Below are 57671 nucleotides of genomic sequence, written 5' to 3' on the forward strand. Positions count from 1 at the left end.
AGCAACATGAGGTGTGTCAAATCAAGATCTTCTAAAGATTTAGCTTGCGACGTTTTGTGGTCAGCTTTATTTGCAACTAAGTACAAACTCTCTTTCGCAACTTCAGCGACTTTTAAGCCACGTGTGTCGAATGGGAGCGCTAACATGATCATGTCTAAATTGCCATGTTCTAGCTTTTCAACCAAATGTTCACTCTGTGCTTCATGAAGATGCAGTTGAATTTTAGGCAGCTCTTTATGAACTTCTTCTAACAATTGCGACAAAATAAATGGTGCAATCGTTGGAATAATTCCTAAATGAAGATCACCAGTAAGTGGTTCGCTCATCTCACGGCTCAGTCGCATGAGATCTTGAGCATCAGCAAGAAGGACACGTGCTCGTGCAACCACTTGCTCACCGAGAGGGGTTAAACGTACATTTTGGCGATCACGTTCAACGAGAACGCCACCCAATAAACGCTCGAGCTCCATAATCCCGCCAGAAAGCGTAGACTGAGTAACGAATGAGCGACGTGCTGCTTCTGTAAAATGCAACGTCTCAGACAGAGTCACGAGATATGACAGCTGTCTTAGGGATGGTAATGCAGCCATAGTGTCCTAGTGTTTATCATTTAAAATGTTTTGCAAACAAACCACTCAGTTGTGGGATGAAATGCGCAGGAATATCATGCCCCATTCCTTCGATTAATTCAAACTTTGCGCCTGATATTGCTTTTGATACTGCCTTGCCGTGGCTAAAAGGGAGTAGACGATCCTTTGAGCCATGTACAACCAGTGTTGGCTTTTGAATTTGCTTATCGATAGAAACTAATGAGCCTGTACATAATATTGCTAAAAACTGTTGAAGTACACCCGCAGGATGATAACTACGCTTATATAATTTACGCGCGTTTTGAATAACTTCCAATTGATTGACGTAACCAGGTGAACCAATCGTCTGAATGACTTTAATACTATGATTCACAATGCCATCTTCATCATTCGATGCAGGGCGACCAATAAGACTAAATAATTGTTTTGGAAATGGTGGCGGAAGAAATGGCTGATTATTACTGGTAAATAATAATCCTAGTTTATCCACTTTTTCTGGATATTTTGCTGCCAATATCTGAGCGATCATTCCCCCCATTGATGCACCAATAATATGCGCTTTTTCAAGACCTAATCGCTCAATGAGTAACGCTACATCTTCAGCCATATCATATAAATTGTAAGGAGAGCCTTGATTTCCTAGACCAAAAGCAAATCGACCCATAAGTTTAAATGTATTGAGGCGAGGTCCCTTGTGCTTAATTTTTGTTGAGAGGCCAATATCTCGGTTATCGAAACGAATGACTCTGAAACCTTGGTCTATTAAAGATTTGCAAAAAAAATCTGGCCAAAAAAGCATCTGCGCACCCAGTCCCATGATGAGAATAATCGTAGGATGTTCAGCCTTGCCTCCAACTTCAATATGAAGGTCGATCCCATTGCCTAGACTCACTTTACTTTCTTGCATGAATGGAGCATAAGGTGAAACTTGATATTCTAGTGCGTTATTCATTTTTATTGTGTCCAAACTAAAAGGGTACTTTCATTTGAAAATACCCTAAATCTTTGAATAATTAAACGGCAGCTGGAATTAAATCTGGGACCAGTTTGGTCAATGTTAAACGTTGCTTCGCTGCTGTTGGTCCAAGTAGCACAAATCCACGAAGCGTTGATTCTTGGTCAAGTGCTTTAGCAATCATTCCGTCATCGAGTTCTTCAGTTTCCCAAGTTGCCTCTACACCTTGAGGTACAGGTAATACAGTCAGTGGTGCAGCAGGAGTTTTCACTGCGACTGGCATCGCTGGATAATGAACTTGTGTATTTTCACCAGACAATGTTTTAGCTAAAGCACGTGCTTGTTGCATAATTGGCATGACATACGGAAGCAGTAAACCATTCACTTCTGCACAATCACCTAATGCATAAATCTCGGTTTTATTGGTTTCCATTAAAGTGTTAGTCACAATTCCACGGCTGGTATGGATTCCTGCTTCTTGTGCAACTGATGTATTGGGTTGGAGGCCAACAGCGGAAAGAACAACGTCAGCTGTAAAGCTCTGTCCATTTGTAAGCGTTACGGTATAGCTTTCGTCTGAGTTTTTACTTACACGATCTACGGTGGTGCTTAATGCAAACTGAATACCTGTTTCTTCAAGATTTTGCTGGAAAGCATGTGCGACGTGTTCTGGTAGAAGACGACCTAAAGGTTGTGGAGCAAGATCAATCACAGTCGCTTGATGACCTGTGTTCTGTAAATCGTTGGCAAATTCACACCCAATGAGGCCTGCACCTAAAATGACAACACGCTTGTCTTGTTTAAGGTCGAGCTTAGAGCGAAATTCACGATAATCAATCAGTGAGTTAACTACATGAATATCATCAGCGCCATCACCTGAAATGGCTAAACGAATAGGGTTCGCACCTACAGCTAATATTAACTTGCTGTATATAAGGTTTTCAGCTTGTCCATCTTTTGTGTAGGTCAATTGATGTTGATCTGCAGAAATTGAAGTGACAGTCGCATGATGAATAATTTGCATATTCAATTGCGCAGACATTTTCTCAGCATCACCTAAGGCAATTTGTTCTGGCGCTTTTTTACCAACAAGTGCATTAGATAAAGTTGGTTTTGCATAGTTCACCGCATCATCTGAGCAAATCATAACAAGTGCTTGTTCAGCATTCAGTTTGCGAAACTCTCGCGCTAATGTGTAACCTGCCATGCCAGAGCCAACAATGATGATCGGTTGCATAGTACTCTCCAATACTGATAATTTTTTTAGTAAATAAGAAAAAAGACCATATCAAAATGGTCTTTAAAGGAAATCTGAATTAAATTTCAATCATTTCAAAATCTGCTTTTGATACGCCGCAATCTGGGCAAGTCCAATCATCTGGAATATCTTCCCATTTAGTGCCTGCAGCAATGCCATCTTGTGGCCAGCCTTCTGCTTCGTCATAAATCCATCCACAAACGATGCATTGATATTTTTTCATTTGATTCTCCAAAAATACTGACAATTCCATTTATTGGTGTCAGCCAAAATCTTTCTCACACCTAGACTCAAGTGATATGAATTTTTATCGTTCATATTCAAGCAAATTTTTACGCAGTTCGAGGTGGAAAGTAAAGTAAATAACGGAGTTTAGCTGACTAAAAGAGAAGCTGAATGGCAGATTAGGACAAAACGCATGCTAATTATGCTAATGCATGATAGGGCTGAGCATTAAATCTTTGAAATATCTGACAAAATTATATGTATTATGATTTAAAAAAAATTGTCAGACTTTTGTCGCGTATTGATTTACCAGCTATTCATATAAAATTTATACTGTTTGTGTTTTATACTTGTCATTTAATTAAAAAATGGTTTATTAAAAATCAATAAGTTATATTGGTTGGTATTTTTTCTTAGCTTATGTTTGCTATATTTTTTGTCAATAATTCGTTAAAATTTACGCATTCTTTTGTCTAATTTTTATCTCCTATGTCTAATTCTTTGTCTACATCATTGTGGTCACACATTCGTACGGTCCAAGATTTTCCCAAACCAGGAATTTGTTTCTTTGATTTAACTCCTTTGTTCATGCAGAGCATTGCACCTTTAACTGATGCCTTAATCGAAAGTATTCCTGCGGAACAATTGGCAGAAGTAGAGAGTTTCGTTGCTGTTGAAGCACGTGGGTTTGTTTTGGCGAGTTTGTTGGCGCAACGTACTGGCAAGGGTTTGTTGTTGGTTCGTAAAGCTGGAAAATTACCACCACCAGTGATTGGTGTGGGTTATAGCCTTGAGTATGGCATGGACCGTTTAGAAATGTCTGCGGATGTACAGGCTCAAAAAGTGATTATTGTTGATGATGTATTGGCCACAGGTGGTACATTAAAAGCAGTTAAGCAATTGATGGATAAATGTCAGCACACTGTTTTAGGGGCGAGTATTTTCCTTGATTTACCAGACTTACACGCGGATTTAGGAATGAATATTTGGTCAGTTTTGGACGATAAATCAAAACCTCAAATTTAAGTCGAAAAGCCTTGTGATTCACAAGGCTTTTTTAATGTGATTGATGATTTGAGTGGCTGACTAATCCGATCAGGTAATTCAGGCGATCAGGGTTTTCCAGTTGATGACGGCCACCAATAATACTTTCAACGTACATGTATGGCTCTAATAAGTCAGAGGTACTATGCATATCAATCAGTTCATCACCAAGTTCGATATAAGCGATTTGAGATGAGGTTTTGGATTGAAGCTCCTCAATTGTAATCGCTGGATAATCTGGATCGAAAGATGGCATTAGGCTCGGATTTGCAATCACAGCAGGAAGTTGAAATCGATTTGACATCTTTAATGCCCAGTAACCACCTAGACTATGTCCTACTAAAATGTCTGGTTTAATTTTCTCGATCATATCGATATAAAAACGTTCAACAGCAGCGTATTTTAAATTTCGATAATCAACATTAATGCAATATTTATTTTTAGAAAGAATTGCCTGAAACTTGGTAGATTCTCTTGAAGAATCTAATCCATGCATAAACAATACTTTAGGCTCTTGAGTGTTCATAAGTCATCATTAAATCCATTCTATTTTTTATGATTGTTGAAAGTATACTTTTCCACAATTTATAGGATGATTGTAGAGTGCTGTATTCAAAGTACAACTTAGCTTTTGGTCTAAGAAATGTTCAGACCTAGACTTTAGTGGATGAAATTAAGCGTTTTTCAAATGGCTGATTATTTTTTCTAATGCTCAAGTACTTTGAATTCTGCTATGCTATGAAACTTCTTTTTTAAATAAAATTACGAGGCAGAGATGACGCAACAAAACGCTCAATCGACTTCTGAACAAGCCATTTCCGAAAACGATTTAATCGCACAGCGTCATGCCAAGTTAAAACAGATTCAAGATAAGGCTCAAGAGCAGGGTACGAGCCCTTGGCCAAACACGTTTAAGCGTGAACATTATGCACAAGACCTTCAGGATCAGTTTGCTGATAAATCAAAAGAAGAAATTGAAGGCAGTGAAAAAGTTTATGTCAAAGTTGCGGGTCGGGTGATGTTGAACCGCGGTTCGTTCATGGTGATCCAAGACATGACCGGCCGTATTCAGCTTTATGTTGCACGTAAAGAATTATCTGCAGAGACTTTAGACACCATTAAAGGTCTTGATCTAGGTGATATTATTGCCGTTGAAGGTTACATTGGACGTTCAGGCAAAGGTGATCTTTATGTGCATATTGAACATTTTGAACTCCTCACTAAATCACTCCGTCCTCTTCCAGATAAGTTCCACGGTCTAACAGATACAGAAGTAAAATACCGTAAACGTTATCTTGATCTGATCGTTAACGAAGAAACGCGTAAGACTTTTGAAATTCGAGCAAAAGTAGTTGCTGGTATTCGTAACTTCTTGACTGAAAAACGTTATATGGAAGTTGAAACGCCAATGATGCATGTGATTCCAGGTGGTGCTTCTGCGCGTCCATTTGAAACGCATCACAATGCCTTAGACATGCCATTATTCTTACGTATTGCACCAGAACTTTACTTAAAGCGTTTGGTTGTAGGTGGTTTTGAACGTGTGTTTGAGATTAACCGTAACTTCCGTAATGAAGGTGTGTCTACACGTCACAACCCAGAATTCACCATGATCGAATTCTACCAAGCTTATGCAGACTACAAAGACTTGATGGAACTGACAGAGCAAATGCTAGAAAAACTAGCAATTGATATCTTAGGTTCGACAGATGTACCTTATGGCGAAGAAGTGTATAGCTTCAAAGGTCCATTCAAGAAAATCTCAATGTTTGATGCAATTCTTGAACATAACCCACAATTTACACCTGAAAATGTAAATGATCGCGAGTTCTTAGCTGAGTTTGTTAAGAATGAACTTAAAGAGCAAGTGAAGCCCGGTTTTGGTCTAGGTAAGCTTCAAACGATTGTATTTGAAGAAACTGTTGAAACGAAACTTCGTCAACCGACCTTCATTACTGAATATCCTGCGGAAACCTCTCCATTGGCACGTCGTAACGATGACAACCCGCACATTACTGACCGTTTTGAATTCTTTATTGGTGGTCGTGAGCTTGCAAATGGCTTCTCAGAGTTAAATGACCCAATTGACCAGGCTGAGCGTTTCCAAGCACAGGTAGCTGAAAAAGATGCGGGTGATGATGAAGCAATGCACTATGATGCCGACTTCGTTGAGGCGCTTGAATATGGTTTACCTCCTACAGCAGGTGAAGGGATTGGTATTGATCGTCTGGTAATGCTATTTGCCAATGCGCCAAGTATTCGCGATGTGATCTTATTCCCACATATGCGTCACAAAAATGCGTAATAGTGAAATTAAAAAAGCCCTTCTTTGAAGGGCTTTTTTAATTTTTCTTAACATAAAATTAAAATTAAATGTTTTTTAGTGTGAGTTTATTTTGAGGTTTTAATCACAAAATATTTGATTAAGGTGATAAAAAATATAGAAAATTATCATTAAGGCTAATCTGTTTAACCAGCTGTATGTTTATCAAAATATTTATACAATGTTATTAAATGTATCTAATTAAAGACTTAATGTAAAGTTAATGGATTTATAAATTAAAAATTCAAATAATCAATAAGATATAATCCTAAATTGATTTGTGATGAACCCGAATAGACTTATAAAAATCCTATCATCGAGCTTACTATTTTCTAGTCCACTGGTGTTTGCCAATGGTATTCTCCTCAACGATGAAAACCTGAGAGATGATTTAAATTGGCTGAATCAACAAGGTGTGATTCAAATAAGCACCTCGACATGGCCGCTAAGTGGTGATGAAGTCCAACGTGCCCTCAACAATGCTAAAATTAACTCCATTGAACAACAAAAGGTTATTCAGGAAGTCGAAAGAGCGATTAAGCAGCAAAATGAAACATTAAAAGTTGATGCTTTCGCGGAGAGTGATCAAAAGAAAATCCCACAATCTTTTGCCGATCATCAAAAAGCACAATATGCGCTTGGTGCAGAGTTAAATCTTGGGGGGCAAAATTGGGATGCGAAGCTCAAAGTTAGAGGTGAAAAAGACCCTCAGATAGACAATGGGCAAGACGTTAACCTAGAAGGCTCATATCTTGCGGGTAAACTTTGGAATCAATGGCTCATTGCTGGTCAGATTCCAACCTACTGGGGACCTGGACACGATGGTAGTTTGATACGTGGAGATGCAAGTCGACCAGTATATGGTTTCACTCTACAGCGTGCTGAACAGTCTGCTTTTGATCATAAATGGCTATCATGGATCGGGCCTTGGCAATACCAAGCTTTTGGCGGCCAGTTAGATGATTATAAAGCAGTTCCTGATGCTAAAATTATTGGTTTACGTTTGACCGCACAACCACTACCTTATTTAGAGTTCGGTGCATCACGCATTATTCAATGGGGTGGTGAAGGTCGCCCTGAGGATTTAGGAACTCTCTGGGATGCTTGGATTGGTAAAGATAATGTTTACGGGGATACTGTTAATCCATCTAACCAGATTGCTGGATTTGATGCGCGTTTGAATCTAAGCTATTTATTGAACCAGCCAATCGGCGTCTATGCTCAATACGTGGGGGAAGATGAAGCAGGTGGCTTACCTGCTAAGAAAATGTATCAGGCTGGGGTGGATTATTCTTCATCTTTAAAAAAAATGCCTTATCAGGTTTATGCTGAGTGGGTAGACACCACTACAAATGGGAAGGCCCAAGGAATATCTTATAATCACAGTGTTTATACAGATGGATATTATCAACATGGCTATCCTCTTGCACATGCGATTGGAGGAGATGGTGAGATGATTTCTTTGGGTGGAAATATTCGTTTTGATGCCATGAATAGACTTTCAGGTCGCGTATTATTTGCAAAAGTAAATCAATCAAATCGAGATACCAATGTTGCATTTTCTGAGGAAGATGATATCCAAGCATTAGATTTAACTTGGACGCATTTTGTGAAGCCGAATTTGCCATTAAAGATTAATGGTTGGATTGCAGATTCAGATCGTCATGGTAATGATGCAGGTGCTTCTGTTGGTATTGAAATACCTTTAGATGTCAAAAAACTGGGACGTTAATATTCTTAGATTAGTATTTGAAAAAGCCACCTAAAAAGGTGGCTTTTTTTACATGAGACTTGTTTGTATCCGAACTTTCATTTCTAAGCTAAGTTGCGCGATATAATCCTTCATCCATGGGTAATTCTGTCCCATTGGATTTACTTTAGTGGCTGTGTCTAAAAAACTAAGCTCAGGCTGAATGAATAATTGCTTTTCTAAGCAGTCTTTAAATTGCTCAGCGTTCGCATATAAATCTGTTTCAACTACAAAAAAATGTTTAGGATAATTGTAAAAGGCGTAGCACAAATTAAAAGCTTTTTGATTGCCTTTTAAATGACCAATACTAATTTCACTTCTATGATCTTGATTGCTATGTGTAACGCCAATCAAGAACTTTAGTTTTTGATCAGTATGTTCAACAGCAAACTGTAAGCCAATTTGATCAGCAGTTAACTCGTGCTGAACAAAAATATTTAAAGCAGAACCATTTTCAGTAAACGGTTCTTGTAACACTAGAATTTGATGATGCTGATAAATATGACCAGCAATTTGAGCTCGCTCTAAATGTTGTTTAAGAGATTCAAGGCTAAGCATGGGAGATAAAAATAACTAATTTAGAGATTTTTTATATTGAATGAATCCTGTCTCGGTTGCAACACGATTATACAAAAGTCTAGCGTTATCATTGCTTTTATGGGTTAGCCAATACACTCTATCATAACTATTTTTACATTCGTCATAGCTAAATTCTATTAATTTCCTGGCTAAGCCCTGATTCCTGTAATTTGCATCAATAAACAAATCTTGGAGATAACAATAAGGGAGTTTAGTCCAAGTGCTTGCGTGAGAAATGAGATGTACAATTCCGACGACGTTTTGATTTTTTATAATGGCATAGCCAAACATATCGGTTTGCGACGCATCAGATAATCGTTTGAAAGTCAGAGCCGCTTGTTGAGGATTCAATTCGGTCTTGTAGAATTCTAGGTAAGCTGACCAAAGGGCTAACCATTCTTGGTATTTTATATTTGAAAGGCCTGTAATTGTTATCATAATTAGATTGTCTCTTTGCTTATATTCTATTTGAGTATATTAATATAAAAAAACGAGATAAAGCTCCGTTGTCTAAATCACTATAATGAATATAAATTTTCAAAAGTGTCATAAGTACACATATTCTAGCTGGTGTTGTCCATGTCATTAAATGAGGAAAGACTTACTCATCTTAAACAGCTTGAAGCTGAGAGTATTCATATCATTCGCGAAGTTGCTGCAGAATTCGAAAATCCAGTCATGCTTTATTCGATTGGTAAGGACTCGGCAGTTATGCTGCATTTAGCGCTTAAAGCATTCTATCCTGCAAAACTCCCTTTTCCACTGTTACATGTAGATACAGGTTGGAAATTTAAGGACATGATTGCTTTCCGCGACAATATGGCTAAGCAACACGGTTTCGATCTTATCGTCCACCAAAATAAAGAAGGTAAGGATGCTGGGATTAACCCATTTGATCATGGTAGTTCGAAATATACTGATATCATGAAAACTCAGGGTTTAAAACAGGCATTAGATAAATACAAGTTCGATGCTGCATTTGGTGGTGCTCGCCGTGATGAAGAAAAATCACGTGCCAAAGAACGTGTGTATTCATTCCGTGATGATAAACATCGTTGGGATCCTAAAAACCAACGTCCAGAACTTTGGAATCTTTACAATGGTAAAGTGAATAAAGGCGAAAGTATCCGTGTGTTCCCATTGTCGAACTGGACTGAGCTTGATATTTGGCAATATATTTACTTAGAAAGTATTCCACTTGTTCCATTGTATTTAGCGGCAGAACGACCTGTTGTTGAGCGTAGTGGTACATTAATTATGGTGGATGATGAGCGTATGCCTTTAAAAGAAGGTGAAGTTCCACAAATGAAATCGGTTCGTTTCCGTACTTTGGGGTGTTACCCATTGACAGGTGCGGTGGAGTCGACAGCTAACACCTTGCCAGAAATTATCCAAGAAATGTTGCTTGCAACGAGTTCTGAGCGCCAAGGTCGAATGATTGACCATGATGAAGCGGGCTCGATGGAAAAGAAAAAGCAAGAAGGTTACTTCTAGAATCTCTCTGCCGCAGCAGTGCTGCTCCTCTCTTTGTAAAAGAGAGGAGTCATCCTCCTTTTTCAAAGGGGGAACGAGGGGGATTCAAATACACCGATTTCAACATATTTGTGGAGCTATGAGCCATGTCTCATCAATCAGATTTGATTAGCCAAGATATCTTGGGTTATTTAAAACAACACGAAAATAAAGACTTATTACGCTTTTTGACTTGCGGTAACGTAGATGATGGTAAATCAACTTTAATTGGTCGTTTACTTTACGATTCAAAATTGATTTATGAAGATCAATTGCAAGCCGTTACACGTGACTCTAAAAAAGTCGGTACAACAGGGGATGCACCTGACTTAGCGCTACTTGTAGATGGTTTACAAGCAGAGCGTGAGCAAGGTATTACGATTGATGTAGCTTACCGTTATTTCTCTACAGAAAAACGTAAGTTTATTATTGCCGACACTCCGGGGCATGAACAATACACACGTAACATGGCTACAGGTGCGTCTACGTGTGATCTTGCGATCATTTTAATTGATGCGCGTTACGGTGTTCAGACACAAACACGTCGTCATACGTATATTGCAAGCTTACTTGGTATTAAGAACATTATTGTTGCGATCAACAAAATGGACTTGGTTGAATTCTCTGAAGCACGATTCAATGAGATTCAAACTGAATATGCAGGCTTTGTTGCACAATTGGGTGACCGTAAACCATCTAACATCATCTTTACGCCGATTTCTGCGTTAAATGGTGATAACGTTGTAAACAAATCACCAAATACGCCTTGGTACACAGGCGAAACTTTGATGGGTACGCTTGAATCTGTAGAGATTAATCGTACTTCAGCTAAAGCTGACTTCCGCTTCCCTGTACAGTATGTGAACCGTCCTAACCTCGATTTCCGTGGTTTCTGCGGTACGATCGCCCTAGGTGATATCAACGTTGGAGATACGATTACTGCGTTGCCATCAGGTAAATCATCTACAGTTAAAGAAATCGTTACTTTTGATGGTAACTTAGAACGTGCAGTTGCTGGTCAAGCAGTGACATTAACGTTAAACGACGAGATTGATATTTCTCGTGGTAACGTACTTGTACGTGCAGACCAAGAAGTACCGGCAATTTCTCGTTCTGTTCAAGCGACTGTTGTATGGATGGCTGACCAACCGCTTGCGATTGGTAAGTTATATAACGTGAAGATTGGTACGCAAACTGTTCCTGCTAAGGTAACAGCAATTAACTTCCGTACAAACGTAAATACGCTTGAAAAAGTTCAAGTTGAAAACTTAGAGCTGAATGCGATTGCGAATGTAACGATTGAATTTGATGCACCAGTCGTATTTGACCGTTATCAAGATAGCCGTTACACAGGTTCATTTATCTTTATTGACCGCTTAAGCAACGTTACAGTTGGTGCAGGTATGGTTGAAGAGGCAGTTGAGTGGACTGCACATAATGAGCCTGTAACATCAGAAGCACGTGCGGCGCGTTTGGGTCAAAAGCCTGCTGCGGTAACTGTATCAAATGCTGCAATTGTGAATGCACAAGTATTAGAAAGCTTATTGATCCAACAAGGTGTTGTCGCGATTGCTAAAGCGGGCTTAACTGCTGAAAACGTTGCATTATTACGTGAAACTGGTGTGGTAGTGATTACCGATACTGCAACAGGTACGGATGCAAGTTTTGAAGTAGAAGCTGCTGAAGAATTGGCTGAGAAGATTCTGGAATTGGTTCGTCTTTAAGAGTGACTGATTTAAAAAAACCCGCCTGATGGCGGGTTTTTTTATTTAAAATTCAATAACGACCACACTAGCCCTAATGAGCTAAGATAGAATGAACATTATCAATAAATTCGAGATATGATGAAAATAGTAGCGTATTTGCTTTTGATGCTCTTAACGGCATGTGTTAATGCTCCGATACAACAAAAACACCCTAGTAAAGCTTGTTTAGAATACCAACAAATGATGACAGCGCCTATGCCTAGAGAAGCTATGCAAAAACTGCAAAAAAAATGCTTCGAATCTAAAGAATAGAGATTAACGGTAAAATTGGACTAAAAACTTAAAACATTTTCGTAGAGTAGAAAAGCTAAAAAATAAAATCATCGTTTAAAGTTAAATATTTTTTTATTGCTCATGAGTCTTGATTAAGATGGAAACTAATCCATTCTATTTAATATACATTTACTAAGAAAAATTATTAAATCATGCCTCAAGGTTCAAAATTTTAACGATATTGGATTAGTTTTGTGTGCTTGAAACTTGAAAAATATAGGAATAGTGATTGCATTGGTGCTAAATTAAATGAGATGAAATGATTAGGCGCTACAATGAATAAAGCACTCCCAAAATTTCACCCCAAACATCTCAATTGGCTGATGCCGTTAATTTTGTCATGTTTGATGAGTGGTTCAATTTCTTTAATTAATATTGTAATGAATCGTGGATTTTTTGATGGGATCTGGGTGGTCTGGATAAAGACGTGGGCAATGTCTTGGTTAATCGCATTTCCATTGATCTTAATATTTTTACCTGTGGTAAGAAAAATCTTAATGCATTTTGTAAAAACTATGCCATAGCCCTTGAATGAAAGGTTTGATTAGCATTTAAAACAACAATTATAAAATTCTATGATCTTGCAACTGTTAAAAAATCGGGATAATTTTGCAAGTCGATAAAAATTACAACCTAAGGATTGGCATGACATATAACTCAGTGTTCAAGGAAAACTTATTTCAGAATCAGGTCATCATTGTGACAGGAGGTGGTTCTGGTATTGGACGTTGTACAGCTCATGAGCTTGCATCATTGGATGCACAAGTGATTATTACAGGGCGTACCCAAGAAAAACTCGATAAAGTTGTTGCTGAAATCATGGAAGATGGTGGCAGAGCCTATGGCATCGCTTGTGATAATCGTGATGAAGCACAAGTAAAAGCCATGATTAGCGAAGTAATTGAAAAATTCGGACGAGTTGATGGCTTGGTGAATAATGCAGGCGGACAATTTCCAGCGCATTTAGAAAAAATCTCAGCCAATGGATTTGATGCTGTCATTCGAAACAATCTACACGCTACATTCTATCTTATGCGCGAAGCTTACAATCAGTGGATGAATAAGCATGGTGGAAGTATTGTCAACATGACTGCTGATATGTGGGGAGGTATGCCGAATATGGGACATTCAGGCGCAGCTCGTGCAGGGGTCGATAATCTGACCAAGACAGCTGCTGTCGAATGGGGGAAATCAGGAGTTCGCGTGAACGCCGTAGCACCTGGATGGATTTTGTCATCAGGTATGGATACATATACTGGTGAAATGGCTGAAAAAGTGATTCCAAGTATGGCGGAGAAAGTTCCTTTGCAACGCATGGGAACGGAAGCTGAGGTGTCATCAGCGATCGTCTATTTATTGTCTGAAGCATCTAAATTTATATCGGGTGTCACGATACGGATTGATGGCGCAGCTTCTCAAGGCACACGTATATTTCCATTAAGCCCGGCTGAGAATAATCAAGCCTATGATGGATTTCACCGTTCTTTTTTACCCGAAGTGATCCAAAATTTAAAAAAATAAGAAATGCCCAATTGAAGCTTTAAACTTAACAATTGGGCATGTAAATTTAAAGTTTCTTACTGAATCGTGACTGTGACAGGTTTACCGTACAGGGTGTAGCTATAATTCGGCACAATCGTGTATTGATAGCTCGGCATGACATAGGCTTTGCCTTGTTCACTAAACGTAATCGACTGACCATTTTTACTATATTTGGCAGAACCAGGCAGAACAATCATTGAATTAAAGTTTTGTGCTGAAGCCTTACCTATCTGAGTAACTTTTTCTCCACTAAAAACAACAGGCTGTCCTACTTTCGCAGTAATTTGACCTGGAGTATTGATCTTGACGACTAAATCAGAAGATTCATGAGCATAATCGGTGGTTAAGCCATGTGTTCCTTGTACATACATACGATTAAAATCATCTTTATTGGTACGGAATGTCCAAGGCCAGAAAGTTACGCCACGTAAGCTCGCCATTGACATTAACTCTTTGCTTAATCCTGCAAAAGACGGGTTAAATGTAGAAGAATATTTTTGAGTCGCGTCTAATATTCGACGTGTGTTTACAATATTGCTTTGTGCGTTCGGCGTACTCGTTAAGAAGCCTGTAGAAACACCCGGTAAGGTATTTTTCATCTGTAAGATTTGATCACCATTAAAACTAATAACAATCGATTGATCATAGGCATTATGCTTATCTAAAAGCTCTTTAATCTTCGCTACAATTTCAGGCTTAGCACTTTTAATTTCGATGAAATTGGTCACATGGGGGTATTTTTTGACTGCAGCCAAAACCTCATCCATGGTTGGAACTGGGCGACCATTGGGAATCGTACGTAACTGACGAATTTCAGCTAAGGTCAGATCTTCAGTGTTTCTGCTATCACCTGTGGTACGTTTTAGCGTCCCGTCATGCATCAAGAAAACATGACCATCTTTCGATAGATAAACATCATATTCAACTGCATCAGCACCTACCTCAATAGCTTTGATTGTTCCTTCTAAAGTATTTTCATCCTCTAAAGCTGGAATACCACGATGGCCTGTGATGAGGGGTTTTCTTAACAAGGTATTCGGTGCCATCTGCTTCATAATGTTTTGGAAAACATCTGGCTGTTGAGTATAGATCCCATTAATCCCTGTGCTTAAAATATCAGCCGCTTTGAATGCATCAATGCTTTCTTTTTTATCTGGATGAAGTGTGCTTGCCCAAGGTGTAATCAATAAGCGTTGTAGATGAGATACGACTTCGGATTGCACTAAGTGCGGCGGTAAAATGACAATTTTTGATAAAGAAGAATTGGTATTATGAGCAATTTTTACAATATCTGATTTACTATTGGTTAAACCAGATTGTTTTGAATAGTCGAGTGCTGTACGCAATACAGGGATTTCAACACGAGCTTTACGTAAGAGTTCAGGCTGATCCGACACCAAGGTGATATCAGCGAGATCATAGTTTTCTGTCAACGTTTTCAGATTACGAATTGTTTTTTCTGAATTGATCGTTAATAGCGGAATATGACGTCGTGTTGAATCATTTAAATAATCTTTTAAATGAGTAATTTTCTTTTGATCTTGGTTAAGAAGATTGAGTTGCTCATCCAGTTGATAGGCAACATGAGTTGCTAATGGAGCTGAGTTCAGTGTAGTTGCGCCAGCAGGCTGAGCGAGTGCTGGTGCCATAGAGACTGGCAATTGCTGATCGATTAGATCTGTAACTCGATTAGACTCTGGTAGGGCTTCGAGTTGCTCAGTCACTTTAATTGAATCTACACGCATCAAAGCGCCAGCTGCAGAAATGCCAATGCCACCCTGATTTAAATTGTAAGGTAGCGTGCTATCGAGTACGAGTTCATCATTAATATAATGGCGTACGCGTTGGCCATGTACGATGACTGTTGCTTTGTAGGTTTTATTTAACTCAAAATTCTCTTTATATGCAGATTTCTGTAAAACATTCCATGTGTTGTTAGGTTGACGCATAGAAAGTTCAAGACCACTTGCAGCGGTTGCATCAACACGAAATGCGAATTGGTAATACGGCGTAAAAGCTGGATCAGCATATTGATCAGCGGCACGATAGATGATGCTACCCCAACGCCCGCCATTGTTATTTTCTAAGAAAGCAAAATCCATATCGATACGATAATTACGATGTTGCTGTAGTTCGGTTGGCAACATGATGGTCGTCATTTGTGTATCGTGCGCCGTACCATTGATGAGTAGTGCTCCATCTTTAACTTCAATATTACCTGGATTGCTACTAAGTTGAGTCCAATTGTTTGGAATAGTAGTTAAAGCATTGAAATTTTCTTCAAAAAGTATTTCGGGTACAGGTACTTCAATGTCTGGTGTTTCTGGTTCAGGAGATGGATTAGGATTTTCCGTTTGATCTGGATTTGATACAGAATTTTTTTGATCATCATCGGAGCAAGCCGTTAAGCTTAATGTTAATAATATTGCTGACGTCAGTGTTGTAAATTTCATCATTAAAAAGTACTCGAAAAGTATGTCCCTAAGCGAGACACAATCTAAGTACATAAAATGACAATTCTATGGATTTGTCATAAAGTAAAAAAAATATTACATATTAAATATTTATGAAATTCATCAGTTTTAAATACTGTCGTGTTTAAGCGGTGAACATCATTAAAAGTCCAGTTGAAATCTTATGAAAAGATAAGGGAAAATGCGATTTTCAAAAAAAACCAACTCAGCGAACTGAATTGGTCTTCGAATATCAATGTGGATTTTTTATTGAATGGTCACAGTCACGGGTTTTGCATAGATGGTATAGGTGAAATTGGGTGCTATGGTGTATTGGTAGCTTGGCATGACATAGGCAGTACCACGTTCACTAAAACTCACAGATTGACCATTTAGACTATATTTTGCAGAGCCTGGTAGTACGAGCATCGTATTGAAGCTTTGGTAACTAGATTGACCCAGTTGCGTTAATTTTTGCCCAGTGATTTGTAAAGGTTGACCAACAGTTGCTGATATTTGTCGTGAAGTTTCAATTTTGACCACAAAATTTGATGCATCTTGTGCATAATCTGTGGTCAACCCATGTGTACCTTGAATGTACATACGATAGAAATCATTTTTTATTAAACGGAACGTCCAAGGCCAGAAGGTTACACCACGTAAACTTGCCAGATACATGACGTCCTGATTCAAACCACTATAATTCGGATTAAATGTTGAAGAAAATTGTCGTGTTGTTTCCAAAATTCTTCGAACGTTTAGAAAAGTAGTTTGTTCCTTTGGTGGATATACCAATAAACCCGTTGATACACCTTTTAGAGTGTTCTTCATTTCAAGAATTTGTTGCCCATCAAAACTTATGACAATCACTTGACCATATGCATCATATTTATCAAGTAAATCTTTAATTTTTGAAATTATTTCGGGTTTTGCACTCTTAATCTCGATAAAATTGGTGACATGTGGGTATTTTTCAACTACTGCAGCCAATACTTCATCCATCGTCGGTATGGCAAGTCGCTGCCCGGTCGTTTTAAGTTTACGAACCTCTTCGAGCGTCATGTTCTCAATATTTTTTGCGATACCCGTTGTGCGTAAAACCGATTTATCATGCATTAAAACGACATGGTCATCTTTCGTCAGATAGACATCATATTCCACGGCATCAGCGCCAACTTCTATCGCTTTAAGAATACCTTCAAGGGTATTTTCATCAACTTGAGATGGAATTCCACGATGACCTGTAATGAGCGGTTTACGAAGTAGGGTGTTGGGCGCCATTGAGCGCATGATGGAATGAAATAATTCAGGCTGAAGCGTATAAATGCCATTCACTCCTGTCGTTAATATCTCAGCAGCTTGATAGGCATCAAGTTTAGGACTGGTCTGTCCAGAAGTATTGTGGGTAAAACCTGCCCAAGGTGTGATCAATAAACGTTGCAAGTGTGCAACCAGATGAGATTGAACCAAATGGGCTGGTAAAATCACAATTTTAGAAAGTGATGTATTGGTTGCCTGTGCAATTTTCACAACACTATTTTGATCTGAAATCAAATTGTACTTTTCAGACCAATCCAATGCTGTACGGATTTCTGGAATCTCCACACGCGCTTTTCTTAATAGATATGGATCATCAGAGACTAGCGTGACATCACTAAAATCATAATCTGAAGACAAAGATCTTAATTCAGCCAGTGTGTTTTCAGAGTCGATATGCAGAAGAGGAAGTGTTCTTTTTGTTTGATCAGAAAGAAGACTTCTGAGGTGCATCGAGGCCTTATTGTCGAAATCTTTTAAAAATAATTGTTCATCAAGTTGGTACGCAATATAAGTGGCGGTATGAGCGTTATCATTTGTTGATGAGTCGGCTGGTTGTGCTAAAGCGGGCGCCATTGCAACTGGATATTTGTGATCAATGACATCTGTGATCCGATCTTGAGTAGGGAGAGTATCAAGTTGTTCAATCACCCGTATTGTGTTGACCTTCATCAGCAATCCTGCTGCTGAAAGTCCAATGGCACCTTGGTTTAGGTTGGTGGGTAATTCACCATCAAAAACCAATTGATCATTTAAGTAATGACGAACACGTTGATTATGAACAACAACTGTAGCCTTATAAGGCGTATTTAGAGCGATGTTTGATTCAAATTTGGATGTATTGATGACATTCCATGTGTTATTCGAACGTCTAAGTGCGAGTTCTAGACCATTATAAGCAGATGCATCTGCACGAATAGCAAATTGGTAGTATGGTGTATATTCAGGTTGAGCAAACACATCTGAAGCTCTATAAATAATACTTCCCCAACGAGTACCGTTATTACGCTCAAGGTATTCAAATTCTAACTCAATTTTATAGTTGCGAAGCTTTTGAAAATCCGAACTTAACATGATGGTGGTGGGTTTGGTTAAATCTTTGCGACCATCAATCAGTAAGGCACCCTCTTTAAATTGAATGCTACCTGGATTTGAAGGCAGAATATTCCAATCAGAAGGTATTGAATAAAGTTCAGTAAAATCCAGATTTAAATAAGTGTTTGGTTGTGGAACATTGATCGGTGTTTCAGGTTCGAGATCTGGTGGTAGGGGTGGTTTTGGATCTTCAGGCTGAATTGGTATGGTTGGCTCAGGAGTATTTGGTAAGGTTGATTTAGCTTGATCTTCCCCAGAGCATCCTGCTAAACCGAGCATGAGCGATAGTGTGACAACTAGAGTCTGCTTTTTCATTTTAAAATTCTCGAGTGTACGATCCATGACGACCTTAAAATCTATGAAATTAAGGTTACAATTCCTTTGTAAATCAGAAAAATACGAAGCTTTGTTTATATTATTGAGTTATTTTAATATTCGTGTCTGAGGCAAGGTTCAAAATAAAAGATTTAAAACTTGCCATCCACCAATAATGACACGAATGATCCCCAAAGCGACGAACAATATCATTTCAAAAAAACAGAAAACTAAAAAAGTCCAACCTGCTGCACCATCCACTTTGCTCGCATCGTATTCAATGTATAGCAATAACAACACCAGCCCAATTTGGAAGTAGATCATCGCAATTACTGCTGAATCCCATGGAAAACTTAACAAAAAAGTCCAACAGATGATGACCAAGGCAGCAAAACTGCATGGCAAAATAAATTGCAGCAAGTAACGCATATTATTTTCCCCAAAAAATAATGATTCGTTTTCATCCTTATACATAAGTAATACAGGACTTTATCAATGCGATCAACTATGATGAAATTGATTGAAATGAATGAAAAGTATTGTAAATAAAGGATTTGATTATGGCACAAAGCATGCAACATGTGATCATTACTGAACCAGGCGGCGTTGAGAAGTTGGCTTATGAAACGGTTGATATTCCGCAACCTAAAGACAATGAAGTCTTGGTGAAAGTACATGCTTTCGGCATTAACCGTCCTGATATTTTACAGCGCCAAGGTTTATATCCAATGCCTAAAGGGGTCACACCTGTACCTGGGTTAGAGGTATCAGGGGAAGTCGTTGCAGTAGGGGCTGAGGTAAACGCCTATCAGGTGGGGGATCAAGTGTGTGGACTCACCAATGGTGGTGGTTATGCGGAATACTGTGTGGTGCCTGAATCTCAGCTGATTAATATTCCTGCAGGGGTGAGTCATATTCAAGCTGCTGCAATTCCAGAAACATTTTTTACCGTTTGGGCGAATATTTTTCAAATGGGCAAAGCTAAAGCGGGGGAAACGGCTTTAATCCATGGCGGAACCAGTGGGATTGGAACAACAGCATTAATGTTGTGTAAAGCATTTGGCTTAAAAACTTTTGCGACTGTTGGCTCAGATGAGAAAGTAAAAGCAATTCAAGATTTGACGCATGCAATTAATTATAAAACGGAAGACTTTGAACAGGTCATTCAGCAAGCGACGGAAGAAAATGGCGTAGATATTGTCTTAGATATGGTTGGAGCGCCTTATTTAGCCCAAAACTTGAATGTATTACGTCGTGATGGGCGTTTGGTTTATATCGCATTTCTTGGAGGAGCTAAAGCTGACGGCGTAAAATTAGGTCAAATCATGATGAAGCGTTTAACCATTACTGGCTCAACCATGCGTGCACGTACCACAGCAGAAAAAGCCAAAATCGCTCAAGATTTAAAGACACATGTTGCGCCGTTATGGGCAAAAGGTGAATGTCTACCGATGATTTATAAAACTTTTAATTTTGATGAGATTCAAGCGGCTCATTTGGCAATGGATGCAGGTGATCACATTGGTAAAATTGTGGTGAAAGTCTTGGATTAATCTCAACCACCTATGTTCGATTGAGTCAGCGCTGAGGATGAATAATCTGCTTCGTCCCAACAGACTTTAGATTATTCATCTGCTAACCAATTCTTAGACTGTTCATTGCTTGCGTCCAATCTTGGCAAGAACAGCGCGGACAATCTTGAAGTGGTTGTTGAAGTTCAGTACAGAATCCACAATGTGTACACGCATATATTACGCTAGGTTTTACCTTGTATATTGATTGAGCTTGATCTGGAAAAATTGGTAAGCCATATTTAACTTGCTCATCGGGATAAAACAAAATACTGAAATTCCCATCGGACTCTAATAGACCGACTCGAATTTGACCTAAATGCTCAACGGATTGACGACGCATTTCCGAAAAGAACTCATCATGCGACATATTACCTCGCTTGAATGCTTCAAGGACGAGCATGCCATCTTTTACGATGTAACAGGATTTACCTTCGACTAAGTCTTCGAAAGGCTGATATTTCATCATTAACCACGTTGTGGTGCGGTAAAGCAAGATGATCACACTCATGACGACTACGGCTTGAATTAAGGGTAAATCCTCCGTAAACATTGGATCTCCAGCAATCGATCCAAGACAAAGAATAATGGCAACTTCAAAGATGGAGAGTTGTCTAACCCCTCGCTTGCCAGTCAAACGAAGAAAAAGAATGATGAGTAAATACATCACCACACATCGGATTAAAATTTCGAAAACAAATACCCATGTGGTGTCGTAAAAAAAGATAGAAGCAAAATCCATTTGTTCCTCAATTTTCTAGGTGATTCTACTTAAGCTATCAAGCGCCAAAAAAAAGAAATACAGAATTATTGTCGAATTATTATGACTTTATGTAGATGTGGTGCGTGACTTGAATATTAAATCATGTTGTTTAAAAGATAGGGAGTGGAATTACAGTTGTTAATGTTAATCAGGATTTTGAATATATGGGATAAGGTTGGCATTTTTTATTCATTACGATGATCCGAAATGTTTGTTATGTATTTGTAATATTCTGTTATATTCTTATGGTTGCATGTTTCGGTGTTTAACCAAGAGTTAAGGTGTATTTTGGATTCATTCCGTAATCGCGTTCTGTTCATATTTGCTGGATTAACCATTATCCTTGGGATATGCGTATCGCTGTATATTGGAAATATCGCATCTCAGCACTTGGCTAAAGCCAGTGGACAGACCCTACATGTCGCAGCAAAAAATATCAGTAATGCCTTGGCAGCTTCTCTTGCCGAACGCGAGCGCGAAATGGTGCTGCTCAGCCAATCTCCATTCTTTTCAGAAGCAAGTCTAGATGATCCACGTGTTCGTACACGCTTGGAACAAGTCAAAAATGCGTATGTCTATTATGCTTGGATGGGGGTAACAGATTTAAACGGTGATGTTCAAATTGCTGCGGATGGTATTCTTGAAGGTGAAAACGTTTCTTCACGGCCATGGTTTAAGGCAGGTTTACAGGGTACATACTTAGGTGATGTGCATGAAGCTGTGTTATTGGCAAAAAAAATTCAAGCTTTAAATCCTCATGAGCCGATGCGTTTTATTGATTTCGCAACACCAATCTATGATCCAAATACTCAAAAATTAAAAGGAGTGTTAGCTGCACATGCAGATTGGGAGTGGGCACGTCATATTCTCAATAAAGCATTATCTCAAACAGCATCTCAGCGTGGCATAGAAGTCTTTATCTTAAACAAACAGGGTGAACTGCTGTATCCATTTAAAAGTATTGGACGAGTCAAGCCACCTCAACTTAAAGTCAACGATGCACTTTATTATATTGATGATTGGAATGAAGGGCAGGATTTCTTAACCGCAAATATTGCGGTGGAGTCCGAGACTAAAAGTGATATTGGTTGGCATGTGGTAATTCGTCAACCTTTGGCGATTGCTTTGGCAGATATGCGTGATTTGCAGTTCAAAATCTTCCTGATTGGTTTATTCGTCTCGCTGTTTATCTTTTATGTGATTTATCAACTTGCCAATAAATTGAGCAGACCCATTGAGGCTTTAGCTAAATCGGCTTATGCGGTCGAACAGGGAGACGTGCATACGGCATTTCATAGTCAAAGCAGCATCCGTGAAATCCAAGGATTATCACATTCTCTACAAAGCATGACGCAAACCTTATTGGAACAGAAACAACAATTGCTTGAGGCAAACCAATCTCTAGAGCGTAAGGTTCAAGAGCGCACTCGAGCACTTGAATTGGCTAATCTTGAGTTGATTCGATTGTCACGACATGACGCATTAACAGGTTTACACAATCGCCGTGCTTTAAACGAACAACTTGAATACTTGTTTGGTCAACATAAAAGAAATCAAATTGGCTATGCAGCACTTATATTGGATGTCGATTATTTTAAGCAAGTCAACGATCAATATGGTCATGATCAAGGGGATCAAGTGTTACAACAAGTAGCAAAAATCCTTGATCAAGCAACGCGTGAAACCGATTTTGTGGCACGTTATGGTGGTGAAGAATTTGTAATTTTATTGCCTGCAACACATCTGATGGGTGCGCAAGTTTTGGCAGAGAAAATTCGTACATTGGTGGAACAAGCTGTTATTTTGGCAGAGAAAACTTTGACCGTCAGTATTGGTGTCAGTGTGACTGATCTCAACGATGCTGATGCTTATGCCATTCTTAAACGAGCAGATCGACATCTTTATCAAGCAAAAGCCAATGGTCGAAATCAAACTGTGATCGATGCTTAAAATAAAGCATCCACATTTTGTTAAACTCAGTATTCTCTCATTGGACTAAACACCTGACGTGACTTCATTCGAAATTCAATCCAGTTCTTCTGCACAACTTGTTCAAGATCATAAGCTACGGGTTTTGATTAATCAGATTGAGCAGCAAAAATTACAATTATCCGCATGGCAACACGCCCAAGAAGAAATTCGTACCTACACGCAGAAGAAACTTATTCCTGTCTATCGTGATGTTTATCAAGTGCTGTTTCAGCAATTACAAAGTCTATGGAATAGCCTAAGTCAAATTGATTTAAATAAGTCGTCTCAAAAGGTTGTGGAAGAGAAGTGTTTTAACTTGACCCAAATGTTGAGCAAATCAAATATGCTCAATGAAACTCAACTTGAGACAGTTGAAAAATTCCATATTTATTTCGAACAGGTGTTTGCTCAACCACGAAATAAGCAAGATAAAAAGAACAACTTCGAATCTAGTCAAGCACCAGATGCTCATGGTGAACAAAATGATTCAACGATTGATGACGATTCATTGTGGGACAAAGCGCAGTATCAACAAGCAAGGCAGCAAGCCAAACTTAAACGGCAGCAAGATAAACAAGCCGAAGCAGAAAAGTTAGTGAATCAATCCCTGAAAACAGTATATCTCAAAACAGCATCTATCATTCATCCAGACCGTGAACCGGATGAATCCAAAAAGGCTGCAAAGACGGCATTATTGCAACGTGTTAATGAAGCTTATGAACAAGAGGATTTATTCACGCTATTGAAGTTACAACTTGAAGTCGAGCAACTTCAAGTCGGTATACAGAAAGCTATTCAGCAAGATCAATTGAATTACTATCAACAAGTATTGCAAGCACAGAGTTTAACTTTAGAAAAGCAAATCCAGATATTGATTAATAGCTTAGTGTGGTCAAACAAGGCAAAAATTGAAGTACAAAAAACTCAAGGTGCTTTAAATATTCAAAAGCTCTATCAACATATTGACCAAGATGTTTCATCGTTAAAACAACAACTCAAATTGGAAAAGCAGCGTTTAATGGAAATGTCAAAAGCTTCCGGGTTAGCATTTTTGATTGAACATTCACTTCTTTGAATCCAAAACATACGAGCTATAAATAGCTGTTACTGACATCTACTCATTCCGTATTTCTCAATGGTTGATTGTCCTATTATTAAAAAATTAATATTATAATTTATATAAAATGTGTATTTTGTCGCATTTATTTGATGTATTGACCATAATATAACGATAATGCTCTAAAAACTAAAACTAGGAATAACATGAAAAGTAAAAAAGTCTCAGACATTATGATTGAAGTGTTGGAACAAGTCGGCGTAAAGCACTGTTACGGCATCGTTGGAGATACGCTTAATCACTTTACCGATTCTTTATCGCGTAGTTCTATTCAATGGATCAATGTTCGCCATGAAGAAGTAGGTGCATTTGCAGCAGGTGCAGATTCATTGATGAGTGGCAATTTAACAGTATGTGCTGGCTCATGTGGTCCTGGAAGCTTGCATTTTATTAATGGTCTGTACGAATCACACCGTAATGGTGCGCCTGTGGTTTTGATCGCAAGCCAACTTTCAACCGAACAAGCAGGCTATTTAGATTTTCCCCAATATGTCGACTTTAAAGAAATTTATAAAAGTTGTTCTGTATATTGCGAGGAGATCAAAGCAGCCAGTCAAGTCAGACATGTGATGACATTGGCCTGTCAGGCAGCACTGAATAAACGTGGCGTAGCGGTGGTCATTATGCCAACCAATATCAGCAGTCAATATATTCAGGAATCATTGGATTTCAGGGTACATCATCCGCAGCCTGAAACTACGCCTAATCCTGCTGAACTTCATCAGATTAAAAACTTCATCAATGCTCATCAAAAAGTCACGATTTATGCGGGTATTGGAGCTCAGCATGCTCACGATGAAGTGGTTGAACTTTCGAAAAAATTAAATGCACCCGTTGTGCATACCTCACGTGCGAAACATTTTATTGAATATGATAATCCTCATAATATGGGGATGAATGGTATGTATGGTAATAAAGCAGCCTTACATGCGATTAATCATAGTGAGGTATTGTTACTGCTTGGAACGGACTTTGCGTGGCCACAGTTTTATCCTAAACACGCGAAGATTATTCAAATCGATGTCGATGCTACTCATTTAGGTCGTCGCTATCCTATAGATTTTGGTGCTGTTGGACATATTGCACCAACGCTGCGTGCATTAATCCCTTTAGTTGAAAACAAGCAGAACCAACACTTTATTCAAGAGTGCTTAGATTTAAAGAAAGTTGCAGATGCAGCTCGTTTGAAAGAAGAGCGTATAGGTAAAGATGGTTTGATCCACCCGCAATATGTGGTGGCGCTTCTCAACAAATATGCAGATGATGATGCATTTTTCACTGGAGATGCAGGCTCATCGAAACTATGGATGCTTCGTCACATCGATACCAATGGTAAGCGTAAATTGCTATGTAGTTTACTGCACGGTACGATGGCAAACTCGATGCCTCAAGCACTCGGGATTAAAAAAGCCTTTCCTGAACGTCAGGTGATTGCGCTATGTGGTGATGGTGGTCTGAGTATGCTGTTGGGTGATCTCATGACCATCGTACAGGAAAAGTTGCCGATCAAAATTGTTGTCTTTAATAACCATTCGCTCAATTTTGTAGAGCTTGAACAAAAAGTTGATGGCTTACTGGATAATTTTACCAAATTAGCGAACCCTGATTTTGGCAAAGTCGCTGAAGCGATCGGGATTTATGGCATGACTCAAAAAGATGGTCATGGTTTGGAAGCAGCTATTCAGAAATTTTTAGCTCATGATGGTCCTGCACTAATCGATATTCATACCAACCCTGTAGAGTTGGTGATGCCACCAGAACCAAAATTTGAGCAAGTGAAGGCGACTTCATTGTATGCGATGAAGGCGGTTTTAGCTGGTCGAGGAGATGAGGTAAAAGATCTAATCGTGAATAATTTTATAAAATAAAATCGTTCGTCTCTTTAATCATTTTTTATGACAGTTTCTTCAAGTACTCACGGGATATTTATATCTGCTAGGCTTGAAGAAGCTTTTTTATACCGTTAAGTAAAATTCTAATAAAGAATACAGTAAATTTACAATAAAAAATATCTTAAAAAATAAGTATTAACCCTTCATAAAATCATTTTGATCAATATCGTCATTGTTCCAAATGTTCATATTTTCTATAACTGTATTCCATTTTTGATTCTGTCATGATCAAGATGTGGAGATCATTTGATCTATGAGAAAATATCAAATAGATCAAAATAATAATGGTAAAAATCACATAAATTAATGAACAGTTCGCGTATTAAGGTTTAATGATGAGATGTTTTTTTCAAGTATTTTCACTTTCTATTCTTTCTTCAAGTGTATGGGCAGGTGCAGATTGGGATTATTACCACCCTGAACAATGGAACAAGCTAAGCCCGAACTATGCAGCTTGTTCTGGTCAGAATCAGTCACCAATTAACATTGAGCGTTCTGTAAAAGCGGATTTGAAACCATTGCAGTTTAGCTATCAAACTTTGATTCAACGTATTCATAACAATGGTCATACGGTTCAAGTCGACTTTAAAGAAGGCGGAGAGTTGATGCTGGATGGTGATCGTTTTCAACTCAAGCAGTTTCATTTGCATACCCCAAGTGAAAATAAAATCCATGGCAAACAATATCCGCTAGAAATCCATTTTGTACATGCCAATGCCAAAGGAGAGCTGGCTGTCGTGGGGATGATGTATGCACAAGGTGCAGAGAATCCGCAATTGGCAAGAATATGGAATTCATTACCGAAGCTAAAAGGGCAAACTGTTGTGTTAAAACAGCCCCAGTCTGTTAATCATTTATTGCCAAAGAATTTGAATTATTATCGTTTTAGTGGTTCACTCACTACGCCACCATGTTCTGAGGGTGTTCGCTGGCTAATTTTAAAAGAGATTCAAACAGCCTCAGCCAAGCAGATTGAGGACTTTGCCAAGTTATTGGGACATCCGAATAATCGTCCAGTTCAACCTTTAAATGGTCGAATTATTGCGGAAAATTAAGATGTAAAGCATGTGCTTTTTGGGCAGACGTCGGTCTGCTTTTTTTTTGCACTTTATAGGAGGAGTAGCTAATTAAAGGCTAAAATAGTTTTTTCTGCTTTTGATTTGTTTATGTCTTTTGATCTTAAAACTACGCCCCAAACGGTACTTGAAGTTTCACCGCAGCATTCAAAACTGAACCGTTTAATTGATGAGATTGAGCAGCAAAAGCAGTTATTACTGGCATGGAAAAATGCCAAAGATGAAATCCGTGCCTATAGTCAAAAGGCGTTGATGCCAGCCTATCGGGAGCTTTACAGCATTTTGTATGAACAAATGCAGACCCTATGGAATAGCTTAAGTTTATATGCTCTAAGCAAGTCAGATTGCACAGTGGTGGAAGATAATATTCAAACTCTTACGAAGTTACTAAAAGACTCACATTTATTGACTCAAAAGCAGCTTGATGAAGTTGATCAGATGTATGCCTATTTTGCACAGGCAGAGGCATACTCGCAGAAGAAAACAAAAAAGAAAGCGGAACAGTCTTTAGATGTGTTTGAACATGACGTCATGCAAGATGACGTTGAAGATTGGAATCGCGATCAATACCAACATGCACGTGAACAAGCCAAACTCAAACGTCTGCAAGATAAACAAGCCGAAGCCGAAAAGTTAGTGAATCAATCACTGAAAACCGTATATCTCAAAATTGCATCAATTATCCACCCTGATCGTGAGCCTGATGAATCTAAGAAAGCCGAAAAGACCGAGCTTCTACAACGTGCCAATGCAGCCTATGAACAAGAAGATTTGTTCTTTTTACTGAAACTTCAGCTTGAGGTTGAGCAAAGTAGAAATGGTTCAAATAAGGGTTTAAGTGCGGAGCAAGTGAAGTTTTTTCAGCAGGCTTTAGAAGCACAAAGCGAAGCTTTAAAACATCATATTCAAGAATTGATTGATTCGCTTGTATGGTCAAATAAAGCCAAAATTGCGGTGCAGAAGTCTAAAGGGCAACTGAATATTGAGCAGTTGTATAAGCAGATAGATGTGGATGTGTCGAACGTGAAGCAACAGCTTAAAGCGGAGAAGCAAAGATTGATGTATATGGGGAAAGAGAGTGGGTTGGAGATGTTGTTGGAGCATGGGGTGCTTTGATGCTTTTCTCCCTCTCCCTTAGGGAGAGGGCTGTATGATAATAAATTTATTCTGAAATAGTATTCGACTTTAAATCATCCAAAAACTCAGTGTGCTTAAGGTTCTTTAAAGCTCTGTTAATAAAATCGATCAGTCCATTCGTGCTTCTTGAGGAAATTTTATCTGATAACTTATCCCAGTTATATGAGACATAGTTTTCATAAAATTGCTGATAGAACTGAGTGCTTACTTCGATTTTCCATCCATATTGCTTACCGAAATTATATAAGCACCAAAATTCTCTAATTTTTTCAATACTATACTTTTGTAAGAATTTTTTATTTTCTATTTCTAGATCATTTGGTTTAAGGATAAGTTCCAAAAGTTTTGAGCTTGGAATTATTCCAAACTCATCATCTGATTCATCAAATTTTACTCCACTGATAATAGTGCGAATTTCTTGTATAGTTAGGTATAAAAGATCGACTTTAGGGGAAATATTCAATCTTTCATATTTAAATTCGAAAGGTAGTGCATTAGCTTGAGGGATTGTTCGATAATTCAAGAAATATTTACAAAAATAATTATCAAATTCTTCAAAGCAGGAAAATTCTTTACTATGACGACCATCATACGTGGATTTATGTCTTCCATAGGGGGAGTCATCTTTCACAAATAAGAAACTGCCTTTATGAACAACGGTTATTCTTGATGATGAGTCTGGCAGAGGTTGTTCTTCGAATAAATTATACTCCCAATGCTTGGCATCAGTAATGAATTCATTATTGATCACTGTGTATTCAGTAACTTCAGACTGAGAGTAATACTCAATGTTGGGTATTATTTCAGTTTCTAAATATATGTAGTTATTTCTAATATCTGCTGAGAAATTTCGATAAACTAACCTTTTAGGCTTAATCCATGTTTTAAAACCACTCATATTGATAACAATAAATTTTTTTCTTTTTACTTCAATAAATTCAATACCATGAATATCAAGTCCACCACCATCAGGGAAAAATGCATGATGCAAATCAGGTTCAAAGCTGTAAAATGTATTTAGAAAATGATATATAGCATGTATATCTGTAAGCTCAATTTTAGAAGCTTGATAAGGATTTAATTTGTTGCATACATCTTCCCATTTACCATCTATGTATTTGGAATATTTTTTCAGTGATTCTTCGACTTGACTTAGTATATGAATGATTTCTTCTAAAGTTATTCGTTCTGATGGGTTGGTTTTAGTACATCTTTCTATAATAGTGTGAATGTTAGTCAGAATAATTTTTTCTTTAGATAAAATCTGTTCTAGTTTTTCTCTTTGAGAAATAGAGTATTCACCATCAAATCCATGTTCATCTTGAGTTAAAATCATCCAAATTGTTACGCCAAGAGAATAGATATCGGATTTTTTATAATCTTCTATTTCTAAGTCTTTACCTGTTTTTCGCATTTCAGGGGCAATTGTTTGGTAGTTCCCCATACGTGTTCCATGACGAGTAATCCCTTTAGTTTCCTGTGGGTCTGTCACTAGACCGAAATCTGCCAAATATAATACATTATCTAGAAATAGAAGGTTATTGGGCTTTATATCACGGTGACAGTAACCATTAGCATGTAAGCATCTAATATCATTACATAGTTTAATAAGGAGCTGAATTTTTTGTAAAAATGCTGTTTCAGCAATTCCTTTATCAAATGTTTTTGCTAGAGGTAATCGTACCCAAGAGAAATCATTCTCATTTAATGAATAATCAAAAATAGGCAATACACTATATTTACCTTGAGAGCGATATAGAGTGGTATGGACTTCAAATTCTCTTTTTAATCGTTGAAAATCAATTTGACGATTAGTAGTAGCAGGTAAAAACTTAAATACACATACATTAGATGGATTAGCTTCGTCATAAGCTGTCCAGATCAATCCATTTCCACCAGAGTTAATTTGTTCTATCAATACCCATTGAATGGCATTCGATTCAATTATTTTATTTTTTCTTGGTTTTAAAGTCATAAAAAATCCCCTCACTAGGAGGGGATTTTATATCAAACTAACAACACCTTACAGCGCCGCAATTTGCTCCATATTCGCTTTAATTTTCGCTAACTGATCAGCAAACTCAGCAAGTTTTACTTTCTCGCCTTCAACCACAGCAGCAGGTGCTTTCGCCACAAAACCTTCGTTAGAAAGTTTGTTGGCAATTTGGTCATGCTGTTTCTGAACTTTGTCTAAGTCTTTTTGCAAACGACCCAATTCCGCTTTAGGGTCAATTAAGCCCTTCATTGGAACGAATACAGATACATGACCTACAACAGAAGAAGATGACAATGGCGGTTGTTCAGCATCGCTTAGGAAGGTAATGCTTTCAACTTTAGCCAATGCTTTAAACAACGGTTCAATACGTGCGATTTGCGCTTTCTCGCTATCCGTCGTGTTTTGAAGCAGAACAGGCAACAAGCGAGCATTACCTAAGCCCATCTCACCACGGATATTACGTACCGCCCCAATCAAACCTTGCAGCCATTGCATATCTGCTTCAGCTTGTTCATTGATAAGCGCTTGGTCAGCAACAGGGTACTGTGCAAGCATAATTGTTTCGCCAACGATGTTCAGTTTTGGCGCAAGTGTCTGCCAGATTTCTTCTGTTAAGTACGGCATCAACGGATGAGCCAAACGTAAAGACGCTTCCATTACTGAAAGAAGCACACGACGTACTTCAGCTTTACGCTCAACCGATACGTTTTCATCATTTAGAACAGGTTTCGTCAGCTCGACATACCAGTCACAGTATTCATTCCAAATGAACTCGTAAATTGCTTGTGCAGCCAAGTCTAAACGATACGTTGCAAATGCTGTTTGCACTGCTTGTTCAGCTTTTTGTAGACGGCTTACGATCCATTGTTCAGGCAATTCCCAAAGGTCTTGACGCACCTCTTGACCAATCACTTGCTCTTCACAGTTCATCATCACGAAACGGGTAGCGTTCCAGATTTTATTCGCAAAGTTACGGTAACCTTCAACACGTTTCATGTCGAATTTAATGTCACGACCCGTGTTTGCAAGCGCACAGAATGTGAAACGAACTGCGTCTGTACCGTAAGATTGAATACCTTCTGGGAATTCTTTACGGGTTGATTTTTCAATCTTCGCTGCTTGTTTCGGGTTCATCAAACCTGTTGTACGTTTTTGTACTAAAGTTTCAAGATCAACACCGTCAATCAAATCTAGTGGATCAAGCACGTTGCCCTTAGATTTAGACATTTTCTGACCTTCACCATCACGTACCAAACCGTGTACATACACAGTTTTGAACGGCACTTGTGGCGTACCATCTTCATTTTTCATGAAGTGCATCGTAAGCATAATCATACGAGCAACCCAGAAGAAGATGATGTCAAAACCAGTCACCAATACATCAGTAGGGTGGAAGGTATTTAAGAAATAGTTTTCTTTATCTTTCGCTTCGTCACCTGTCCAACCTAAAGTTGAGAATGTCCAAAGACCCGATGAGAACCATGTATCAAGTACATCTTCATCTTGATCTAATTGAACATCGGCAGGAATGTTGTTTTTCTCACGAACTTCAGCTTCATTGCGACCAACGTAAACATTGCCTTCCGCATCGTACCAAGCAGGGATACGGTGACCCCACCACAATTGACGAGAGATACACCAATCTTGAATGTTGTTCATCCAAGCCATGTACATGTTGCTGTACTGCTCAGGTACGAACTTGATACGGCCATCTTTTACGGCTTTGATTGCAGGTTCAGCAAGCGGTGCAATCTTCACGTACCATTGGTCTGTTAATAACGGCTCAACGATTACACCTGAACGGTCACCGCGAGGTGGCTTCAATGTGTACGGTTGAATTTGGTCTAACCAGCCTTCAGCTTCCGCTTGCTCTACTAACTTTTTACGCGCTTCAAAACGCTCTAAACCAATATAGTCCGCAGGTGCAGGAATGGTTTTAGAAATTTGCTCGCCCGCTTTTGCGATATATTCAAACTCAGCCAACACTTCAGCATTTTTGTTGAAGATGTTGATGATTGGCAATTCGCAACGTTTACCTACTTCATAGTCATTGAAGTCATGTGCAGGGGTGATTTTTACACAGCCTGTACCGAATTCTTTGTCAACATATTCATCTTTAACGATTGGAACAGCACGACCTGTGATTGGTAGGATAATGTTTTGACCAACTAAAGCTGCATAGCGTTCATCATCAAGCGCAACAGCAACCGCTGTATCACCTAATAATGTTTCAGGACGAGTCGTTGCCACAACGATATGATCTTTACCATCGTGCGTGCGAAGTGACTTATCTTCAAAGAAGTATTTGAAGTGCCACAATGAACCTTGTTCTTCTTTATCAGACTCAACTTCAAGGTCAGAAAGCGCAGTTTGGAGTTTTGGATCCCAGTTAACAAGGCGTTTACCACGGTAGATCAAACCATCTTCGTGAAGTTTTACAAACACTTCTTTCACAGCATTTGATAAACCTTCATCCATGGTAAAGCGTTCACGTGACCAATCAACAGACGAACCTAAACGACGAATTTGACGGGTAATATTACCGCCAGATTGTTCTTTCCATTCCCATACTTTTTCGATGAATTTCTCACGACCCAAGTCATGACGGCTTACGCCTTGCGCACCTAACTGACGCTCTACAACCATTTGCGTTGCGATACCCGCATGGTCAGTACCTGGTTGCCAAAGCGTGTTAAAACCTGACATACGCTTATGACGTGTCAAAGCATCCATGATGGCATTGTTAAAACCATGACCCATGTGCAAGCTACCAGTGACGTTTGGTGGCGGAATCATGATACAGAAAGACTCGCCTTTTTCAGACGGCTTAAAGTAACCGCGTTCTTCCCAAGTTTGGTACCATTTTTTCTCGATCTCGGTCGGATCGTAGGTTGTAGCAATATTTTGCGCTGAATCAGTCATAGTTCGAACAGATCAAAAGTAGATAAAAAATTGCATCTATTGTAGCAAAAAAAATGCATGGAGAGGCACGTTAAGCAAATGCATTCTCGTTTCAAATCCCACACAATCGAACAGTAATTGATTTTGAATAACACTAAAGCCAGCGTCAACTCGCGGAATCGGCCTGACAATAAAGGATAACAATCGCATGACCTATACTATTTCTTTGCGCTTACAACCTGAAACTTATCAGCAATATCAAACCATTCACCAAAAACTCAATACAGGAGATCGTGAAGCGCAAGCTAAAATTCTTGGAGATAATCTGTCCAAAATTGCTTGTGAGATTATTGATCAAGCCTTTGGCACACTGGTCAAAGATTCTAATGCAAAGGATCAAGACTCAGCAAAAGTATTGAAACAAGTGCAAGATGCAATCTTGAAATACATGCCTTGGTCAGTATCTTTTTTTGGTAATGATCGCTTAACGCCTATGGTGAATCATGTACAAAGTTTGATGTATGAACAAGATGGAAAATACTATATTTCATACCCAGTTGAAAAAGTTATTGTGAATGAGTTACTGGGCTGTGCAGAACGTATGCGTGAAGGTCAAAATCAATATGTTGCTCCCGGCTTAAAAGCCTTCACTAAAGTGGTTGATCAAGGCGTTACGAGCTTAATTCGTGAACCTAAAAAAATGCTGAAATTTAATATGGTGGTGGATAAAACCTTAAATGGTGTGATCAGTTTGACCACAGGATTAGGGTATAAGCGATTTGAAAATTTAAGCAAAATTCATGATGCACAAAGTATCGTGAAGTACTTTGACCATTTTTTGGTTTTTCTTGATAATGAAGGACAGCAAAAAGCAAAATTAAATGCTTAAACCATAAGGATAAAGGGAATGGCAAAGTTGGAACAGCTTGATCAGAAAGTGGTGTGGATTACAGGTGCATCATCGGGTCTTGGTAAAGCGTTGGCTGCTGAATGTGCCAGCTTAGGGGCACAGGTTATATTGACGGCTCGTCGTTTTGAAGAGCTGGAAACGGTAAGACAGTCTTTGGCACACCCAGAACGACATATTTCCATTAAAGCGGATATCACAGATGAATCACAAGTTCGTCATGCTTATGAACAAGTTCTCCAACAAAAGGGACGTATTGATTGGTTAATCAATAATGCAGGTCTATCACAACGTGCATTAATTAAAGACACGACCATGCAAACTGAACGTGCGATCATGGAAGTTGACTATTTCTCTCAAGTTTTTTTAACCAAAACGGTTTTACCGACTTTTCAGCAACAAAAGTCAGGACGAATTGCCTTTATCTCAAGTGTCGCTGGGTTATTGGGCACACAATATCGTGCGACTTATTCGGCAGCCAAAGGTGCGATTCATATGTGGGCGAATAGCTTACGTGCTGAAGTTGCGCAAGATGGTGTGGGTGTCTCGGTAATTTTCCCGGGATTCGTGAAAACCAATGTATCCTTTAACGCTTTAAACGGTGAAGGAAAGCCCCAAGGTTATCAAGATGAGGCTATTGAAAATGGTTTAGAAGCAGAGGAATTTGCTAAACAAACCGTACAGGCATTATTGAAAGGGGATGAGTATATTATCGTGGGTGGGGCAAAAGAAAAATTAGGCGTCTTTATTTCACGATTATCACCAGCAATACTGTATCGAATGATCCGAAAAATGAAAGTAAAGTAATTTTTAATGATCGTGACCCGCGTATCGATGAGAAAAATTTTATCAACTATGTCTGGTTTTCTATCTCAATGATCATGCGAGCGATAAGGGGTTTGAAGACTCCTCAAATAAAGTATAGGGCTTGAGTGACTACTACATCCCTGTAAAGAAAAAGAGAGACTTTTAGTCTCTCTTTTGTATAGCAGTTCCGTAAGCGAATACTTCAACCATTCCACCTTGAAGTCCTAAATCTGTGGTGCTGAGTCTTAACCCTAAGATTTCAGTTGCGCCCATTTTTTCAGCTTCAAGTTTAAGTCTAACAATAGCTTCACGTCTTGCACGTTCAACAATACTTTCATAACTGCGTAAGCGTCCACCAAAGAAATTTTGGATTTGCGCAAGTACAAACTTAAAATAATCATGCGAAATCACAACATTACTGCTGATCATTTGTCCATGGTTTTCAGAAGTTTTAAAACGCTGACTATCTAACTTGATATAAGCTAAGCGCGCTTCTTGTTCATCAAGTTGCTTAAGATGCTTTTGTTCATTATAGCGACCAAATCCAAATCCAATACAAAATAGGATGAGAAAGATAACCACCTGAAAAATGATACCATCCATAACGAATCCTTAAGAGGTGAATGGATCAGGAATTTTAGGTGCATTCGGTGTGACATACACAGCTGTGCCATAAACAAATAATTCGGAAGCACCTTGGGTAATATTGGAAGTCGAGAAACGAATTCCGACAATCGCATTCGCCCCTAAGCCACGCGCTTTATCAATCATACGGTTCATTGCTTCTTGACGAGACTCTTCAAGTAATTCCGTGTATGCGGTAAGTTCTCCACCGACGATATTCTTAAGTCCTGCGAGTAAATCACGTCCAACGTGTTTACTTCTGACGGTACTACCATATACCACGTCAAATTGTTGTTGAATTTGATGACCAGGTACAGATTCTAAATTACTTAACAGCATGTGATTGAAGTCGTTATAAAAAGGATAATTAATGACAAAATAACAGTATTTGGGACAATAAAAAAGCCCACCGAAGTGAGCTTTATTCAAACAAAAAATTACTTCTTGTCGTATTTTAAATCTGAGCTTGAAGGCTGATAAATCACTTGATCCGTAGTATTAGTTTTTAAGCCACCACCGAGTGATTTATAGAGCTCGATTTGGTTGTTAAGGTTCGCTTGTTCAAGCAGCAATAAACCTTGCTCAGCACTATACGATGTACGTTGCGCATCTAATACAGTTAAGAAACTGTCAATACCAGCGCGGAAGCGGGCATTTGAGAGTTTGTAGGTTGTATTGGTCGCATCAACTAAACGGCGTTGTGCAGTTAAACGTTCACCGATATTTTGACGCACTGCCAAAGCATCATTCACTTCACGGAACGCAGATTGAATTGATTTTTCATAATCAGACAATGCGATCTGTTGCTGTGTTTCAGAGACTTTAATATTGGCACGACGTGTACCCCAGTCAAAGATTGGTATATCTAGACTAGGACCAACAGACCAAACAAAAGCGCCAGACTTGAATAAATCACTTAAGTCTGTTGATGCATAACCTGCTGAACCTGTGAGGCTAATGGTTGGGAATAAACGCGCTTTTGCAGCACCGATATTCGCACCAGCCGCACTTAGCTGATATTCAGCCGCTTTAACATCTGGACGGTTGTTGAGTAGATCACTTGGCAAACCAGCCGCAAAAGCAGTGGTTGATGTCACACGTGTGATTCTCTCTTTAGGCAATAAATTGTCAGGTAGTGGTTGACCTACAAGGAGGTTTAACGCATTAACCGCTTGTGCAATTTGAGTCTTGTATTCAGCAACATCACCACGTGCCGTCTCAACAGAAACTTGAGCCTGACGAAGCGGAACTTCACTGTCGATTCCCACATCAAAACGTTTTTTGTTGAGATTGTAAGATTCAAGTTGAGCTTTTAGCGTCTGTTCAGCGAGCTTAAGATTCGCTTGCGCATATGAGTAAGCCAACCAAGCTTGAGCTGTTTGGCTAATCAAGGCAATTTGAGTGGCATCACGTGCGCTTGCAGTTGAAAGATAAGTGTCTAGGGCATTGTCTTTCAAGCTTCTAACACGACCCCAAAAATCAATTTCATAAGCCGTTAAACCTAAACCTACATTATAGGTTGTTACTGGGCTTGGCGAATTGACCGTGTCTTGTCGTAAAACACCACCACTTGCACCAATCGTAGGCAATTGATTGTTTTGGCTGATTTGAAATTGTTGACGTGCTAATTCGATATTTAGCGTCGCTTTACGAAGATCACGGTTATTTGCCAAGGCTAAATCCAAAACTTGGATTAAGCGTTGATCTACAAAAAAATCCTTATAACCTTGCTCCGCAATAGATGGACCAGAAGCATTGCCAAGATAACTTCCTGGAATATTGGCTTGAGTGACCGGTTCTGGACCACGCATGCTTTGACATGCTGTCAAAGCAAGCGCAATTGCAGATACCGCAATGCTACGACCTGTAATAGACCATACGTTTTGCATCACGAAATTTGCTCCTGTTTATTTTGTTTTGGTTTTGTTTTAAAGATACTTCGGATCCATACGTAGAACACTGGAATAAAGAAGATCCCTAAAAGTGTTGAGCTGATTACACCACCAAGTACACCATAACCCACGGAATGTTGACTTCCTGCACCTGCGCCAGAAGCGAGAGCTAGAGGAAGAACACCAAAACCGAAAGCCAATGTGGTCATAATGATTGGACGCAAACGCATTTTCGCGGCATGCAAGGTTGCTTCGAAGAGTTCTTCACCTTGATCTTGAAGCTCTTTCGCAAATTCTACAATCAAGATCGCATTCTTCGCGGACAAACCAATCACGGCAATAATCGCCACTTGGAAGTAGATGTTATTTGAAAGGTTTGGATCTTTCAAAATAATCATTCCCAAGAATGTTAAAGCAAGTGCACCAACAATACCCAATGGCACAACCATGAGTACAGAGAATGGGATAGACCAACTTTCATATAAGGCTGCCAAGCAGAGGAAGACAATCAATAACGAAAGAGCATAAAGGAATGGTGCTTGTGCGCCAGACTCACGTTCTTCAAGAGATAAACCAGTCCATTCGTAATCGAAGCCTTGTAAGCCCATTGAAGGAAGCTTCGCAATGATTTCTTCAACCGCTGCCATTGCATCACCCGAACTCACACCTGGAGCTGGAGTGCCTGTAATGTTCATGGAAGAAACGCCGTTATAACGCTCTAAACGTGGTGAACCATAAGTCCATTCGCCTGTTGCGAACGCTGAGAATGGAACCATCGTACCTTGGTTATTGCGGACATACCACTTGTCTAAGTCTTCAGGCATCATACGAGAGCTCGCTTCACCTTGGACATACACTTTTTTCACACGACCACGATCGATGAAGTCATTAATGTATGTACCACCCCATGCCATACCCATCGTACTATTGATTTCAGCAATGCTGACTCCCATAGCACCTGCTTGAGCATGATCGACGATGACACGATATTGAGGCGTATCTTCTTGTCCGTTAGGACGAACACCTGTTAAACGCTGATCTTGAGAAGCTAAGCCGAGTACAGCATTACGTGCTGCTAATAATTGCTCATGACTTTGACCTGCAGCTGCTTTTAACTGTAGGTTAAAGCCTGCACTCACGCCCAACTCCGGCATTGCTGGAAGTTGAAGAGGCATGATATAGCTGGCATCTTTCACAATCATATTCAGTGCCATACCACGTTGGATAATGGCACCGACCTGAGATTCAGGAGAGGTACGGTCTTTCCAGTCTTTCAACTTAATGAAGGCAAGACCCGCATTTTGACCAATACCCGTGAACGAGAAACCAGCAACACTAAATACAGATTCAACATGTTCTTTCTCGTTGTTGAGGAAGAAGCCTGTCATTTGATCAATTGTTTTACCTGTTCGTTCAAGCGTTGCATTCGGTGGAAGCTGAACGAGAGTCATCACCACACCCTGGTCTTCATCTGGTAAGAATGAAGAAGGAAGGTTGACAAACAACCAACCCATCACAGCAATCACAACACCATAAACCAATCCTGCAAATAGCTTGGCATGTGTTAAACGGTTTACGCCGTTTTGATATTTCACCGAAATTTTGTCAAAACCATTGTTAAACCAACGGAAGAAACGGGCAAAAATGTTATTGCTTTGAGGTTTGTTGGCATCATGTTTTTTCAACATGGTCGCACACAATGCAGGGGTAAAGGTTAATGCAACAATCAATGAAAGGATCATTGCTGTAACGAGTGTGATAGAGAACTGACGATAAATTACACCTGTCGTACCCCCCATGAATGCCATAGGTACGAATACTGCAGTTAAGACAGAGGTAATACCAATCAATGCACCAGAGATCTGTCCCATCGACTTTTCAGTCGCTTCCACAGGCTCAAGATGCTCTTCTGTCATCACACGTTCAACGTTTTCTACGACGACAATCGCATCATCCACCAGAAGACCAATGGCGAGAACCATAGCGAACATGGTTAATGTGTTGATCGAGAATCCGAACATGTTGATCACGGCAAATGTACCCAATACAACCACTGGAACAGCCATTGTTGGAATAATGGTTGCACGCCAGTTTTGTAGGAACAAGAACATGACCAAGAATACGAGGATAATCGCTTCAATTAAGGTTTTCACAACACTTTTAATTGAGAGCTCAATAAATGGTGTTGTATCAAATGCAAGTTTGTCCACCATACCTGTTGGGTAATTTGGACGTAATTCTTTTAAACGATCTTCAATCGCTTGGGCTGTATCTAATGCGTTTGCACCCGTTGCCAAACGAATCGCTACACCACCTGCAGGTTGACCATTAAATTTAGAGTCAAATGCATAGTTATCTGCACCTAATTCAATTTTAGCGACATCACCTAAACGAACTTGTGCACCATTTGGTGAGTTCTTAAGGAAAATATTTGAAAATTGTTCAGGTGTTTGTAAAAGACTTTGAGCAGTTACAGTCGCATTTAAAACTTGACCTTGTACAGAAGGTGCACCACCTAACTGACCTACCGCCACTTGCGCATTCTGAGTTCTTAATGCATTTGCAATATCACTTGGTGTAACTTGCAAGTTGGCCATTTTGGATGGGTCCATCCAAATTCGCATAGCATATGAACCACCAAATACTTGCACTTCACCCACACCAGTCACACGGCTAAGTGGTTCAGAGATATTTGAGTTTACATAGTCTTTAATGTCATTTGCATCTAATGCATCTGACTCAGAATAAAACGCAATAACTTGTAAGAAGCTTGCGCCAGACTTAGTAACTTTTAAACCTTGACGTTGTACGTCTTCAGGCAAAAGTGCAGTCGCTGATTGAAGTTTATTTTGAACTTGTACCTGTGCAATATCAGGATCGATACCTTGTTCAAAGTTTAGAGTAATGGAAGCTTGTCCATTACCAGCACTGTTAGATGAGATGTAACGTAACCCATCCAAGCCATTCATTTGTTGTTCAATAATTTGCGTTACTGTGTTTTCTACAGTTTCAGCAGATGCACCCGGATATGTTGCAGAAATCGATACCGTTGGGGGTGCAATCGTTGGGTATTGCGCAATTGGCATCTTGGTGAGGGATAAAATACCCGCCAACATGATGACCAATGCAATCACCCAAGCGAAAATTGGGCGATGGATAAAAAAGTGAGCCATTCAGTCTACTCCTTATGCATTTGAAGTAGCTTTTTGTTCAGATTGAGCTGCTGGCTTTGTTTGTTGACCATCTTTGCCGGCTTGAGGTGCTGCAGCTTGAGGTTGATAAGGTTTAGCTACAACTTGTTGTTCAGGTTTAACTTTCGCCACACCATCTACAATGACCTTGTCACCTGTATTTAGACCTTTGGTCACAATCCAATCTTTACCTTGCACACCTGCAGTCTCAATTGGACGTACTTCAACTGCACCTTTCGCATTCACGATCATCGCAGTCGCTTGACCTGTTGGTGTACGGGTCACAGCCGCTTGAGGCACTAAAATCGCATTAGGAATTACACCTTGCACAATTTGAGCATTAGTGAACATTCCTGGCAATAATAATTGATTCGGATTTGAGAACACAGCACGTAGGGTAACTGTCCCTGTTTCTGGATTTACACTTGCATCAGAGAATGCAAGATTACCTTCAATAGGGTAGATGCTGCCATCTTCAAGTTTTAAACGAACTTTAGTATTGTTGCTGCGGTCGATGCTGCCTTGACTCAACTGTTGACGTAAACGAAGAAGCTCAGCACTTGATTGGTTGATATCGACATAGATTGGATCAAGCTGTTGGATTGTTACCAATGCTTCAGGTTGATTAGCCGTTACCAATGCACCTGCAGTCACACTAGAGCGACCTGATTGCCCTGAAATTGGTGAGCGAACAGTAGAATAACCTAAGTTAATCTGCGCATTTTTCACCGCTGCTTCTGAAGCTGCAACATCTGCTTGTGCCAATTTAACTTGTGCTTGTAGATCATCAAATTCTTGCTTAGACACAGCATTGATACCGACAAGTTGGCGATAACGGTCAGCTTTAACTTGAAGCGCATTGAGATTGGCTTTTTGACGAACTAAGGCTGCTTTTGCACTGTCTAAGTTCGCACGGTTGGTATTTGCATCAATTTCGTACAGAGGTTGTCCTTCACGCACAAAACTACCTTCAGCAAACAGACGCTTTAAAATCACACCGCTTGCTTGCGGACGTACTTCAGAAATTTGATAGGCTGAAGTTCGACCCGAAAGCTCGACAGTTTGTTCAACACTTTGTGGTTGAGCAACGATGACACCAACTTCAGTTGGCGGCATTTGCTGTTGTGCAGCGGCTTGCTCTGCATCTTTTGGATCTTTGCTACAACCCACAAGTGCAATACTTGTTGCAAGAGCACAAGCAGTGAGGGCAGGGGCCCAAAGCTTTGCCGACATCATTATTCCACCTCGTTAGATTTTTCTCTAAAAATAATTGTTTGCTTTGCTATCCGTTGTGATAGGACTAACCACAGTATAGTCAGCCATATCAACGCAATACTCCAACCTGCAACAACATCTGTCGGGTAATGAGCACCGAGATAAACCCGTGAAAAACCCATGCCAACAAACCATATACAGGCAGCGACGAAAATGATTCTACTTTGATGATGGTTTCGAAAGATCATGATCATCAAACCAGCAATCACTGCTGCATAGAGACTATGTGCGCTTGGAAATGCGGCTCCATAAGTTTCAACGATTTGATAAATTGCATTTGGACGAGGTCGGTCGAAAGCATATTTGAGTAACCAGCCAAGACAGGCACCACCAACGAGACCAAGTGAGATAAATAGACAGTTAGCATATTGTTTTAATCGCCATTGCTGTAAGGTCCAAATCGCCACGCACATCAGCATGATCGGTAAACCGCCAACATGAGACAATAAAACCGCAATTCCATCTATGAGGGGATTGCGGTGTTGACTCATCCATGAAACAGCAGTGAGATCGAGCTGTTGTATCGTTGGAATATAGATTCCTATACTACTTATCGTTATTCCTAAACAACCTATTAAAATCAGTAAGTAAGGCATATAAAATAACCTGAGTTATATTATAGTCGCATACATTTATTGCATGAATGCGTCAAAGTGTACTCGCCAGTACACTTTTTTTCAAGTCAGTGTAAAAGCATAATTTATAGTAATTTCATTACAATGTGCATCTTATTTTTAGCACAAAAAATAACACTAATATCTAATGAGAAGATTTCTTTGGTGAAATTGGATCTTCGACCTCTAAAGGTTGTTTGGGGGGCCAGAAAAAGTCCATTGGTCGTGTAACAAAGTGAGTAAATACTAATTTTGCCAGAGGTTTCCATTGTTCAAAACGAACACGTCTTGCGCGTAATGCCACAATAATAGTGAGACTAAAGCTGACAAATAAGTTGGTCAAACCAATTAATAATACACCAAGGAATGAAACAATAATGAGCCCTATTTCAGGCGTGCCATTGATACTCAATAGGCCCTGCATAAAGTTTGCTGAAGCAAAGGCAATATGACGAATATCTAAAGGCAGACCAAGAATAAAGCCAATTGTCCCCATGCTGCCTAGCATGATTCCGAACAGGAAATTCCCGGCTAGTGCTCCTAAATTACGTTCAATATAGTTTGCAAACTTTTCCAGTCTGTCAGCACCTAGCCAGTTTTTTAAGCGATGATGTGCTTTTAAGCGAGGTCCGACTTTACGATACACTGCCATGTTGTCGAAGTAACCTGCGATCAAACCAGATAAAAATAGACATACACCTGCAATAGCTGCATGTGGGACTGCTAGGGATGTAAAAGGATTTAAACTATGAAGTAAATATGTTGCTTTACTGTGATTGAGTAATTGTTCACCCAAAATCAACGGCCACATCATGGTGATCAATGCTGCAACCGGGATTGCAATGGAAATATTGCCGAGAATAGCGACAAACTGCGTACGGATAATATTGATAATCAGTGCAGCAAGTTCTGCGATTTGTGCAGTTCGAGACCCTTTCTTTTGTTGAACTGTCGCGGCTAGGGCAGCTGCAGTCATAGCAGGTTGTTTGGTTGCAACCGTAAAATGGAGTACATGGATCAACATGAAACCTAATGCATAGTTCATGCTATACGCGAAGGCTTGCATGATAGGTGCCATGGCGATGCGCGCAGTGAGAATCTTCAAGGTCGCCATGATAGCGATAATGACGCCTGCACCTGCGGCTGATTTGTACATACTGAAGAAACCAGCTTTATTGGTACTTACATAATGTTCGCCAGTTTTACTGGCATTTTCAGTGACTTGTAATGCGATTAATTCACTGTTTGTTTTTAAAAGCTCTCGAACACTTCGCTCCTCATAGTGAGCCGCAACTAAATCTTGACATAACTCAGCGAGTGCTAAGTATTGAACTTTTCCAGTTTCAGTCAATAAGTTCAGTAATAGTTCAATACGATCTAAACATTGCTCAAGCAAAGACAATAAATAAGTGAGACTTAAACTCACCCCAATTCTTTTCGTAGCACGACGAATCTTCAAAACGACATCGCGGCACTGCTCGATCATCACCAAAGCCTGGTTGGCGTCGGGTACGACCATTTCAGTAAGATCATCAGCTTCACTATAATGTTTTTTGTATAGCTCAATAAATTCAATGATTTCACGATTCTGCACCAAAAAAGGTGACTCATATTCAGTCAGTTCTGGTTGTGCATTAATAAACTCAGGATAAAGTCCAATACCGCTGATACGGTAAGATAAAACTGTAATGGCTTTAATCATGTCGCGTTTGATGCCAAATTTTGCATCTAAGCTGCCATTACTTTGATTGACAATCTGAAAAAACTGAATCCATTGCTGATCTTCAATATTTTCTAGCCAATATTTATCGCTACGTAAATGAAAGACACGGAAGACTAAATCTTTTAGATCAGTTTCATCGGTCAAAAGGGGAAGAACATGCGCTCCCATTCGTTGACCCAACTGATTCCAAAAACCATCTAGAGAAAGAATCCCACTGTCCGCATAAATAGTGGTTTGTTTATAGCGATTGATCAGATGAACGATATAGGCTTGAAAAGTGGTGGCAGCAGTCGGCGTAATTAATAACGCTTGTATCAACGCCTGAAATTTTTGATTAATTTCTTCTAGGTTATAACTGTCTGATGGACGGATGCGATTAACGAGTTCAATGAGTATGTTTTCGTCTGGAGCAGCTTGATGATGGTCAAGTTGCTCCTGCATTTGTTTAAAAAGATCATTAAAGTTTATATGCATACGCAAATTTTTTTAGTTGAAGTTTATTGGATTCGATCTAATGCTAATTGCGCCAAATTATCAAGCGCTTGACGATAAATACTTTCAGGCAGTTGTAACAATGCCTCACGAGCTGCTGTAGTTTCTTCAACAGCACGTTCGCGACAGTAATCTAGTGCACCAGAGTTTTGAACAATTTGAATCACTTGATCCAAATGTTCAGTACCACCTGTAGTGATGCTACGACGGATAATATCGTGCTCTGCTCCAGAAGTTTTTTGTAGAGCAGCAATCAGTGGCAGTGTTGGCTTACCTTCCATTAAGTCATCGCCAATATTTTTACCAAGTGTTTCTGCGTCAGAGGTGTAATCGAGTATGTCATCTATGATTTGAAATGCATTCCCGAAATGACCTGCGTATTTTCTGAGTGCTTCACGATATTGATGTTGATTGGCAAGAATCGCAGCGCCTTCAGTCGCCAATTCAAACAAACGAGATGTTTTGCCGTGAATAATATCTAAATAAGTCGCTTCAGTGGTTTCAGGTTGATGTTGAGATTGCAGTTGAAGTACTTCTCCTTCAGCAATTTCACATGTTCCTGTTGAGAAGTCTTTTAATAACACCATATTGTTCAAATCTACGAGCAAATCGAAAGCTCTAGAAATCAGGAAGTCTCCAACGAGGACAGCGGTTTGGTTATTCCATGTTGCATTCGCTGTAGGACGACCACGGCGTAACCCAGACTCATCTACGACATCATCATGTACCAGTGTAGCGGTATGCAGCATTTCAATAATTGCAGCTAACTTTTGGGCATGCTCTAGGTTAGTTTCACCGCAAGCGCGAGCAGCCAATAAACACATAATAGGACGCATGCGTTTACCACCTGCCTCAACCACATGTTTGCTGACTGACATCACCAAAGCAACTTTAGAGCTGATTCCTTCATTAATAAGTTGGTCCATCGCAGCAAAGTCTGTAGCAACAGGTGCGAGAATGTCTTGCTTAAAATCGATGGCCATAACAATGAAGTCCTTATACAAACAGTAGATGTTACTCAGCTAGTGTAACAATTTAAGTGAAAGTTTTGGTCGCTTTGCCACATGAATATGCATGATTTTCTTAATGTTGTTCAGTTTCTATTCATGTTTGTGATTTAATCTTCATAATACCAATAAAACTTGATACGTTATTTGATATTCGAAGTAGTTCATTTTGTGAATAAATATAGTTTAATCAATCAGCAAATTGTTATTTTCATGTAAGAAATAGATATTTCGGGATGAAAGTTAACTTTTAGACAAAAGACCTTGTTGTTTATTTCATTATCACTTAAAATCTTTGCCCTTGAATAACCCCCAGTGGCGTTCGTTTTAAGATCGATATATTCCTTTATCGGCACGACGACACGGGCCTGTTGGAGTACATTATGTACGCAGTAATCCAAAGCGGTGGTAAACAACACCGTGTTGTTGAGGGTGAAACCCTTAAAGTTGAATTATTGAAAGCTGAAACTGGTTCTACTATTACGTTTGATGACGTATTAATGTTAGTGAACGGTGATAGCATTCAAATTGGTGCTCCAGTTGTTGCTGGTGCTAAAGTAACTGCTGAAGTAGTTAGCCATGGTCGTCACGACAAAATCCGCATCATCAAAATGCGTCGTCGTAAACACTATCGTAAACAACAAGGTCACCGTCAATGGTTCACTGAGTTGAAAATTACAGCTATTTCAGGCTAATTACGAGGAGTAAATAGACATGGCAACTAAAAAAGCCGGTGGTTCGACACGTAACGGTCGTGACTCAAATCCTAAAATGTTAGGTGTTAAAATGTTCGGTGGTCAAGCTGTGACTGCTGGTAACATTATCGTTCGTCAACGTGGTACAGAGTTCCACGCTGGTGCTAACGTTGGTATGGGTCGTGACCATACTTTATTTGCTACCGCTGATGGCGTGATCAAATTCGAAGTTAAAGGTCAATTTGGCCGTCGTTATGTATCTGTTGAAACTGTATAAGTTTTATCAGGCATAACCAAAAAACCCACTCTTGAGTGGGTTTTTTTATATCTGAAAGAAAGTTATTGAACTGAAGTGAATCTTCATCATGATGAAGTATTTTCAACAATTTAGCTAAATAACAATACAAAAGTTCTTATTTTCTCAATTATTAGCGATCAAATTTGGTTTAAGATGACTCCATATCAAATGATGATCAATAACAAAAGGTGGGATCATGACAATGCTTCGTAAAACGATTGGTGCAATTACAATGAGTGCTGCAATGATGGCACCAGTCGCAAGCACTCAAGTTTTCGCAGCGCCAGTGGCTGCTTCGGAGCAACAAGCGACCGCAAACTTGGTTCGTCAATTAAACGGAATAAAAAGTTTAACGGCAAATTTTGAACAAACAACGAAAGCAACTAAATCTAGTAAAGCACCACAAAAACAAGGTTTGAGTGCTCAACATATGAATCAGACTTTTACTGGGGTGATGAAAGTTGCTCGTCCAGGTAAGTTCTATTGGGAAACTACAGCACCAGCAAAACAAACAATTGTGACTTCTGGAAAGATGATTTGGATCTATGACCCAGATCTACAGCAGGCAATTCGTCAAAATATGGATGAGCAAGTTGCCAATACACCAGCATTATTATTGTCTGGTAATACCAACCAAATTATGCAGTCATATCGTGTAACACAGCCAAATAAAGCTAAAACTTATTACACGTTATATCCTAAGCAGAAAGATGGTGCCTTTCAGAGTCTGACCATTAGTTTCGGTGCAAATAAAGCGCCAAGCTTAATGATTTTAGAAGATTCATTAGGACAAACTACACACGTTAAATTTAGTAATGTGAAAGTGAATGAAGGTATTCCGGATTCAACATTTAACTTTACACCGCCTAAAGGCACAGACATTATTGACCAATAATATAAAAGCAGCGTTTATCGCTGCTTTTTTTAACTACAAATTTCAACTGAATTCATGTCATCTAGAATTTATAGTCTCTGTGTTAAACACTCATTTTTATTGGAGGCTATATGCTAAAACACATGAATCGGTTTGGAAAATTGAGTGTTATTTGTGCATCAATGATCATGTTAGGCGCTTGTCAGCCTAAATCAGATGCAGAAACTAAAAAAAGCAATGAGACTGCTGTGCAAGCAAAACAATCAGAATCTTGGTATATCGAATCGAAGAACGTCGAATTAAAGCCTAAACAGAAGCAAGTATGCGATGAGGCAGGGTGTACAGAATATTCATTCCAAACGGTTGAAACTAATCATCCGTGGATTAATACGTATTTTAAAAATCGAATTGAAAAAGCAGACCCTATACCATTCCAATCGGCTACTAAGAATACAGAGACAACTACTGTGGATCCGCTGAAGTTGAGTCAGAGTCAGACTGTGGTACGTTATTTAAGTCAACATCAGAATATAGCGAGTTTTGAATATCTGAGCTATGTATATCCTGCTGGTGCAGCACATGGGATGTACCACAAAGAATATGTTCATTTCGATTTAAAAACTAAAAAAAGAATAGCACTACAAGATTTAATTGTGAAAGGTCAAAATAAAAAGCTATTAGAAACACTTTATAGTGCTAATAGTATGTGGCTTACAGATCACAATATTGAACAAGATAAACTCGAATTAAGTGACAATTTCTATTACGGAGTTGATGGTATCGTCTTTGTTTATCCGCTGTATGAACTCGCGTCCTATGCTGAAGGAATGTCTGAACTCACTTTACCTTATGAGAGTGTGAATGGTTTGATACAGTCAGAATATCTTCCAAACCTACCCAAACTCGCTGCTGAGTAATTGACTCTATTTTAATTTGATTCAATAAGCTTCAGCTGTCAGCGCTTCGACTGTATTTTTTTCAACGAAGCGCTTACACTATAGGCAGTTTTTTTCCCTGAAAAGATTAACCATGATCGACCCGAAATTACTTAGAAATAATATAGAGGCTGTAAATTTAGCCTTAGCTAAACGTGGCGTGCAACTCAACGTAGAAGAATGGGCATCTTTAGAGGCTCGTCGTAAAGAAATTCAGTCTAAGACTGAAGCTTTACAAGCAGAACGTAATTCGGGTGCTAAACAAGTTGGTCAAATCAAAAAAGCAGGTGGTGATGCCTCTGAAATCATGGCTCGTATGAGCGCGATCGGAGATGAAATTAAAGCCGCTGAGCTTGCGTTAACAGAACTACAAGCTGAAATTGAAGCAAAATCACTTTCTATTCCAAACCTACCTCATGAGTCGGTGCCAGAGGGCAAAGATGAGAATGACAACGTTGAAATTTTAAAATGGGGTACGCCTCGTGAATTCAACTTTGAAATTAAAGATCACACTGATCTTGGTGAGTGGATGGGTGGACTCGAGTTTGAAACAGCGACTAAGTTAACAGGTACTCGTTTCAGTGTGCTCAAGGGCCCGCTTGCACGTTTACAACGTGCACTAACGCAGTTCATGTTAGATACACATACATTGAAAAATGGCTATACAGAAGCTTATGTACCGTATTTAGTAAATGCTGATTCATTACGTGGAACTGGTCAGTTGCCTAAATTTGAAGAAGATTTGTTCAAGCTTCAAGGTGACAAAGAATATTACTTGATCCCAACTGCTGAAGTACCTGTGACTAACTTTGTGCGTGATGAGATTATTGATCCTGAGCGTCTACCGTTAAAATATGCTGCTCATACACCTTGTTTCCGTAGTGAAGCTGGTTCTTATGGTCGTGATACACGCGGTTTGATTCGTCAGCACCAATTTGACAAAGTAGAAATGGTTCAAATTGTTAAACCTGAAGACTCTATGCAAGCATTGGAAGAGTTGACAGGGCATGCTGAGGGTATTTTACAGGCGCTTGGATTGCCATATCGTAAAATCATCCTATGCGGTGGTGATATGGGCTTTGGTGCAACGAAGACTTATGACTTAGAAGTTTGGGTACCAAGCCAAAATACCTATCGTGAAATTTCATCGTGTTCAAACATGGGGGATTTCCAGGCTCGTCGTATGAAAGCTCGTTACCGTGCTGATCAAAAGAAAACAGAGTTTGTTCATACTTTGAATGGTTCAGGTTTAGCAGTTGGTCGTACTTTGCTCGCGGTGATGGAAAACTATCAACGTGAAGATGGTTCGATTGAGATTCCTGAAGTCTTACGTCCTTATATGGGTGGACAAAATTTTATCGATTAATCGATAAAACACAAAAAAGCTAACTCAATTGAGTTAGCTTTTTTTTTAGTGTTTTAATGAATGAGTTGAGCACTGCCTGTTTGCCTTTCAATAATTTTTTTTAAGGTCTCACTCGGTTTTTCCCCAAATGCATCTTTATACTCAAGTGAAAAACGACCTAAATGTGTAACACCCCATTTATAAGCAATTTCAGTAATATTAATTTTATGCGTAGACTGTGAAATTTCATTATAAATACATTTAAGTCGGTAATGGCGTATATAAGCATTTGGACTGCATTTTAAATATTTTTTGAAAATTGTATTCAGCTTTTTTTTGCTTAATCCAGATGCATATTCTAAATCTGAAATTTCAATTTTTTGATGTATATTTTTTTGTATGAATTCTAATAAGCGAGTAAAGAAGTCAGGATAATCTAAAGTATTTTTATAAATTAAATCACTATAGTTATTGGGTTGAGATAATAATAATGACTTCACGATAATATATTCAAAATCTGAGCGCATTTCTTGAAAAAATGAAGTATTGGTAAAATTGTTTGTGAAATTTTTAATACTGTCAATTAAATCCCACCATGCTTTAATTTTCGGGTTGTTTTGATCCATCACATTTTGAAATACCAAAGGTTCGGTAACTGGCTGAGAGATTAAATCTGAAAGTATTTTTTCAACAAAAGTCTTTGAAAAAGAAATGAATGTTTGCACACAGTCTTTGTCAATAATTAGTTCAAATTTATCTTCAGGTGAAACAATGGATGCTTGATCATAACAGGCGTAAAAAGTTTGACCATCTTTTTTAAATAGTGGTCGCCCATTTTTAGGGCGCGTTATACAAAAGTGGTTCATATTTTCATGCGTATGCGTTTTGAAAATTACATCTTTACCATATGTTAAATCCCCAATAATCATACGACCGATTTGCGATCCATTAAAACTAAAATCCAATGGTTCATATTGATTAAAATCGACTAAATCATGTGGGCCAATGATTAAATCAAGACAATGGTTGGCATCATGAATATTCTGCGTATGTGATTGAATCGTAGAAATAGACCTGTGTTGCTGGCTATACATAAATACCTCTATCCTTAGCTTGCTTATCATTACTTATGCAAAAATCAATCCATGATTTTGCTTTTTTTGTTTTATCTCAAATAAATAAATTAATCTAAAATAGTAGAATATAAAAATACTCTTTTGGTACTAAATTAGATTAATTTGATATGTTATTTAAAAGTGGTAAGCGACACGTAACATAGGGCTACTCGCGGTCGCTCCTGAACCAGCAACACCAGATGCATCATTACCATATTTATTTTTCCAGTATTGATAAGCAATCCCAGCTTTCAATTTTGGTTGATTGGCAGATTTATCTTTAAGTAAAGAATACATTAAAGACATGTCTACAAAGATTTCACTGGCGGTAGGCTCACCAAAAGGATCTTTCCCTTTGGTACTCATCCAAACACCTATGCCTTGATAATTCCAATTCGATTGCATAATAGGAAAATCCCAAAGCACTTGAAGTGCTAAGTAAGGATCATAGGTATATTTTTTACTCAGTACATTAGCATCATTGCTCTCGTAATAGCCTAGCAAACTGAGATTAAGATAGCCTGGTGTATTTAATGTAACACTTGGACCAGCAACATACATTTGTCGATTTGAACCATAATCATCATTCTTTGTATTCCAGTCAAAACCTACTGTAAAACCATATGTCTTGAACCAACTAGAATCATTCGGTTTGTGTTGCGTGATACTTGGGATATCTAAGGTATGACGATAAATTGCATATGCCTCTTGAGCTCCTCGACCAGAAGCTTTGTTTGCATTTGGTTCAGCTGAGGATTGATGCATATTGAGTTGAAAAAAATTGGTGCCATATTTATAGCCGCTTAGGTGTACAAGACTAAAAATATATTTGTCAAAATCACCGTCTTTAAATGGTTCTGAGAAATCTTGACCATAACTGACAGCCAGTGAAGTATCACTCCAATTTGCCGCTTGAACTGCAGTGCCTAATGCAAAGCAGATTGATCCAGTGAATAACCCCTTTAAAATATAATTCACAGCTAAATTCCCTCTTAAAATAAATAAGCCGACAGTGAAACGGTCGGCTTAAGTGGTGGATTAACGAATATTATGCTTTTCCAAAATTGGTAAAACATGATCACGGAAATACGGAAATTCGCGGCTATAATCGAGGAATGAAAGAGTCGTTCCTCTAAAACCAGCTTCATGTAAATCTAAAATACCTTGCGCGACTTGTTCAGGTGTACCGACTAATGGAAAGCCACCATGGCCTACACTCATTGCATCACGAATGGATTGTTGAACCTCTTTTGGGAAACTTTGAGCATGTGCAAACATTAAGCTCATCAGATTGTCAACGGCAACAGTATCAGCATTGTTTAATTGACGATCCCATTCTGCTTTGGCTTCCTCTTGTGTAGGTCTGCAAATGACATGGGAGAAGGTCATCACATTGACTTCTCGGTTTACGTCGCGACCTGCTTGTTTAAGCTCATCAATTTCAATCTTGCTTCTGCCCAAGTCTGAAGCTGGTGTAAAAAGAAAGTCCGCATTATTAACGGCAAATTCACGTCCATTTTTTGAACCAGCAGCATTGAAGATAGGCGGATGTACAAGTGGTTTTGGTTTTCCATAAGTTCCTTTGGTTTTGAAAAACTTACTTTCAAAATCAAATTTTTCTTCACTGGTCCATACTTTTTTAATCAGGTCATACCAGTCTTGTGCATAACCATAACGAGTTTCGTGATCATCAGGTAAATGTAGACCGAGTGCTTCATATTCAGGTTTATTCCAGCCTGCAACAATGTTGAGTCCAATACGACCTTGACTAATCTCAGATAGCGTTGCAATCTGCTTGGCAACTACAACTGGATGATTGGGGACAGTCTGAATTGTCGCAAAAACTGTAATGTCTTTGGTTAAAGCCAATAATGCGGCCGCCCAAGTCATGGTCTCTAAAATTGTTCCCTGAAAGTCTGTTTCACCGCCATAGCCTGTAAAGCGAGCAATCGGTAACATGAAGTCGATACCAGCTTCATCTAGCATTTTTCCAAGTTCGAGATTCTTTTCCCAGCTCGCACTCCATCGATCTTCAAGAGTTGAAATGGTCATTCCACCTGAGCAGTTAGAAGCAAATGAGCCGAGTAGAAAGCGATTATCATTGAAAAAGTGATGTTGATTCATTTTAAAAAATCCTTAAATTTCGTGAATTCGCTATACACCAGCAAATGCTTGATGAAGATTTGCTTGTTTATATTGCCCGTTATGGAACACCAATGGATTTCCAAGCTGATTACGGCAGGCTTCAATTTGTCCCACAATAATGTAGTGATCCCCAGCTTCATGAAGCTCATACTGACGACAAACAAAAGTGGTTAAGGATTTATTTAGAATGGGGATGCCCATATACTCATCAACGTCATCTAAGCCTTCGAATTTGTCATCAGAAGATTTTGAGAAATGCTTAGACTCTTGATACTGATCTTCACTCAAGATATTGATGGCAAAATATTCTGCCTGTTTGAAATCTTCGAAATGTGTCGCAGATTTTGCGATGTTCCATAAAATTAAAGGTGGATCAAGCGATACAGAAGTAAATGAGTTCGCTGTCATTCCAATTTTTTTATGATTTGAATCTAATGCAGTTACTACTGTAATCCCAGTTGCATACTGACCTAAGAGTTGGCGTAACGAGCGTTGCTCCAACTGTATTACAGGTGTCATTTCATTTAACATGATCATAATCCTTCATCTTAATTCTGATTGTCAGAATGAGTTCCTTTATTCGCCAATCGGTTTATTTTCACTGGATGGCCAAGTTGGCATCAGTTCATTTGAGGGTAAAGTTTCATCTAAAAGTTTCTTGGCAGTTTCAACACCTGCAACAGGTAGTCCAGTTGGATCTAATACGCCAATTTGCACCAGTAAACTTGCCTGATCCCAATAGATATGCTCATGACATAGTTTCGGTCCACGGAACTTGATAATGCCGAGCATTGGAATCTCTACATATTTTCCCGTCGGTTTAATTCCAGGAATTAACCAATCAATTTCCTCATCATGAGTGAAACTCATAATGAATTCATCAACGACTTGAGTTGCGCCTACAGTTCGTGAAATAGGCGTCAGTTTCATATCTTTTGGATTGTTATGAACAAAATGGTATTGATAGAAGCGAGCTAATTGTTTGTAGCCGACGCCACCTGTCAATGTTGGAATGTGATTGACATAAGGCTCTGCCACCATTGTTGCCATCGTGTCTGGAACATTTCGAGTGTCAAATTCAAATCGAACATGCTCTTCCCATAGCGCAGCAAGGTCGTAATTTGGTCCTATTGCTTTGCGTAAAGCTGTAATGGTTCTTTCATGTGCCATGAGTGCACTAGGCTTGTGATAATGCATACTCTGTGGGCGAGCAAAGGCATGATCGACATCTGGATAAATATATGTTTCGACTTTTGAGTTGTTTTGCAGAGCAAGTAGGATTTGTTCACGAGTGTTAGAATCACAGAATTGATCTTGTTCAGCAAAATGAAGAACCAGTTTGGATTGAATGTTGACTGCTTCTTCTAGGTTTTGCTCGATTCCTACACCGTAGTAAGAAACAGAACACTTTAAATCTGGAATGCGGCAAGCTGCGAGATATGCCAATTTACCGCCTAGGCAGTATCCGACCAATCCAGTACCTGCATCTTGATCAACTGTTTCAAGGGATTTGAGTGTTTCAATTGTAGATTTGATATCCTCAATACCCAGATCTTGATTAAATTGAGTATATAAGTCATATGCTTTTTGAAAGTCTTCTTCGGTATAACCGAGTTCTACATTAGGTTGAATACGCCAAAATAAATCAGGAACAATAACGGTATAACCTTCTTCAGCCAAAAAGTCTGCCTTTTGACGCATAACTTCATTAACACCGAAAATTTCCTGACATAACACAAGACCAGGACCTTTACCTGCTTCAGGTACTGAAAGATATGCTTTAAACGAACCTGCTGATGAATGTACATCAATATATGAACCAGCCATCTCGATAATCTCCTTTACTGTTGAACTTATCATCGGCATCAGCAGGATTTTTGACTATCCAAATAGAGTTCAAGTTTTATCCGTTTTAGGTCCCTTCATCGATATGCATCTGTTAAAAAAGCTACCACTTGCTTACTTTTAAGCAGCTTGAGTCGTGGAGAAGGTGCTAAAATAGAGTGGGCATATGAGGATCGATTCAGTGGATATTTTTCCAATTTCATTAAAATTGCAGCAGCAACCTTGTTTGATTGTCGGTGGAGGGCATATTGCTTATCGCAAAGCACTGTTACTGCAAAAATCAGGAGCAAAAATTTCGGTTATTTCACCTGAGATTGAGGCGCAACTTTTAGAAATTGTCGAGAAAAGCTCTGGTCAATATATTCAAGCTCATTTTGAAGATCACGATTTAAAATTAAACGATTACCGTTTAGTGATTGCTGCCACAGATCAGCCTTTAGTGAATCAACAAGTTTTTGAAGAATGTGAAAACTTAAATGTATTGGTGAATAGTGTTGATGATCCACCACATTGCCGATTTATGGTCCCTGCAATTGTTGATCGCTCTCCACTTGTTATTTCAATTGCGAGTAATGGGACATCCCCAGTATTGTCCAGACAGATTAGAACTCAACTTGAGACTGTAATCCCGCATGGAATCGGAACATTAGCTAAAATCTCTGGTGAATGGCGAAAACGTGTAAAACAAAAAATTGAAAATCCTGATGAACGCCGTATCTTTTGGGAAGAGCTGTATGCTGGACCTTTCAAAGAGCGTGTATTTAATAATAATCTGGCTGAAGCAGAAAAAATTATTCATCAGTCTTTAATAGAATGGAACAAACCCAAAGGTGAAGTTTATTTAGTTGGGGCAGGTCCAGGTGATCCCGAGCTTCTCACACTCAAAGCTTTAAGGTTGATGCAACAAGCAGATGTTGTGATTTATGACCGTTTAGTTTCTGGTGCTATTATGGAGTTATGCCGCCGGGATGCTGAAAAAATCTATGTGGGTAAAGCAAGGTCAAATCATGCTGTTCCACAAGAAGGTATTAATGCTTTACTCGTGAAATATGCGAATGAAGGCAAACGTGTCTGCCGTTTAAAAGGAGGAGATCCTTTTATTTTTGGGCGAGGTGGTGAGGAAATTCAAGAACTCTATGAGGCAGGAATTTCATTTCAGGTCGTTCCCGGAATTACCGCAGCATCAGGGTGTTCAGCATATGCGGGTATCCCTTTAACTCATCGTGATTACGCACAAAGTGTTCGCTTCTTGACTGGACATTTGAAGGAAGGTTCTCCTGAACTTCCATGGAATGAACTCGTGTATGAACACCAAACATTGGTACTGTACATGGGACTTGTTGGATTAGAAAAAATCTGTGAAAAGCTTATTCAACATGGTCAACGAGCAGACATGCCTGTTGCTTTAATTTCTAAAGGTACGACACCAGAACAAAAAGTTGTTGTGGGGACTTTGGCAGATATCGCTTCGAAAGTGTTAGAAAATCAAATTCAGGCGCCAACTTTGACCATTATTGGTGAGGTGGTGAAATTAAGAGAACAGTTGAAATGGCAAGACGAACTGTAAAAGTCTGCTATAAAGTTGAGAAATTATTGTGATTCATGTTGTTTTATACGAACCAGAAATTCCTGCAAATACAGGAAACATTATCCGTTTATGTGCAAATACAGGAGCACAATTACATTTGGTCAAACCGCTAGGTTTTGAGCTGGATGATAAGAAGTTAAAGCGTGCTGGATTAGATTACCATGAATGGGCTCGCATGCAGATATGGGATAATATTGAAGCATGTCTGGAAAATCTAGCGAGTCAAGGTGTGGATCAAGATTCGATTTATCCGTTAACGACCAAAGGTACCGAAACACCACATACCTCGAATCTGAATAGGCCAGTTGCTTTACTCATGGGGCCTGAAACGCGCGGACTACCTGAACATGTCCGTATGATGTTCCCAAAGCAACATTGGATTCGTTTGCCCATGGCACCAAATTCTAGAAGCTTAAATTTATCTAATGCTACGGCAGTGATTGTTTATGAAGCATGGCGACAACAAGGATTTAAAGATTTAACTTAAGTCAGTAAGGTCATCGAAAGGTGACCTTTTTTAATGCATAAAAGTTTAGTAAAACTTGGCTAATATAATGAAATATTCATTAAGAATAAAATTAAAATAATGATTTTAAATACGATTTGATTTTATATTTCGGGAATCCAATTTTTTTGAGTAAAAGTTTAAAAAATATACAAAATGGTCAAATTTTTTATTTGTTAATGAATTTAATATTTATATAAAACAGAGTGTTAGGTTTGATTTTTGTTGATCTTAAACTAGCTGTCATCCAAACGAGATATTAGAAATTCGACCAATTGGTATATTTGTTGCTTAGTTAAAGTGAATATATGGTTCCGATAAATTTGATAGACGAACTGTGATTTGTACTTAAACGAAATGAATTTATCATTGT

General features: G+C 39.0%; 48 protein-coding genes (1 of these 48 only partly in view). 22 read left to right on the forward strand and 26 right to left on the reverse strand.

Annotated elements, in window-relative coordinates; all coding sequences use genetic code 11:
* The 4 genes from oxyR to rubA form a co-directional block, all read right to left on the reverse strand.
* Positions 1-590: the 5' portion of a LysR family transcriptional regulator OxyR gene (gene oxyR / locus AC1M9M_RS05450; RefSeq protein ID WP_481595819.1), read on the reverse strand. The gene continues 316 nt to the left of window position 1, outside the view; only the first 590 of its 906 coding nucleotides appear in the window; it begins with the start codon at positions 588-590; the stop codon falls past the left edge of the window.
* A gap of 16 nt (positions 591-606) precedes the next feature.
* Positions 607-1542, reverse strand: coding sequence for an alpha/beta fold hydrolase (locus tag AC1M9M_RS05455; RefSeq protein WP_092766881.1), 936 nt, complete (start codon positions 1540-1542; stop codon positions 607-609).
* Between the two features lie 61 nt (positions 1543-1603).
* Complete coding sequence (locus AC1M9M_RS05460) at positions 1604-2782, reverse strand: NAD(P)/FAD-dependent oxidoreductase (RefSeq protein WP_481595820.1); 1179 nt, start codon at positions 2780-2782, stop codon at positions 1604-1606.
* Between the two features lie 79 nt (positions 2783-2861).
* Positions 2862-3026 (reverse strand): rubredoxin RubA, encoded by a 165-nt coding sequence (rubA, locus tag AC1M9M_RS05465; protein ID WP_000760495.1) that lies wholly within the window; start codon positions 3024-3026, stop codon positions 2862-2864.
* Positions 3027-3517: 491 nt separating this feature from the next.
* On the opposite strand from rubA, the gene AC1M9M_RS05470 reads away from it, so the two are divergent.
* Positions 3518-4054, forward strand: a complete 537-nt coding sequence (locus tag AC1M9M_RS05470) for an adenine phosphoribosyltransferase (RefSeq protein ID WP_481594407.1) — start codon at positions 3518-3520, stop codon at positions 4052-4054.
* 31 nt (positions 4055-4085) lie between these two features.
* Here the strand turns inward: AC1M9M_RS05470 and AC1M9M_RS05475 are convergent, their stop codons facing one another.
* A complete protein-coding gene (locus AC1M9M_RS05475; RefSeq protein ID WP_179997703.1) occupies positions 4086-4598 on the reverse strand; it encodes a YqiA/YcfP family alpha/beta fold hydrolase in 513 nt (170 codons plus the stop codon).
* 249 nt (positions 4599-4847) lie between these two features.
* On the opposite strand from AC1M9M_RS05475, the gene lysS reads away from it, so the two are divergent.
* Positions 4848-6377, forward strand: a complete 1530-nt coding sequence (gene lysS, locus AC1M9M_RS05480; protein WP_092766879.1) for a lysine--tRNA ligase — start codon at positions 4848-4850, stop codon at positions 6375-6377.
* Between the two features lie 301 nt (positions 6378-6678).
* Positions 6679-8127, forward strand: coding sequence for a capsule assembly Wzi family protein (locus tag AC1M9M_RS05485; RefSeq protein WP_481595821.1), 1449 nt, complete (start codon positions 6679-6681; stop codon positions 8125-8127).
* Positions 8128-8175: 48 nt separating this feature from the next.
* Here the strand turns inward: AC1M9M_RS05485 and AC1M9M_RS05490 are convergent, their stop codons facing one another.
* Both AC1M9M_RS05490 and AC1M9M_RS05495 read right to left on the reverse strand, forming a co-directional pair.
* The gene (locus tag AC1M9M_RS05490; RefSeq protein ID WP_092766877.1) at positions 8176-8703 is read right to left on the reverse strand and encodes a hypothetical protein; all 528 of its coding nucleotides are present in this window, start codon (positions 8701-8703) and stop codon (positions 8176-8178) included.
* 15 nt (positions 8704-8718) lie between these two features.
* A complete protein-coding gene (locus AC1M9M_RS05495) occupies positions 8719-9162 on the reverse strand; it encodes a GNAT family N-acetyltransferase (protein ID WP_092766876.1) in 444 nt (147 codons plus the stop codon).
* Positions 9163-9303: 141 nt separating this feature from the next.
* Between AC1M9M_RS05495 and cysD the strand changes: the two genes are divergently transcribed.
* The 4 genes from cysD to AC1M9M_RS05515 all read left to right on the forward strand — a co-directional run bounded on the left by cysD (position 9304) and on the right by AC1M9M_RS05515 (position 13796).
* Positions 9304-10218: a sulfate adenylyltransferase subunit CysD gene (gene cysD, locus AC1M9M_RS05500; RefSeq protein ID WP_035266686.1), complete on the forward strand. Its 915-nt coding sequence runs from the start codon at positions 9304-9306 to the stop codon at positions 10216-10218.
* A gap of 125 nt (positions 10219-10343) precedes the next feature.
* Positions 10344-11960 carry a sulfate adenylyltransferase subunit CysN gene (gene cysN, locus AC1M9M_RS05505; protein ID WP_481595822.1) on the forward strand — a complete coding sequence of 539 codons (1617 nt, stop codon included), beginning with the start codon at positions 10344-10346 and terminating at the stop codon, positions 11958-11960.
* 590 nt (positions 11961-12550) lie between these two features.
* Positions 12551-12799, forward strand: coding sequence for a DUF2798 domain-containing protein (locus AC1M9M_RS05510; RefSeq protein WP_481595823.1), 249 nt, complete (start codon positions 12551-12553; stop codon positions 12797-12799).
* A 121-nt stretch (positions 12800-12920) separates the two neighbouring features.
* Positions 12921-13796 carry an SDR family oxidoreductase gene (locus AC1M9M_RS05515; protein WP_481588891.1) on the forward strand — a complete coding sequence of 292 codons (876 nt, stop codon included), beginning with the start codon at positions 12921-12923 and terminating at the stop codon, positions 13794-13796.
* 56 nt (positions 13797-13852) lie between these two features.
* On the opposite strand, the gene AC1M9M_RS05520 is transcribed toward AC1M9M_RS05515, so the two are convergent.
* From AC1M9M_RS05520 to AC1M9M_RS05530, 3 genes are all read right to left on the reverse strand, one after another.
* Complete coding sequence (locus tag AC1M9M_RS05520) at positions 13853-16273, reverse strand: glycerophosphodiester phosphodiesterase family protein (RefSeq protein ID WP_481595824.1); 2421 nt, start codon at positions 16271-16273, stop codon at positions 13853-13855.
* 264 nt (positions 16274-16537) lie between these two features.
* A complete protein-coding gene (locus AC1M9M_RS05525) occupies positions 16538-18997 on the reverse strand; it encodes a glycerophosphodiester phosphodiesterase family protein (RefSeq protein ID WP_481595825.1) in 2460 nt (819 codons plus the stop codon).
* 138 nt (positions 18998-19135) lie between these two features.
* Positions 19136-19426 carry a hypothetical protein gene (locus AC1M9M_RS05530; protein WP_155756968.1) on the reverse strand — a complete coding sequence of 97 codons (291 nt, stop codon included), beginning with the start codon at positions 19424-19426 and terminating at the stop codon, positions 19136-19138.
* Positions 19427-19557: 131 nt separating this feature from the next.
* Between AC1M9M_RS05530 and AC1M9M_RS05535 the strand changes: the two genes are divergently transcribed.
* Entirely contained in the window at positions 19558-20550 is a 993-nt protein-coding gene (locus AC1M9M_RS05535; RefSeq protein ID WP_481593898.1) for an NAD(P)H-quinone oxidoreductase, read from the forward strand.
* Between the two features lie 82 nt (positions 20551-20632).
* On the opposite strand, the gene AC1M9M_RS05540 is transcribed toward AC1M9M_RS05535, so the two are convergent.
* Complete coding sequence (locus AC1M9M_RS05540; RefSeq protein WP_035266694.1) at positions 20633-21310, reverse strand: YetF domain-containing protein; 678 nt, start codon at positions 21308-21310, stop codon at positions 20633-20635.
* Between the two features lie 309 nt (positions 21311-21619).
* Here AC1M9M_RS05540 and AC1M9M_RS05545 point away from each other — a divergent pair, with 309 nt between their 5' ends.
* The 5 genes from AC1M9M_RS05545 (at position 21620) to AC1M9M_RS05565 (ending at position 28503) form a co-directional block, all read left to right on the forward strand.
* Entirely contained in the window at positions 21620-23281 is a 1662-nt protein-coding gene (locus AC1M9M_RS05545; protein ID WP_481593897.1) for a sensor domain-containing diguanylate cyclase, read from the forward strand.
* A gap of 58 nt (positions 23282-23339) precedes the next feature.
* The gene (locus tag AC1M9M_RS05550) at positions 23340-24377 is read left to right on the forward strand and encodes a molecular chaperone DnaJ (RefSeq protein ID WP_481595826.1); all 1038 of its coding nucleotides are present in this window, start codon (positions 23340-23342) and stop codon (positions 24375-24377) included.
* A gap of 188 nt (positions 24378-24565) precedes the next feature.
* A complete protein-coding gene (locus tag AC1M9M_RS05555) occupies positions 24566-26287 on the forward strand; it encodes a thiamine pyrophosphate-dependent enzyme (protein ID WP_481595827.1) in 1722 nt (573 codons plus the stop codon).
* A 359-nt stretch (positions 26288-26646) separates the two neighbouring features.
* Positions 26647-27366, forward strand: a complete 720-nt coding sequence (locus tag AC1M9M_RS05560; RefSeq protein ID WP_481595828.1) for a carbonic anhydrase — start codon at positions 26647-26649, stop codon at positions 27364-27366.
* 111 nt (positions 27367-27477) lie between these two features.
* Positions 27478-28503 carry a molecular chaperone DnaJ gene (locus AC1M9M_RS05565; protein ID WP_481595829.1) on the forward strand — a complete coding sequence of 342 codons (1026 nt, stop codon included), beginning with the start codon at positions 27478-27480 and terminating at the stop codon, positions 28501-28503.
* A gap of 46 nt (positions 28504-28549) precedes the next feature.
* Here the strand turns inward: AC1M9M_RS05565 and AC1M9M_RS05570 are convergent, their stop codons facing one another.
* Positions 28550-30499, reverse strand: a complete 1950-nt coding sequence (locus tag AC1M9M_RS05570; protein ID WP_481595830.1) for a protein kinase domain-containing protein — start codon at positions 30497-30499, stop codon at positions 28550-28552.
* Positions 30500-30547: 48 nt separating this feature from the next.
* Complete coding sequence (locus AC1M9M_RS05575) at positions 30548-33442, reverse strand: valine--tRNA ligase (RefSeq protein ID WP_481595831.1); 2895 nt, start codon at positions 33440-33442, stop codon at positions 30548-30550.
* A gap of 187 nt (positions 33443-33629) precedes the next feature.
* Here AC1M9M_RS05575 and AC1M9M_RS05580 point away from each other — a divergent pair, with 187 nt between their 5' ends.
* Together AC1M9M_RS05580 and AC1M9M_RS05585 are read left to right on the forward strand one after the other, a co-directional pair.
* The gene (locus AC1M9M_RS05580) at positions 33630-34310 is read left to right on the forward strand and encodes a hypothetical protein (protein ID WP_481595832.1); all 681 of its coding nucleotides are present in this window, start codon (positions 33630-33632) and stop codon (positions 34308-34310) included.
* 18 nt (positions 34311-34328) lie between these two features.
* On the forward strand, positions 34329-35135 hold the full coding sequence (locus tag AC1M9M_RS05585) for an SDR family NAD(P)-dependent oxidoreductase (RefSeq protein ID WP_481595833.1): 807 nt from the start codon (positions 34329-34331) through the stop codon (positions 35133-35135).
* Between the two features lie 162 nt (positions 35136-35297).
* Here AC1M9M_RS05585 and AC1M9M_RS05590 read toward each other — a convergent pair whose 3' ends face one another.
* The 8 genes from AC1M9M_RS05590 to sdsA form a co-directional block, all read right to left on the reverse strand.
* Positions 35298-35738, reverse strand: coding sequence for a YbjQ family protein (locus AC1M9M_RS05590; protein WP_092766865.1), 441 nt, complete (start codon positions 35736-35738; stop codon positions 35298-35300).
* 9 nt (positions 35739-35747) lie between these two features.
* Positions 35748-36098 carry a YbjQ family protein gene (locus tag AC1M9M_RS05595; RefSeq protein ID WP_092766864.1) on the reverse strand — a complete coding sequence of 117 codons (351 nt, stop codon included), beginning with the start codon at positions 36096-36098 and terminating at the stop codon, positions 35748-35750.
* 98 nt (positions 36099-36196) lie between these two features.
* The gene (gene adeK, locus AC1M9M_RS05600) at positions 36197-37648 is read right to left on the reverse strand and encodes a multidrug efflux RND transporter AdeIJK outer membrane channel subunit AdeK (RefSeq protein WP_035267849.1); all 1452 of its coding nucleotides are present in this window, start codon (positions 37646-37648) and stop codon (positions 36197-36199) included.
* Positions 37648-40824 carry an efflux RND transporter permease subunit gene (locus tag AC1M9M_RS05605; protein ID WP_481595834.1) on the reverse strand — a complete coding sequence of 1059 codons (3177 nt, stop codon included), beginning with the start codon at positions 40822-40824 and terminating at the stop codon, positions 37648-37650. Before AC1M9M_RS05605 ends, adeK begins: the two co-directional genes overlap by 1 nt.
* A 12-nt stretch (positions 40825-40836) precedes the next feature.
* Complete coding sequence (locus tag AC1M9M_RS05610; RefSeq protein ID WP_481595835.1) at positions 40837-42078, reverse strand: efflux RND transporter periplasmic adaptor subunit; 1242 nt, start codon at positions 42076-42078, stop codon at positions 40837-40839.
* Positions 42078-42713, reverse strand: a complete 636-nt coding sequence (locus AC1M9M_RS05615) for a phosphatase PAP2 family protein (protein WP_035267854.1) — start codon at positions 42711-42713, stop codon at positions 42078-42080. Before AC1M9M_RS05615 ends, AC1M9M_RS05610 begins: the two co-directional genes overlap by 1 nt.
* Before the next feature lie 163 nt (positions 42714-42876).
* Positions 42877-44928 carry a site-specific recombinase gene (locus AC1M9M_RS05620; RefSeq protein WP_180027964.1) on the reverse strand — a complete coding sequence of 684 codons (2052 nt, stop codon included), beginning with the start codon at positions 44926-44928 and terminating at the stop codon, positions 42877-42879.
* Positions 44929-44951: 23 nt separating this feature from the next.
* Positions 44952-45929 carry an All-trans-nonaprenyl-diphosphate synthase gene (gene sdsA / locus AC1M9M_RS05625; RefSeq protein ID WP_035267858.1) on the reverse strand — a complete coding sequence of 326 codons (978 nt, stop codon included), beginning with the start codon at positions 45927-45929 and terminating at the stop codon, positions 44952-44954.
* 407 nt (positions 45930-46336) lie between these two features.
* On the opposite strand from sdsA, the gene rplU reads away from it, so the two are divergent.
* The 5 genes from rplU to serS all read left to right on the forward strand — a co-directional run bounded on the left by rplU (position 46337) and on the right by serS (position 50121).
* Positions 46337-46648 (forward strand): 50S ribosomal protein L21, encoded by a 312-nt coding sequence (gene rplU, locus AC1M9M_RS05630; RefSeq protein WP_035267860.1) that lies wholly within the window; start codon positions 46337-46339, stop codon positions 46646-46648.
* 19 nt (positions 46649-46667) lie between these two features.
* Positions 46668-46925, forward strand: coding sequence for a 50S ribosomal protein L27 (gene rpmA, locus AC1M9M_RS05635; protein ID WP_035267862.1), 258 nt, complete (start codon positions 46668-46670; stop codon positions 46923-46925).
* 217 nt (positions 46926-47142) lie between these two features.
* Positions 47143-47841, forward strand: a complete 699-nt coding sequence (gene lolA / locus AC1M9M_RS05640; protein WP_481595836.1) for an outer membrane lipoprotein periplasmic chaperone LolA — start codon at positions 47143-47145, stop codon at positions 47839-47841.
* Positions 47842-47951: 110 nt separating this feature from the next.
* Positions 47952-48737 (forward strand): RsiV family protein, encoded by a 786-nt coding sequence (locus tag AC1M9M_RS05645; RefSeq protein WP_481595837.1) that lies wholly within the window; start codon positions 47952-47954, stop codon positions 48735-48737.
* A gap of 112 nt (positions 48738-48849) precedes the next feature.
* The gene (serS, locus tag AC1M9M_RS05650; RefSeq protein ID WP_035267865.1) at positions 48850-50121 is read left to right on the forward strand and encodes a serine--tRNA ligase; all 1272 of its coding nucleotides are present in this window, start codon (positions 48850-48852) and stop codon (positions 50119-50121) included.
* A 53-nt stretch (positions 50122-50174) separates the two neighbouring features.
* Here serS and AC1M9M_RS05655 read toward each other — a convergent pair whose 3' ends face one another.
* The 5 genes from AC1M9M_RS05655 to AC1M9M_RS05675 form a co-directional block, all read right to left on the reverse strand.
* Positions 50175-51194 carry an AraC family transcriptional regulator gene (locus AC1M9M_RS05655; protein WP_481590631.1) on the reverse strand — a complete coding sequence of 340 codons (1020 nt, stop codon included), beginning with the start codon at positions 51192-51194 and terminating at the stop codon, positions 50175-50177.
* 156 nt (positions 51195-51350) lie between these two features.
* Entirely contained in the window at positions 51351-52193 is an 843-nt protein-coding gene (locus AC1M9M_RS05660) for a hypothetical protein (protein ID WP_035267867.1), read from the reverse strand.
* Positions 52194-52253: 60 nt separating this feature from the next.
* Positions 52254-53339 (reverse strand): LLM class flavin-dependent oxidoreductase, encoded by a 1086-nt coding sequence (locus AC1M9M_RS05665; RefSeq protein ID WP_179997731.1) that lies wholly within the window; start codon positions 53337-53339, stop codon positions 52254-52256.
* Between the two features lie 30 nt (positions 53340-53369).
* A complete protein-coding gene (locus AC1M9M_RS05670) occupies positions 53370-53891 on the reverse strand; it encodes a flavin reductase family protein (protein ID WP_179997732.1) in 522 nt (173 codons plus the stop codon).
* A gap of 45 nt (positions 53892-53936) precedes the next feature.
* Positions 53937-55187, reverse strand: coding sequence for a dienelactone hydrolase family protein (locus AC1M9M_RS05675; protein ID WP_481595838.1), 1251 nt, complete (start codon positions 55185-55187; stop codon positions 53937-53939).
* A 199-nt stretch (positions 55188-55386) separates the two neighbouring features.
* Between AC1M9M_RS05675 and cysG the strand changes: the two genes are divergently transcribed.
* Complete coding sequence (cysG, locus tag AC1M9M_RS05680) at positions 55387-56772, forward strand: siroheme synthase CysG (protein ID WP_481595839.1); 1386 nt, start codon at positions 55387-55389, stop codon at positions 56770-56772.
* 28 nt (positions 56773-56800) lie between these two features.
* Positions 56801-57280, forward strand: a complete 480-nt coding sequence (locus tag AC1M9M_RS05685) for a tRNA (cytidine(34)-2'-O)-methyltransferase (RefSeq protein ID WP_035267879.1) — start codon at positions 56801-56803, stop codon at positions 57278-57280.
* Positions 57281-57671: the final 391 nt, after the last annotated feature.

Source organism: Acinetobacter sp. ANC_7503 (assembly GCF_056780035.1).

What these genes read in the sequence shown, in the direction of transcription:
- AC1M9M_RS05455 (WP_092766881.1), bottom strand. Translation starts at nt 1,542, where the DNA reads ATGAATAACGCACTAGAATATCAAGTTTCACCTTATGCTCCATTCATG.
- AC1M9M_RS05460 (WP_481595820.1), bottom strand. Translation starts at nt 2,782, where the DNA reads ATGCAACCGATCATCATTGTTGGCTCTGGCATGGCAGGTTACACATTA.
- rubA (WP_000760495.1), bottom strand. Translation starts at nt 3,026, where the DNA reads ATGAAAAAATATCAATGCATCGTTTGTGGATGGATTTATGACGAAGCA.
- AC1M9M_RS05470 (WP_481594407.1), top strand. Translation starts at nt 3,518, where the DNA reads ATGTCTAATTCTTTGTCTACATCATTGTGGTCACACATTCGTACGGTC.
- AC1M9M_RS05475 (WP_179997703.1), bottom strand. Translation starts at nt 4,598, where the DNA reads ATGAACACTCAAGAGCCTAAAGTATTGTTTATGCATGGATTAGATTCT.
- lysS (WP_092766879.1), top strand. Translation starts at nt 4,848, where the DNA reads ATGACGCAACAAAACGCTCAATCGACTTCTGAACAAGCCATTTCCGAA.
- AC1M9M_RS05485 (WP_481595821.1), top strand. Translation starts at nt 6,679, where the DNA reads ATGAACCCGAATAGACTTATAAAAATCCTATCATCGAGCTTACTATTT.
- AC1M9M_RS05490 (WP_092766877.1), bottom strand. Translation starts at nt 8,703, where the DNA reads ATGCTTAGCCTTGAATCTCTTAAACAACATTTAGAGCGAGCTCAAATT.
- AC1M9M_RS05495 (WP_092766876.1), bottom strand. Translation starts at nt 9,162, where the DNA reads ATGATAACAATTACAGGCCTTTCAAATATAAAATACCAAGAATGGTTA.
- cysD (WP_035266686.1), top strand. Translation starts at nt 9,304, where the DNA reads ATGTCATTAAATGAGGAAAGACTTACTCATCTTAAACAGCTTGAAGCT.
- cysN (WP_481595822.1), top strand. Translation starts at nt 10,344, where the DNA reads ATGTCTCATCAATCAGATTTGATTAGCCAAGATATCTTGGGTTATTTA.
- AC1M9M_RS05510 (WP_481595823.1), top strand. Translation starts at nt 12,551, where the DNA reads ATGAATAAAGCACTCCCAAAATTTCACCCCAAACATCTCAATTGGCTG.
- AC1M9M_RS05515 (WP_481588891.1), top strand. Translation starts at nt 12,921, where the DNA reads ATGACATATAACTCAGTGTTCAAGGAAAACTTATTTCAGAATCAGGTC.
- AC1M9M_RS05520 (WP_481595824.1), bottom strand. Translation starts at nt 16,273, where the DNA reads ATGATGAAATTTACAACACTGACGTCAGCAATATTATTAACATTAAGC.
- AC1M9M_RS05525 (WP_481595825.1), bottom strand. Translation starts at nt 18,997, where the DNA reads ATGAAAAAGCAGACTCTAGTTGTCACACTATCGCTCATGCTCGGTTTA.
- AC1M9M_RS05530 (WP_155756968.1), bottom strand. Translation starts at nt 19,426, where the DNA reads ATGCGTTACTTGCTGCAATTTATTTTGCCATGCAGTTTTGCTGCCTTG.
- AC1M9M_RS05535 (WP_481593898.1), top strand. Translation starts at nt 19,558, where the DNA reads ATGGCACAAAGCATGCAACATGTGATCATTACTGAACCAGGCGGCGTT.
- AC1M9M_RS05540 (WP_035266694.1), bottom strand. Translation starts at nt 21,310, where the DNA reads ATGGATTTTGCTTCTATCTTTTTTTACGACACCACATGGGTATTTGTT.
- AC1M9M_RS05555 (WP_481595827.1), top strand. Translation starts at nt 24,566, where the DNA reads ATGAAAAGTAAAAAAGTCTCAGACATTATGATTGAAGTGTTGGAACAA.
- AC1M9M_RS05560 (WP_481595828.1), top strand. Translation starts at nt 26,647, where the DNA reads ATGAGATGTTTTTTTCAAGTATTTTCACTTTCTATTCTTTCTTCAAGT.
- AC1M9M_RS05565 (WP_481595829.1), top strand. Translation starts at nt 27,478, where the DNA reads ATGTCTTTTGATCTTAAAACTACGCCCCAAACGGTACTTGAAGTTTCA.
- AC1M9M_RS05570 (WP_481595830.1), bottom strand. Translation starts at nt 30,499, where the DNA reads ATGACTTTAAAACCAAGAAAAAATAAAATAATTGAATCGAATGCCATT.
- AC1M9M_RS05575 (WP_481595831.1), bottom strand. Translation starts at nt 33,442, where the DNA reads ATGACTGATTCAGCGCAAAATATTGCTACAACCTACGATCCGACCGAG.
- AC1M9M_RS05580 (WP_481595832.1), top strand. Translation starts at nt 33,630, where the DNA reads ATGACCTATACTATTTCTTTGCGCTTACAACCTGAAACTTATCAGCAA.
- AC1M9M_RS05585 (WP_481595833.1), top strand. Translation starts at nt 34,329, where the DNA reads ATGGCAAAGTTGGAACAGCTTGATCAGAAAGTGGTGTGGATTACAGGT.
- AC1M9M_RS05590 (WP_092766865.1), bottom strand. Translation starts at nt 35,738, where the DNA reads ATGGATGGTATCATTTTTCAGGTGGTTATCTTTCTCATCCTATTTTGT.
- AC1M9M_RS05595 (WP_092766864.1), bottom strand. Translation starts at nt 36,098, where the DNA reads ATGCTGTTAAGTAATTTAGAATCTGTACCTGGTCATCAAATTCAACAA.
- adeK (WP_035267849.1), bottom strand. Translation starts at nt 37,648, where the DNA reads ATGCAAAACGTATGGTCTATTACAGGTCGTAGCATTGCGGTATCTGCA.
- AC1M9M_RS05605 (WP_481595834.1), bottom strand. Translation starts at nt 40,824, where the DNA reads ATGGCTCACTTTTTTATCCATCGCCCAATTTTCGCTTGGGTGATTGCA.
- AC1M9M_RS05610 (WP_481595835.1), bottom strand. Translation starts at nt 42,078, where the DNA reads ATGATGTCGGCAAAGCTTTGGGCCCCTGCCCTCACTGCTTGTGCTCTT.
- AC1M9M_RS05615 (WP_035267854.1), bottom strand. Translation starts at nt 42,713, where the DNA reads ATGCCTTACTTACTGATTTTAATAGGTTGTTTAGGAATAACGATAAGT.
- AC1M9M_RS05620 (WP_180027964.1), bottom strand. Translation starts at nt 44,928, where the DNA reads ATGCATATAAACTTTAATGATCTTTTTAAACAAATGCAGGAGCAACTT.
- sdsA (WP_035267858.1), bottom strand. Translation starts at nt 45,929, where the DNA reads ATGGCCATCGATTTTAAGCAAGACATTCTCGCACCTGTTGCTACAGAC.
- rplU (WP_035267860.1), top strand. Translation starts at nt 46,337, where the DNA reads ATGTACGCAGTAATCCAAAGCGGTGGTAAACAACACCGTGTTGTTGAG.
- rpmA (WP_035267862.1), top strand. Translation starts at nt 46,668, where the DNA reads ATGGCAACTAAAAAAGCCGGTGGTTCGACACGTAACGGTCGTGACTCA.
- lolA (WP_481595836.1), top strand. Translation starts at nt 47,143, where the DNA reads ATGACAATGCTTCGTAAAACGATTGGTGCAATTACAATGAGTGCTGCA.
- AC1M9M_RS05645 (WP_481595837.1), top strand. Translation starts at nt 47,952, where the DNA reads ATGCTAAAACACATGAATCGGTTTGGAAAATTGAGTGTTATTTGTGCA.
- serS (WP_035267865.1), top strand. Translation starts at nt 48,850, where the DNA reads ATGATCGACCCGAAATTACTTAGAAATAATATAGAGGCTGTAAATTTA.
- AC1M9M_RS05655 (WP_481590631.1), bottom strand. Translation starts at nt 51,194, where the DNA reads ATGTATAGCCAGCAACACAGGTCTATTTCTACGATTCAATCACATACG.
- AC1M9M_RS05665 (WP_179997731.1), bottom strand. Translation starts at nt 53,339, where the DNA reads ATGAATCAACATCACTTTTTCAATGATAATCGCTTTCTACTCGGCTCA.
- AC1M9M_RS05670 (WP_179997732.1), bottom strand. Translation starts at nt 53,891, where the DNA reads ATGTTAAATGAAATGACACCTGTAATACAGTTGGAGCAACGCTCGTTA.
- AC1M9M_RS05675 (WP_481595838.1), bottom strand. Translation starts at nt 55,187, where the DNA reads ATGGCTGGTTCATATATTGATGTACATTCATCAGCAGGTTCGTTTAAA.